The organism is Streptomyces sp. NPDC054975, from assembly GCF_053609105.1.
Genome location: NZ_JBSGWV010000019.1, coordinates 1 through 56,297, shown reverse-complemented (window position 1 = coordinate 56,297; position 56,297 = coordinate 1). Strand labels below are relative to the sequence as shown.

Annotated in this window: 52 protein-coding genes, 4 tRNA genes and 1 pseudogene (1 of these 57 running past the window's edge); 33 read left to right on the top strand and 24 right to left on the bottom strand. The window is 72.7% G+C overall.

Going from position 1 to position 56,297, the window contains the following annotated elements; all coding sequences use genetic code 11:
• Positions 1–15, top strand: partial view of a YidC/Oxa1 family membrane protein insertase gene (locus ACWF79_RS18870; RefSeq protein WP_453729228.1) — the 3' portion only. It extends 681 nt beyond the left edge of the window; 15 of the gene's 696 nt are visible here — the last part of the coding sequence; its start codon lies off the left edge, out of view; it ends in the stop codon at positions 13–15.
• A gap of 134 nt (positions 16–149) precedes the next feature.
• Positions 150–1,007 (top strand): fumarylacetoacetate hydrolase family protein, encoded by an 858-nt coding sequence (locus ACWF79_RS18865; protein WP_453729227.1) that lies wholly within the window; start codon positions 150–152, stop codon positions 1,005–1,007.
• Positions 1,008–1,237: 230 nt separating this feature from the next.
• Here ACWF79_RS18865 and ACWF79_RS18860 read toward each other — a convergent pair whose 3' ends face one another.
• The gene (locus ACWF79_RS18860; RefSeq protein ID WP_453729226.1) at positions 1,238–1,723 is read right to left on the bottom strand and encodes a heme-degrading domain-containing protein; all 486 of its coding nucleotides are present in this window, start codon (positions 1,721–1,723) and stop codon (positions 1,238–1,240) included.
• Positions 1,720–2,802: a Gfo/Idh/MocA family oxidoreductase gene (locus ACWF79_RS18855; protein WP_453729225.1), complete on the bottom strand. Its 1,083-nt coding sequence runs from the start codon at positions 2,800–2,802 to the stop codon at positions 1,720–1,722. The genes ACWF79_RS18860 and ACWF79_RS18855 overlap by 4 nt, the downstream gene beginning before the upstream one ends.
• Before the next feature lie 121 nt (positions 2,803–2,923).
• Here ACWF79_RS18855 and ACWF79_RS18850 point away from each other — a divergent pair, with 121 nt between their 5' ends.
• The 13 genes from ACWF79_RS18850 to ACWF79_RS18790 all read left to right on the top strand — a co-directional run bounded on the left by ACWF79_RS18850 (position 2,924) and on the right by ACWF79_RS18790 (position 16,243).
• Complete coding sequence (locus tag ACWF79_RS18850; RefSeq protein WP_453729224.1) at positions 2,924–4,156, top strand: ROK family protein; 1,233 nt, start codon at positions 2,924–2,926, stop codon at positions 4,154–4,156.
• Positions 4,157–4,280: 124 nt separating this feature from the next.
• Positions 4,281–5,198, top strand: coding sequence for an LPXTG cell wall anchor domain-containing protein (locus tag ACWF79_RS18845; protein ID WP_453729223.1), 918 nt, complete (start codon positions 4,281–4,283; stop codon positions 5,196–5,198).
• 323 nt (positions 5,199–5,521) lie between these two features.
• The gene (locus ACWF79_RS18840; protein ID WP_453729222.1) at positions 5,522–6,286 is read left to right on the top strand and encodes a GntR family transcriptional regulator; all 765 of its coding nucleotides are present in this window, start codon (positions 5,522–5,524) and stop codon (positions 6,284–6,286) included.
• Positions 6,287–6,498: 212 nt separating this feature from the next.
• Positions 6,499–7,635, top strand: coding sequence for a TIGR03364 family FAD-dependent oxidoreductase (locus ACWF79_RS18835; RefSeq protein WP_453729221.1), 1,137 nt, complete (start codon positions 6,499–6,501; stop codon positions 7,633–7,635).
• Entirely contained in the window at positions 7,632–8,324 is a 693-nt protein-coding gene (locus ACWF79_RS18830; protein WP_453729220.1) for a phosphonatase-like hydrolase, read from the top strand. Before ACWF79_RS18835 ends, ACWF79_RS18830 begins: the two co-directional genes overlap by 4 nt.
• Entirely contained in the window at positions 8,321–9,403 is a 1,083-nt protein-coding gene (locus ACWF79_RS18825) for an ABC transporter ATP-binding protein (protein WP_453729219.1), read from the top strand. Before ACWF79_RS18830 ends, ACWF79_RS18825 begins: the two co-directional genes overlap by 4 nt.
• Before the next feature lie 112 nt (positions 9,404–9,515).
• Positions 9,516–10,334, top strand: coding sequence for a 2-aminoethylphosphonate ABC transporter permease subunit (locus ACWF79_RS18820; RefSeq protein ID WP_453729218.1), 819 nt, complete (start codon positions 9,516–9,518; stop codon positions 10,332–10,334).
• Positions 10,321–11,118: an ABC transporter permease gene (locus tag ACWF79_RS18815; RefSeq protein WP_453729217.1), complete on the top strand. Its 798-nt coding sequence runs from the start codon at positions 10,321–10,323 to the stop codon at positions 11,116–11,118. The genes ACWF79_RS18820 and ACWF79_RS18815 overlap by 14 nt, the downstream gene beginning before the upstream one ends.
• Positions 11,119–11,141: 23 nt before the next feature.
• Entirely contained in the window at positions 11,142–12,209 is a 1,068-nt protein-coding gene (locus tag ACWF79_RS18810) for a 2-aminoethylphosphonate ABC transporter substrate-binding protein (RefSeq protein WP_453729216.1), read from the top strand.
• 151 nt (positions 12,210–12,360) lie between these two features.
• Entirely contained in the window at positions 12,361–13,914 is a 1,554-nt protein-coding gene (locus tag ACWF79_RS18805; protein WP_453729215.1) for an alkaline phosphatase family protein, read from the top strand.
• A gap of 81 nt (positions 13,915–13,995) precedes the next feature.
• The gene (locus ACWF79_RS18800; RefSeq protein WP_453729214.1) at positions 13,996–14,775 is read left to right on the top strand and encodes an HAD-IIA family hydrolase; all 780 of its coding nucleotides are present in this window, start codon (positions 13,996–13,998) and stop codon (positions 14,773–14,775) included.
• A 102-nt stretch (positions 14,776–14,877) separates the two neighbouring features.
• On the top strand, positions 14,878–15,480 hold the full coding sequence (locus ACWF79_RS18795; protein WP_453729213.1) for a hypothetical protein: 603 nt from the start codon (positions 14,878–14,880) through the stop codon (positions 15,478–15,480).
• 124 nt (positions 15,481–15,604) lie between these two features.
• Positions 15,605–16,243 carry a class F sortase gene (locus ACWF79_RS18790; RefSeq protein ID WP_453729212.1) on the top strand — a complete coding sequence of 213 codons (639 nt, stop codon included), beginning with the start codon at positions 15,605–15,607 and terminating at the stop codon, positions 16,241–16,243.
• Between the two features lie 415 nt (positions 16,244–16,658).
• On the opposite strand, the gene ACWF79_RS18785 is transcribed toward ACWF79_RS18790, so the two are convergent.
• Positions 16,659–16,732: transfer RNA gene (locus tag ACWF79_RS18785), tRNA-Lys, on the bottom strand.
• A 184-nt stretch (positions 16,733–16,916) separates the two neighbouring features.
• On the opposite strand from ACWF79_RS18785, the gene ACWF79_RS18780 reads away from it, so the two are divergent.
• The gene (locus ACWF79_RS18780; RefSeq protein ID WP_453729211.1) at positions 16,917–18,296 is read left to right on the top strand and encodes a peptidoglycan-binding protein; all 1,380 of its coding nucleotides are present in this window, start codon (positions 16,917–16,919) and stop codon (positions 18,294–18,296) included.
• A gap of 437 nt (positions 18,297–18,733) precedes the next feature.
• Here the strand turns inward: ACWF79_RS18780 and ACWF79_RS18775 are convergent, their stop codons facing one another.
• A complete protein-coding gene (locus ACWF79_RS18775) occupies positions 18,734–19,294 on the bottom strand; it encodes a hypothetical protein (protein WP_453729210.1) in 561 nt (186 codons plus the stop codon).
• A gap of 40 nt (positions 19,295–19,334) precedes the next feature.
• On the opposite strand from ACWF79_RS18775, the gene ACWF79_RS18770 reads away from it, so the two are divergent.
• The 5 genes from ACWF79_RS18770 (at position 19,335) to ACWF79_RS18750 (ending at position 25,306) form a co-directional block, all read left to right on the top strand.
• Entirely contained in the window at positions 19,335–20,900 is a 1,566-nt protein-coding gene (locus tag ACWF79_RS18770) for an SPFH domain-containing protein (RefSeq protein ID WP_453729209.1), read from the top strand.
• 137 nt (positions 20,901–21,037) lie between these two features.
• Complete coding sequence (locus ACWF79_RS18765) at positions 21,038–21,628, top strand: lytic polysaccharide monooxygenase auxiliary activity family 9 protein (protein ID WP_453729208.1); 591 nt, start codon at positions 21,038–21,040, stop codon at positions 21,626–21,628.
• A gap of 38 nt (positions 21,629–21,666) precedes the next feature.
• Positions 21,667–23,340: an AMP-binding protein gene (locus ACWF79_RS18760; protein WP_453729207.1), complete on the top strand. Its 1,674-nt coding sequence runs from the start codon at positions 21,667–21,669 to the stop codon at positions 23,338–23,340.
• Between the two features lie 71 nt (positions 23,341–23,411).
• On the top strand, positions 23,412–24,713 hold the full coding sequence (locus tag ACWF79_RS18755; protein WP_453729206.1) for a sensor domain-containing protein: 1,302 nt from the start codon (positions 23,412–23,414) through the stop codon (positions 24,711–24,713).
• Positions 24,644–25,306, top strand: coding sequence for a response regulator (locus ACWF79_RS18750; protein WP_453729205.1), 663 nt, complete (start codon positions 24,644–24,646; stop codon positions 25,304–25,306). The genes ACWF79_RS18755 and ACWF79_RS18750 overlap by 70 nt, the downstream gene beginning before the upstream one ends.
• Positions 25,307–25,350: 44 nt before the next feature.
• Here ACWF79_RS18750 and ACWF79_RS18745 read toward each other — a convergent pair.
• The 6 genes from ACWF79_RS18745 to ehuB all read right to left on the bottom strand — a co-directional run bounded on the left by ACWF79_RS18745 (position 25,351) and on the right by ehuB (position 29,355).
• Positions 25,351–25,424 (bottom strand) — tRNA-Lys (locus ACWF79_RS18745).
• 84 nt (positions 25,425–25,508) lie between these two features.
• On the bottom strand, positions 25,509–26,267 hold the full coding sequence (locus ACWF79_RS18740; protein ID WP_137989151.1) for an IclR family transcriptional regulator: 759 nt from the start codon (positions 26,265–26,267) through the stop codon (positions 25,509–25,511).
• 167 nt (positions 26,268–26,434) lie between these two features.
• Entirely contained in the window at positions 26,435–27,196 is a 762-nt protein-coding gene (ehuA, locus tag ACWF79_RS18735; protein WP_453729204.1) for an ectoine/hydroxyectoine ABC transporter ATP-binding protein EhuA, read from the bottom strand.
• Positions 27,186–27,836 carry an ectoine/hydroxyectoine ABC transporter permease subunit EhuD gene (gene ehuD, locus ACWF79_RS18730; protein WP_453729203.1) on the bottom strand — a complete coding sequence of 217 codons (651 nt, stop codon included), beginning with the start codon at positions 27,834–27,836 and terminating at the stop codon, positions 27,186–27,188. The genes ehuA and ehuD overlap by 11 nt, the downstream gene beginning before the upstream one ends.
• Positions 27,833–28,492, bottom strand: coding sequence for an ectoine/hydroxyectoine ABC transporter permease subunit EhuC (gene ehuC, locus ACWF79_RS18725; RefSeq protein WP_453729202.1), 660 nt, complete (start codon positions 28,490–28,492; stop codon positions 27,833–27,835). The genes ehuD and ehuC overlap by 4 nt, the downstream gene beginning before the upstream one ends.
• Positions 28,489–29,355, bottom strand: coding sequence for an ectoine/hydroxyectoine ABC transporter substrate-binding protein EhuB (gene ehuB / locus ACWF79_RS18720; protein ID WP_453729201.1), 867 nt, complete (start codon positions 29,353–29,355; stop codon positions 28,489–28,491). The genes ehuC and ehuB overlap by 4 nt, the downstream gene beginning before the upstream one ends.
• A gap of 131 nt (positions 29,356–29,486) precedes the next feature.
• On the opposite strand from ehuB, the gene ACWF79_RS18715 reads away from it, so the two are divergent.
• Together ACWF79_RS18715 and ACWF79_RS18710 are read left to right on the top strand one after the other, a co-directional pair.
• Positions 29,487–30,554 carry an LLM class flavin-dependent oxidoreductase gene (locus ACWF79_RS18715; protein WP_453729200.1) on the top strand — a complete coding sequence of 356 codons (1,068 nt, stop codon included), beginning with the start codon at positions 29,487–29,489 and terminating at the stop codon, positions 30,552–30,554.
• Positions 30,555–30,812: 258 nt separating this feature from the next.
• Positions 30,813–32,507, top strand: coding sequence for a glycosyl hydrolase family 18 protein (locus tag ACWF79_RS18710; protein ID WP_453729199.1), 1,695 nt, complete (start codon positions 30,813–30,815; stop codon positions 32,505–32,507).
• Between the two features lie 123 nt (positions 32,508–32,630).
• Here the strand turns inward: ACWF79_RS18710 and ACWF79_RS18705 are convergent, their stop codons facing one another.
• The gene (locus ACWF79_RS18705; protein ID WP_453729198.1) at positions 32,631–34,502 is read right to left on the bottom strand and encodes a putative bifunctional diguanylate cyclase/phosphodiesterase; all 1,872 of its coding nucleotides are present in this window, start codon (positions 34,500–34,502) and stop codon (positions 32,631–32,633) included.
• A gap of 325 nt (positions 34,503–34,827) precedes the next feature.
• On the opposite strand from ACWF79_RS18705, the gene ACWF79_RS18700 reads away from it, so the two are divergent.
• A complete protein-coding gene (locus tag ACWF79_RS18700) occupies positions 34,828–36,111 on the top strand; it encodes a M6 family metalloprotease domain-containing protein (RefSeq protein WP_453729197.1) in 1,284 nt (427 codons plus the stop codon).
• A gap of 45 nt (positions 36,112–36,156) precedes the next feature.
• Here the strand turns inward: ACWF79_RS18700 and ACWF79_RS18695 are convergent.
• From ACWF79_RS18695 to ACWF79_RS18680, 4 genes are all read right to left on the bottom strand, one after another.
• Positions 36,157–36,230 (bottom strand) — tRNA-Lys (locus tag ACWF79_RS18695).
• A complete protein-coding gene (locus tag ACWF79_RS18690; RefSeq protein WP_453729196.1) occupies positions 36,221–36,871 on the bottom strand; it encodes a bifunctional DNA primase/polymerase in 651 nt (216 codons plus the stop codon). Before ACWF79_RS18690 ends, ACWF79_RS18695 begins: the two co-directional genes overlap by 10 nt.
• Before the next feature lie 177 nt (positions 36,872–37,048).
• Complete coding sequence (locus ACWF79_RS18685; protein ID WP_453729195.1) at positions 37,049–37,405, bottom strand: hypothetical protein; 357 nt, start codon at positions 37,403–37,405, stop codon at positions 37,049–37,051.
• A 117-nt stretch (positions 37,406–37,522) separates the two neighbouring features.
• Positions 37,523–38,155 carry a TetR/AcrR family transcriptional regulator gene (locus ACWF79_RS18680; protein ID WP_453729194.1) on the bottom strand — a complete coding sequence of 211 codons (633 nt, stop codon included), beginning with the start codon at positions 38,153–38,155 and terminating at the stop codon, positions 37,523–37,525.
• Between the two features lie 67 nt (positions 38,156–38,222).
• On the opposite strand from ACWF79_RS18680, the gene ACWF79_RS18675 reads away from it, so the two are divergent.
• The gene (locus ACWF79_RS18675) at positions 38,223–38,789 is read left to right on the top strand and encodes a peroxiredoxin-like family protein (protein ID WP_453729193.1); all 567 of its coding nucleotides are present in this window, start codon (positions 38,223–38,225) and stop codon (positions 38,787–38,789) included.
• 2 nt (positions 38,790–38,791) lie between these two features.
• Here ACWF79_RS18675 and ACWF79_RS18670 read toward each other — a convergent pair whose 3' ends face one another.
• The 3 genes from ACWF79_RS18670 to ACWF79_RS18660 form a co-directional block, all read right to left on the bottom strand.
• Complete coding sequence (locus ACWF79_RS18670) at positions 38,792–40,129, bottom strand: AAA family ATPase (RefSeq protein ID WP_453729192.1); 1,338 nt, start codon at positions 40,127–40,129, stop codon at positions 38,792–38,794.
• Entirely contained in the window at positions 40,126–41,718 is a 1,593-nt protein-coding gene (locus tag ACWF79_RS18665) for a hypothetical protein (protein WP_453729191.1), read from the bottom strand. Before ACWF79_RS18665 ends, ACWF79_RS18670 begins: the two co-directional genes overlap by 4 nt.
• A gap of 115 nt (positions 41,719–41,833) precedes the next feature.
• Positions 41,834–43,027 (bottom strand): hypothetical protein, encoded by a 1,194-nt coding sequence (locus tag ACWF79_RS18660; RefSeq protein ID WP_453729190.1) that lies wholly within the window; start codon positions 43,025–43,027, stop codon positions 41,834–41,836.
• Positions 43,028–43,208: 181 nt separating this feature from the next.
• Between ACWF79_RS18660 and ACWF79_RS18655 the strand changes: the two genes are divergently transcribed.
• Positions 43,209–43,805 (top strand): histidine phosphatase family protein, encoded by a 597-nt coding sequence (locus ACWF79_RS18655; protein WP_453729189.1) that lies wholly within the window; start codon positions 43,209–43,211, stop codon positions 43,803–43,805.
• A gap of 202 nt (positions 43,806–44,007) precedes the next feature.
• Here the strand turns inward: ACWF79_RS18655 and ACWF79_RS18650 are convergent, their stop codons facing one another.
• Positions 44,008–45,300 (bottom strand): tetratricopeptide repeat protein, encoded by a 1,293-nt coding sequence (locus ACWF79_RS18650; protein WP_453729188.1) that lies wholly within the window; start codon positions 45,298–45,300, stop codon positions 44,008–44,010.
• Positions 45,301–45,522: 222 nt separating this feature from the next.
• Between ACWF79_RS18650 and ACWF79_RS18645 the strand changes: the two genes are divergently transcribed.
• The gene (locus ACWF79_RS18645; protein WP_453729187.1) at positions 45,523–45,990 is read left to right on the top strand and encodes a hypothetical protein; all 468 of its coding nucleotides are present in this window, start codon (positions 45,523–45,525) and stop codon (positions 45,988–45,990) included.
• A gap of 104 nt (positions 45,991–46,094) precedes the next feature.
• Positions 46,095–46,970, top strand: coding sequence for a spermidine synthase (locus ACWF79_RS18640; protein WP_453729186.1), 876 nt, complete (start codon positions 46,095–46,097; stop codon positions 46,968–46,970).
• A gap of 43 nt (positions 46,971–47,013) precedes the next feature.
• Here the strand turns inward: ACWF79_RS18640 and ACWF79_RS18635 are convergent, their stop codons facing one another.
• Entirely contained in the window at positions 47,014–47,562 is a 549-nt protein-coding gene (locus tag ACWF79_RS18635) for a hypothetical protein (RefSeq protein ID WP_453729185.1), read from the bottom strand.
• Between the two features lie 68 nt (positions 47,563–47,630).
• On the opposite strand from ACWF79_RS18635, the gene ACWF79_RS18630 reads away from it, so the two are divergent.
• The 3 genes from ACWF79_RS18630 to ACWF79_RS18620 all read left to right on the top strand — a co-directional run bounded on the left by ACWF79_RS18630 (position 47,631) and on the right by ACWF79_RS18620 (position 51,440).
• On the top strand, positions 47,631–48,329 hold the full coding sequence (locus ACWF79_RS18630) for a response regulator transcription factor (protein ID WP_453729184.1): 699 nt from the start codon (positions 47,631–47,633) through the stop codon (positions 48,327–48,329).
• On the top strand, positions 48,326–49,723 hold the full coding sequence (locus tag ACWF79_RS18625; protein ID WP_453729183.1) for an ATP-binding protein: 1,398 nt from the start codon (positions 48,326–48,328) through the stop codon (positions 49,721–49,723). Before ACWF79_RS18630 ends, ACWF79_RS18625 begins: the two co-directional genes overlap by 4 nt.
• A gap of 223 nt (positions 49,724–49,946) precedes the next feature.
• On the top strand, positions 49,947–51,440 hold the full coding sequence (locus ACWF79_RS18620; protein ID WP_453729182.1) for a cellulose binding domain-containing protein: 1,494 nt from the start codon (positions 49,947–49,949) through the stop codon (positions 51,438–51,440).
• Positions 51,441–51,654: 214 nt separating this feature from the next.
• Here the strand turns inward: ACWF79_RS18620 and ACWF79_RS18615 are convergent.
• The 4 genes from ACWF79_RS18615 to ACWF79_RS18600 all read right to left on the bottom strand — a co-directional run bounded on the left by ACWF79_RS18615 (position 51,655) and on the right by ACWF79_RS18600 (position 54,587).
• Positions 51,655–51,727, bottom strand: a tRNA-His gene (locus ACWF79_RS18615).
• Positions 51,728–51,853: 126 nt separating this feature from the next.
• Positions 51,854–52,456 carry an oligoribonuclease gene (orn, locus tag ACWF79_RS18610; protein WP_453729181.1) on the bottom strand — a complete coding sequence of 201 codons (603 nt, stop codon included), beginning with the start codon at positions 52,454–52,456 and terminating at the stop codon, positions 51,854–51,856.
• Positions 52,457–52,627: 171 nt separating this feature from the next.
• On the bottom strand, positions 52,628–53,797 hold the full coding sequence (locus tag ACWF79_RS18605) for a helix-turn-helix domain-containing protein (RefSeq protein WP_453729180.1): 1,170 nt from the start codon (positions 53,795–53,797) through the stop codon (positions 52,628–52,630).
• 397 nt (positions 53,798–54,194) lie between these two features.
• Entirely contained in the window at positions 54,195–54,587 is a 393-nt protein-coding gene (locus tag ACWF79_RS18600) for a hypothetical protein (RefSeq protein ID WP_453729179.1), read from the bottom strand.
• A 359-nt stretch (positions 54,588–54,946) separates the two neighbouring features.
• Between ACWF79_RS18600 and ACWF79_RS18595 the strand changes: the two genes are divergently transcribed.
• Both ACWF79_RS18595 and ACWF79_RS18590 read left to right on the top strand, forming a co-directional pair.
• A complete protein-coding gene (locus ACWF79_RS18595) occupies positions 54,947–55,468 on the top strand; it encodes a universal stress protein (RefSeq protein WP_453729178.1) in 522 nt (173 codons plus the stop codon).
• Positions 55,469–55,752: 284 nt separating this feature from the next.
• Positions 55,753–56,297 (top strand): annotated as a pseudogene (locus tag ACWF79_RS18590) (GPR1/FUN34/YaaH family transporter); the annotation flags it as partial.

Below are 56,297 nucleotides of genomic sequence, written 5' to 3'. Positions count from 1 at the left end.
CGGTCCAGTCCGTGAACAGGGTATTGCCGAGTGGTCGAAACTCTTGGAGGATCGACCAACCCTCATTTGCCTCCGATGGCCGCACTCCATCGGCCGGGGTTCACCAGGGCCCACTCCCCGGGGCCCACCTCGACCACAGGGAGAAGACCATGAAGCTGCTGCGAGTCGGTCCGGCGGGTGCCGAGCGTCCCGCCCTGCTCGACCAGGACGGCACGCTCCGCGACCTGTCCGCCCTGGTCGGCGACGTCGACGGCAGCCTGCTGGCCGACGAGTCCGCCCTCGACCGGATCCGGGCCGCCCTCGGCGCCGGCGTGCTGCCCGCGCTCGACGCGACCGGGCTGCGGATCGGCCCGCCGGTCGGCGGGATCGGCAAGGTCGTGTGCATCGGGCTGAACTACCACGGCCACGCCGCCGAGACCGGTGCCGCGACCCCGGCCGAGCCCGTCGTCTTCCTCAAGGCCCCCGACACCGTCGTCGGCCCGGACGACACCGTTCTCGTACCGCGCCGCTCCACCAAGACGGACTGGGAGGTCGAGCTCGCCATCGTCATCGGTCGCACGGCCCGCTACCTGGAGACCGACGAGCAGGCCCTCGCCCACGTCGCCGGCTACGCCGTCGCGCACGACGTCTCCGAGCGCGAGTTCCAGATCGAGCGCGGCGGCACCTGGGACAAGGGCAAGAACTGCGAGACCTTCAACCCGCTGGGCCCGTGGCTGGTCACCGCCGACGAGGTCCCGGACCCGCAGGCACTCGGCCTCCGCCTCTGGGTCAACGGCGAGCTGAAGCAGGACGGCCACACCTCCGACCAGATCTTCCCGGTCGCGGAGGTCGTCCGGTACGTGAGCCAGTTCATGACCCTGTACCCCGGCGACATCATCAACACCGGCACCCCGGCCGGCGTCGCGATGGGGCAGCCCGAGCCCAAGCCGTACCTGCGCGCCGGTGACGTCGTGGAGCTGGAGATCGACGGGCTCGGCCGTCAGCGCCAGGAGCTCAAGGACGCCTGACCCGCGGAACCTCCAGTAAGTGGGTGGCAGCCCGTCTCAGGGCTGCCATCCCGGCTGCCATCCCGGCTGCCACTCGGTGGCGGTCGGCTAGCGGGCTGCCCCTCGGCGGCGGTAACGGCTAGCGGGGTGCCACCCGGCGGCGGTAGCGGCGTGCGGGCGCCACTCGGTGGCGGCAACCGCATGCGGGCTGCCACCCGGCGCGGTGGCGGCATGGTCGGGTGCTCGGCGCCTCAGGCGTCGGCGGCGTACGAGTCGAGCAAGCGCTCCAGCGCCTCGACCACCATCGCGTGGTCCTCGGCCTGCGGCAGCCCCGACACCGTCACCGAGCCGATCACCCCCGCCCCCTCGACCGCGACCGGGAACGAACCGCCGTGCGCGGCGTACCGGTCGGGGTCCAGGCGGGAGGAGTCCTTGAACGTCCTCCCCTTCGCCCGGAAGCGGGCGCCGACCAGGAAAGAGCTCTCCCCGTACCGCTCGACGACCCGGCGCTTACGGTCGATCCAGGCGTCGTTGTCCGCGCTCGAACCCGGCAGCGCGCAGTGGAAGAGCTGCTGCGCGCCGCGCCGGATGTCGATCGCGACCGGCGCGCCGCGCTCGCGCGCCAGCTCGACGAGGAGGGAGCCGAGTGTCCAGGCGTCCTCGTACGTGAAGCGGGGGAGCACCAGGTTGCGTTCCTGGGCCTCCAGTTCAGCCACCTCATGGACGTCGGCGTTCACAGGGACACCGCGATTCCCTCGGCGGCCGAGCGGCGCGCCGCCTCCAGCACGTCCAGGGCGGCCGCGGCCTCGTGCGCGGTGACCGGGTTCGTACCCGTACCCCGGACGGCGGCGGCGACGGCCGCGTAGTACGCCGGGTAGTCGCCCGGCACCGTCTCCACCGGGATGCCGCCGCCGGTCAGCGGGGACTCCCCGGCGCCGAGCCGGCCCCACAGCGACTCCGGCTCCACGCCCCAGGCCACGCCCGGGCCGGGCAGCAGGCCCTCGCGCAGTTCGCCCTCCTGGGGGTCGAGGCCGTACTTCACGAATCCGGCGCTCGAACCCAGGACGCGGAAGCGGGGGCCGAGTTGGGCGGTGGTGGCGCTCACGTACAGGTGGGAGCGGACGCCGTTCGCGTGCGTGATGGCGATGAACGTGTCGTCGTCGGCCTCGGCGCCGGGGCGGCGCACGTCGGCCTCGGCGTACACGCGGACGGCCGGGCCGAAGAGCACCAGGGCCTGGTCGACGACGTGGCTGCCGAGGTCGTAGAGCAGTCCGCCGATCTCCTCCGGGGCGCCGGACTCGCGCCAGCCGCCCTTGAGCTGCGGGCGCCAGCGCTCGAACCGGGACTCGAAGCGCTGGACCTCGCCCAGCGCGCCGTTCGCGAGGAGGCCGCGCAGGGTGAGGAAGTCGTTGTCCCAGCGGCGGTTCTGGAAGACGGAGAGGAGCAGGCCCCGCTCCTCGGCAAGGGCGGCGAGCGCGCGCGCCTCGGCGGCCGTTCCTGCGACCGGCTTGTCCACGACGACCGGCAGGCCGGCGGTGAGTGCGGCGGTGGCGATCGGCACGTGCGTCTTGTTGGGGGAGGCGACGACGATCAGATCGAGCTCGTCCGCCCGCGCCCACAGCTCCTCGGGGGCGCTCGCGACCCGTACGCCCGGGTGCGCGGCCCGGGCCTGCGCCTGGCGCTCGGGGTTGCCGGTGGTGACCGTGTCGAGGACCAGGCCCTCGGTGGCGGCGATCAGCGGGGCGTGGAAGACGGAGCCCGCGAGGCCGTAGCCGACGAGTCCGACGCGGAGGGGGGCGGTGTCGGTGCCAGTCATGAACCCAGTCATGGTTCCACTTAAGCAACGCTGTTGCCAAAGTGCAAGCGAGGGGGAGAATGGGGTGGTGAACAGGAGTGTCAGGACTTCGAGGGGAGAGCCGGGGGTCAATCTGCCGGCGTTGCGCAGCCACAACGCGGCGCTCGTTCTCGACCTGCTGCGGACGGCGGGCGAGGACGGGATCAGCCGCCTGGAGCTGGCCGAGCGGACCGGGCTCACCCCGCAGGCGGTCAGCAAGATCACGGCCCGGCTGCGGGCGGAGGGCCTTGCCCGGGAGGCGGGTCACCGCGCCTCGACCGGCGGCAAGCCCCGTACCGTCCTGCGCCTCGTCCCCTCCGCCGCGTACGCGGTCGGGATCCACCTGGACCGCGACGAGCTGACGGCCGTCCTGGTGGACCTCTCGGGGGCGCGGGTCGCGGTACGGCGGACACCTCTGGACCTGGGCGCGGGGGCGGAGACGGTGTTCGACGCGGTGGTGGGTGAGGTGGGGGCGGTCGCGGGTGAGGTGACGGGGGGCGGGTCGGGGGCCGGCGGGTCGGGAGCCGGCGTGGAGGCTGGCGTCCCTGGGGGCCCTGACCTCCCCGGCGTCCCTGGCGTCCCTGACGTCCCTGGCATCCCTGGGGTTCTTGGCATCCCTGGCGTCCCAGGCGTCCCTGACGTCCCTGGGGTTCTTGGCATCCCTGGCACCCCTGATGTCCCTGGCGTCCCCGGCCCCGCCGTCCTCGGCGTCGGTGTGGCCATGCCCGGGCCGCTCGATCACCTCTCCGGTACGCCCGGGCGCGTCACGGGGTTTCCCGAGTGGGAGGGCGTTCCGCTGCGGGAGGAGCTCGCGCGGCGGCTCGGGCTGCCCGTCGCCCTCGACAAGGACACCAACGCCGCCGCCCTCGGGCTCGCCCTGCACGCCACCGCCCCGACCGCCGACTCGTTCGCGTACCTGCACCTCGGTACGGGGCTCGGTTCCGGACTCGTCCTGGGCGGCGCCGTCCACCGGGGGGTCAGGACCGGGGCGGGGGAGTTCGGGCACCAGACCGTCCTGCTCGACGGGCCGCCCTGCGAGTGCGGCGGGCGCGGCTGCCTGGAGGTCCTCTGCCTCGCGGCCGTCGCGAGCGGTGACGTGCCCGAGGCGGCGCGCGTCCTCGGTACGGGCGCCGTGAATCTCGTACGGCTCCTGGACATCGACCGGGTCGTCCTCGGCGGCCGGCTCGTCGCCGCCGACCCGGAGGCGTTCGTGGGCGGCGTCGGTGCGGTCCTCGCCGGGGCGGGCCTGGGTACCCCGGTCTCCGGGGCCACGTCCGCGTACGTCGTCGCGGAGGGCGCGGCGCAACTGATCCTCGCTCCGATTTTCGGAAAATAGGCTGATCGGGCGGAATGTGCGGGCCGTGCGGGGGCGCAGCCCGCGTCGCTGCCCGGACCCGTCGCGCCCGTGTGGCAGCGTCGCGGCCGTCCCGTACGCCCGCGAGCAGCAAAGGCCACCGCCCATGCGACTGCGCAACGCCCTCGCCCTCGGTGTCACGGCGGCGACGACCGGAACCGCCGTCCTCGCGCTCGCCGTCGGCCCCTCCTCGGCGGACCCGGCCCCGAACCAGCCCTCCGGCGCCGACGCGGCCACCCGCTCCGGCGCCGGGTCCGACCCCCATCGGCCCGCCCCCACACCCGCCTGCGGCAAGGCGACGGATCCCGGCTTCCCCATCGACACCCGGATCCACGGCGGACCCACCACGTACGTCCCCGGCGCCGGTTTCCGTACCTTCCAGGTCGACCTCACCAACACCACCGCCGAGCCCTGCCGTGGCATCCACCCCGTCCTCGTCCTCGCCGACCGCGACCGTGCGCTCCAACCCGCCCAGATCCGGCTGGAGTTCTACGACTCCGAGGCCCGCCGCTGGCGCCCTGTGGCGTTCGAGGGGACCGAGGAGGACGAGAACGTGGGCGTGTTCTCGGACGTGGCGGACCTCTCGGGTCTCTCAGGCCTCCCGGGTCTCTCGGGCGACGCGGGCGGCCCGCCATTCGTCGGCTTCGACGTGCCCGCGGGCCGTACCGTCACCGTCCCCGTCCGGCTCGCCTTCCGCGAGGACGCCGCCCCCAACGAGGTCGTCGCCAACGCGGCGATCGTGCAGCGTCAGGGAGACGACGGGGACTGGGTCGGCGAGTCCGGCGACTACCGTCTGGCCATCGCCACGGACGGTGCAGAAGAGGAACCGGAGTCCGACCCGGCCGAGGCCACCCCGCCGCGTGGCGACACCGGCATCCCTCGCCCGCCGGCCCTCGACGGTCCCGAACTCGCCCAGTCGGGCCGCGAGTCGGCCGCTCCCCTCGTTCCCGTCGCGGGCGCCCTGCTGCTCACGGGTGCCGGGCTCCTCGCCGCCACCCGCCGCCGACGCCCCCGTCGGCCCTGACCCGCCCGGCCCCGGCGCCCTCTCGTACCGGCCCCGCAACCCCGTGTCCGTACGCCCCCGGCGCCCCCGCGCTCGCGTGACCTGCACCGCCCTACGCCCTGCACCGCCCCACGTCCTGCACCGCCCCACGTCCTGCACCGCCCCACGTCCTGCACCGCCCCACGTCCTGCACCGCCCCACGTCCTGCACCGCCCCACGACCTGCACCGCCCCACGCCCTGCACCGCCCCCGCAACCCCGCCCCCGTGACCCCCACGGCCCCCCGCACCGCCGCGCAACTCCCCGTACACCCTCCCGTTCATTCCCATCTGCGAGCATCCCCCGGTGGACTACCCGAACGACCAGGCACCTGGCGCACCCATCCGCTCCGGCATCCCCGAGCACGGCCGTATCCCCAAGTACTACGCGGTGAAGGCGAAAGTCGCCTCGCTGATAGAGGAGTTGGGCGAAGGCGGGCTCCTGCCCACCGAGCGGGACCTCGCCGTCCGTTACGAGGTCTCCCGCGAGACCGTCCGTCAGGCCCTGCGCGAGCTGCTCCTCGAAGGGCGGCTGCGCCGCCAGGGGCGGGGGACCGTGGTCGCCGGGCCCAAGCTGGAGCAGCCGCTCTCGCTCGCCAGCTACACCGAAGGCGTTCGACGGCAGGGTCGCCGGCCCGGCCGTTCCCTCATCTCGCTCGACCGCTTCCCCTGCCCCGACGCCCTCGCGCCCGAGATCGGCGTCCAACGGGGCGAGCCCGTGTGGCACATGGAGCGCGTACTGCTCGCCGACGACGAGCGGGTCGGCCTGGAGAGCACGTACGTGTCCGTCGCCCGAGTCCCTCGCCTGGACAGTGAGTTCGACCCGGACTCCTCCTTCTACCGCTACCTCCGCGAACAGCTCGGCATCACCTTCGGGGACGCCGACGAGCGGATCGAGACCGTGCTCGCCACGCCCCGTGAGGCCCTGCTCATCGGCACCCCGCCCGCGCTGCCCATGCTGCTCATCCACCGGATCTCCCGGGACACCTCCGGCAGCCCGCTGGAACGCGTCCGCACGCTCTACCGAGGCGATCGCTTCAGCTTCACCGCCCACCTCGGCCACCAAGGCTGACAGCAACCACAGAAACCCATAGCAACCACAGCAACCACAGCCCACGGCAAGCAGCCCCAGCAGCCCCAGCACCCCCCAGCGACCGAGTCCCAGCTCGGGCGCACTTCAGATAACGGAAAGGTAACGGGTCTAGGCCAAGCTTGTCGCCCCGTTCACCGTCCCGTTGCCACTCGGATCGTTCCGGGCCACCAACCCCCAGGACCGTGAACGGCATGAAGGTGATCGTCGTAGGAGCCGGCGTGGTGGGAACCATGCACGCCTGGCACGCAGTGGAACGCGGCCACGAGGTCGTACACATCGAGCGCGAGGCCGAGGCGCGCGGGGCCTCGCTCCGCAACTTCGGCCAGATATGGGTGAGCGGCCGCGCGGGCGGAGAGGAGCTGGACACCGCGCTGCGCGCCCGCGAACTCTGGGAGGGCATCGGCGCCCGCGTCCCCGAGCTCGGCTTCCGGGCCATCGGCTCGCTCACCCCCGTGCGGGGCGATCTGGAGCTGGCCGTCGCCGAGGCCGCGCTCGCCCGCCCCGACGCGGCCGCCCGCGGCTACAAGCTGCTGACCGCCGACGAGGCGCGCCGGATCAACCCGGCCCTGCGCGGAGAGTTCCAGGCCGCGCTGTTCTGCGAGCGCGACGCGGCCGTCGAGCCGCGCACCGCCCAACTCGCCCTGCGTAAGGCGCTGCTGGCCTCCGGGAAGTACACCTTCCTGCCGAACCGCGAGGTCCGGGACGTCTCCGGCGCCGAGGGCATGCGTAACGCAGCAGTCCGTGACGACCGTGGCGAGGTGCACACCGGCGACGCCGTCGTCCTCGCCACCGGCGCCGCGCTCAGCGGCCTGGTCCGCGAGATCGCCGGCGACATCCCGGTCCGCAAGGTTCGCCTGCAGATGATGCAGACCGACCCGCTCGGCGAGCCGCTGACCACCTCCGTCGCCGACGCCGACTCCTTCCGCTACTACCCGGCGTACCAGTCCGAGGCCCTGGACGCCCTCAACGCGGGCCAGGCACAGGACCCGACCGCCGCCGCGCACAAGATGCAGCTCCTGATGGTGCAGCGGCTCGACGGCGGACTGACCATCGGCGACACGCACGAGTACGAGCACCCCTTCGCCTTCGACACGCTCGAAGACCCCTACGAGCACCTCGTCCGGGTCGTCGAGTCCTTCCTCGGCCGCCCGCTGCCGAGGATCCGGCGCCGCTGGGCCGGCGTGTACGCGCAGTGCACCGACACCACCCGGGTCGTGCACCGCCAGAAGGTCCGCGAAGGCGTGTGGCTGGTGACCGGACCCGGTGGGCGCGGCATGACCTGCTCGCCCGCCATCGCCGAAACGACCGCTGACGAACTGGGCTGGTGAACGCAGTGAACACGTACGACCTTGTCGTCCTGGACATGGCCGGTACCACCGTCGCCGACGGCGGCCTCGTCGAGCGGGCGTTCAGCGCCGCCGCCGAGCGCCTCGGCGAGGACCCGGCGGCGATGATCGACTACGTCCGCGCCACGATGGGCGAGTCCAAGATCTCCGTCTTCCGCCACCTCTTCGGCGGCGACGAGACCCGCGCCCAGCAGGCGAACGTCGCCTTCGAGGAGGCGTACGGAGAGCTGGTGGCCGGCGGCCTGATCGCGCCGATCCCGGGCGCGGCCGAGGCGATCGACGAGCTGAAGGGCCAGGGCCGGACGGTCGTCCTGACCACCGGGTTCGCCCGGGTCACGCAGGACGCCATCCTCGACGCGCTCGGCTGGCGCGACCTCGTCGAGCTGACCCTCTGCCCGGCCGACGCGGGCGGCCGGGGCCGCCCCTACCCGGACATGGTCCTCGGCGCCTTCCTCCGTACCGGAGCCGTCGACGACGTCCGGCACGTCGCGGTCGCGGGCGACACCTCGTACGACATGCTCAGCGGCGTCCGCTCGGGCGCCGGGATCGTCGCGGGCGTGCTGACGGGGGCGCACGACGAGGCCGCGCTCAAGGAGCACGGCGCCACGCACGTCCTGCGGTCGGTCGCGGAGCTGCCGGAGGCGATAGCCCGGGCGGAGGCGGACCGGTGACGGCGCCCGCGCCCGCCGCGACGCGGACCCGCAGCGGCATCCGCTTCGACTCCGTCTCCGTCGCCTACGGCCGCAACACCGTCCTCGACTCGCTCGACCTGACCGTCGAGCCCGGCGAGGTCATGGCCCTCCTCGGGCCCTCCGGCTCCGGCAAGACCACCGCCCTGCGCGCCGTCGCCGGGTTCGTGCAGCCGGCCTCCGGGCGGGTGTTCATCGGCGACCGCGACGTCACCGCCCTTCCGCCGCACAGGCGCGGCATCGGGATGGTCGTCCAGCAGTACGCCCTCTTCCCGCACATGCGGGTCGAGGACAACGTGGCCTTCGGCCTGAAAGCCCAGAAGGCGCCGAAGGGCGAGATCCCCGGCCGGGTCGCCGAGGCCTTGGAGATGACCGGGATGGCGGCCTACGCGAAGCGCTACCCGCGCGAGCTGTCCGGCGGACAGCAGCAGCGCGTCGCGATCGCCCGGGCCCTCGCCATCCGGCCCCACGTCCTGCTCCTCGACGAGCCGTTGTCCGCGCTCGACGCGCAGCTGCGATCCGGGATGCTCGCCGAACTGGCGCGGCTGCACCGCGAGTTGCCGGACGTGTCCATCCTGTACGTCACCCACGACCAGGTCGAGGCGCTGACCCTCGCCGACCGCATCGCGGTCATGGACAAGGCCCGGCTCCAGGACTGCGGTACGCCGCAGGACCTGTACCGCCGTCCGCGTACGGAGTTCACGGCGTCCTTCGTCGGCAACGCGAACCTGCTGCCGGTGACGGTCGGGGCGGGGACGGTGGCCTTCGGGGGCGCCCGGCTGGCGGTCGCCACCGACGGCGTCGCCCCGGGGGCGGCCGCCACCCTGTGCGTACGACCGCACCTCATCGGCCTCGGGGAGGGGACGAACGCGCTGCGGGGGCGGATCGCGGAGGTGCAGTGGCGGGGGTCGACGCATCGGCTGTACGTGGACGTCGAGGGGCACCGCGTCAAGGCGGACGTGCGGGAGCTGCGGGAGACTCCCGCCCTCGGTGACGAGGTGGTCCTCCACTTCGCGGCCGAGGACGGGGTGCTGCTGGGGGCCGGGGTGTCCGATGGGTAGCCCCGGCGCACCGGTCGGGACGGGGGAACGGGAGCGTGAGGTCGCGTCCACCCTGCCCCAAGCTCTCGACTCCGCTCGAGCAGGGGGGACCCCCATCGCCCCTGCGGAACGTATGCCCACGACGGAGTCCCGGAAGGTCCCCACCTGGGTCTGGGCCCTCCCGCCCGTCGCCGTCCTCGCGCTCGTCTTTCTCTACCCCCTCGCCCTCGTCGTCCAGGAGTCCCTCGCCCCCGGCGCGTACGCCGACGTCTTCGGGTCCGAGGCGTTCCGGGAGGCGCTCGTCACCACCGTGTGGCTGGCCGTCGGGTCCACGGTCGGGTGTCTGGTCCTCGGGTTCGTGCTCGCGCTGATCATCGCGTTCGTGCCGTTCCCCGGCGGGAAGGCGGTGTCGAAGTTCATCGACGTCTTCCTCTCCTTCCCGTCCTTCCTGATCACCCTCGCCCTGCTCTTCCTCTACGGCACGGTCGGCATCGGCAACGGCCTGTGGACGGACCTCACGGGCGCCGAGGCCGGGCCCTTCCAGTTCCTGACCACGCCCTCGGGCGTCCTCCTCGCCGAGATCACGTACTTCACGCCCTTCGTGATGCGCCCCCTGCTCGCCGCGTTCTCGCAGATGGAGACCGCGCAGCTGGAGGTCGCCTCGTCGCTCGGGGCGAAGCCGATGCGCATCGTCCGGCGGGTGATCCTGCCCGAGGCGCTGCCCGCGCTCGCCGCCGGCGGAAGCCTCGTCCTGGTCATGTGCCTCAACGAGTTCGGGATCGTCCTGTTCACCGGCGCCAAGGGCGTCACGACCCTCCCGATGCTCGTCTACGGCAAGGCCATCCTCGAATCCGACTACGCCGCCGCCTGTGTCGTCGCCGTCGTCAACGTCGCGATCTCCGTGGGCCTCTACGGCCTCTACCGGGTGGTGAGCCGTCGTGTTGGTGCATAGCCGTACGGGCAGGTGGACGACCTGGGCCCTCTTCGCGGTCTTCTTCGTCCCGCTCTTCGCCCTCCCGCTCCTGGTGATCCTGGCCGCCTCGTTCTCCACCAACTGGTCCGGGGCCTTCCCGTCCGGCCCGACGGCGGAGCACTACACGGCGGCCGTGCGCGGCGAGTCGCTCCAGGCGCTGACCACCAGCCTGGTCACGGCCGTCACCGCGAGCCTGCTCGCGCTGATCCTCGGCACCTGGGCGGCCCTGGTGGCCAACTCCCTGCGCAAGAACGGCCGTCGGCTCCTCGACGCGCTGTTCATGCTGCCGGTCGCCGTGCCCTCGGTCGTCGTCGGTCTCGCCGTCCTGGTCGCCTTCTCGCAGCCGCCGGTGCTGCTGAACGGCACGCGCTGGATCGTGATCCTCGCGCACACCATTCTTGTCACGGCGTTTGCCTATCAGTCGGTTTCGGCGGCCATCCTCCGTCTCGACCCGATGTACGAGCAGGCGGCGGCGAGCCTCGGCGCCCGTCCCGCGTACGTCCTGCTCCGGGTGAAGCTGCCGCTCCTGCTGCCGTCCCTGAACGCGGCCGCCGGGCTCTGCTTCGCCCTGTCCATGGGCGAGTTGAGCGCCACGATGATGCTCTACCCGCCGGACTGGCTGCCGCTCCCGGTGCTGATCTTCACCGCCACCGACCGTGGCTCCCTCTTCACCGGCTCGGCGCTCGCCGTGGTCCTCATGGCCACGACCCTGATCGTCCTGCTCGCCGTCTCCCGTATCCGTACCAAAGCGTCCTACCGCTAAGTCACCCAGGAGAGAACGACGTTATGCGCACCTCGTCCACGATCGTCAAGCCGATCGCCGCCGTCACCGGCAGCCTCGCCCTCGCCGCCACCCTCACCGCCTGCGGGGGTTCGACCGCCGCCTCCGACGAGAAGGTCGTGACCGTCTACAGCGCGGACGGCCTCAAGGGGGAGAAGGGCGACGGCTGGTACGACAAGGTCTTCGCCGACTTCGAGAAGGCGACCGGCATCAAGGTCAAGTACGTCGAGGGGGGTTCCGGCGAGATGGTGCAGCGCGCCGTCCGCGAGAAGAACAACACGCAGGCCGACGTCATCGTCACTCTGCCACCCTTCATCCAGCAGGCCGACTCCAAGGGCCTGCTCCAGGCGTACACCCCGAAGGGCGCCGAGCAGGTCGACGGCGGGAACAGGGCCGCCGACGGCAAGTGGACCTCGGTCGTCAACAACTACTTCGGCTTCATCTACAACAAGCAGCAGCTGAAGGAGGCCCCCAAGACCTGGGAGGAGCTCCTCGACGGCAAGTTCAAGAACAAGCTGCAGTACTCCACCCCCGGTGTGGCCGGTGACGGCACGGCCGTCGTCATCAAGGCGATGCACGACTTCGGCGGCCAGGAGCCGGCGATGGAGTACCTGAAGAAGCTCCAGGCCAACAACGTCGGCCCGTCCTCCTCCACCTCCAAGCTCGCCCCCAAGGTCGACAAGGGCGAGATCCTCGTCGCCAACGGCGACGTCCAGATGAACTTCGCGCAGTCCAAGTCCATGCCGAACCTCGGCATCTGGTTCCCGGCCAAGGACGGCGGCAGGCCCACCACCTTCGCCCTGCCGTACGCCGCCGGCCTGGTGAACAAGGCCCCGCACTCCGAGAACGGCAAGAAGCTGCTCGACTTCATGCTCGGCGAGCAGGCCCAGCGCGCGGTCAGCGCGGTCGGTGGCGGCTTCCCGGCCCGCAAGGACGTCAAGGCGACCGACGCCAACGCCATCGAGCTGGCGAAGCTGATCGAGGGCGTCGAGGTCTTCGAGCCGGACTGGGCCGACATCGACAAGAACCTGACCACGTACGTCGACGCGTGGAAGACGGCCACCGGAAGCTAACTACTCGCTTCCAAGAGTTCACCGCACAACCCTGGCGACCCACGAATGATCGCGGAAAGATAACGGGTATGGACCAGGCGCCAACGCCCCTGAGAAATCAGGGGCGTTGGCGTGTCCTCGCACCCCCGACACCTCTCACGGAGGATCCGAGATGCCGATCAACGGCATATCCCGCCGCACGGTGATCGCCGCCACCGGCGCCACCGCGGCCCTCGCCGCCACCGGCGCCGTCACCGCCCCCGCCGCCCGCGCGGCCACCACCGCCGCCCCGACGCTCCCCAACGGCACCAGCAGCGACAAGGTGCTCGTCATCGGCATGGACGGCCTGCGGTACGACCGCATCGACGCCGCCAAGGCGCCGCACCTCAAGGCGATGATGGCGAACGGCACGTACGGCCTGTCCCTGCTGTACGCCAACCCGATGGCCGCGACCTCCTCCGGCCCCGGCTGGTCGACGATCGCCACCGGCGTGTGGCCCGACAAGCACGGCGTGAAGGACAACTCCTTCACCGGCAAGAACTACACCCAGTACCCCGGCTTCCTCGCCCGGCTCGCGCAGGTCCGGCCCGAGCTGTCGACGTACGCCGCCGTCGACTGGAAGCCGCTCGACGCGCAGGGGACGGTCACCACCGGTGCCGACGCCAAGCTCGTCCTCGACGGCGACCGGGACGGATACGTGGGCCACGACGCCACGATCGCCTCCGAGGCCGAGTCCGTCCTGCGGAACCAGAACCCGGACGTGCTCTTCGTCTACTTCGGCCAGTCCGACATCGTCGGCCACAACTCCGGCGCCAGGAGCCAGGCGTACCTCGACGTCATCGCCGTCCAGGACACGTACGTCGGCCGGCTGTGGGCCGCCATCAAGGCCCGCCCCTCCTACGCCACCGAGCGCTGGACGGTCATCGTCACCACCGACCACGGTCACATGGACACCGGCGGCCACGGGGGCTCGGCCATCGAGGAGCGCCGTACGTTCGTCCTCGCCCAGGGCCCCGGCATCGCGGCCGGTGCCCGCCCCATCGACACCCGCCTCGTGGACGTCGCCGCGACCGTCTTCCACCAGCTCGGCATCGTGCCCGACCCCTCCTGGGGCCTGGACGGCAAGCCGATCCAGCAGCGCTCCACCGACCCGTTCGACGCGCTGCACTCCTCCCTCTCCGGGCGGGTCGACGAGACCGGCATCCCGGCCGGTGTCCTCGGCTTCACCCACACCGCGCCCAGCGGCTGGTCCGTCATCAACAACGCCATGGGCACCGGCGGCATGACCGAGTGGCGCGGCTGGGCCTTCGCCACCGACGAGTTCTGGTCCCGCACCCAGCGCGACCAGTCCCGCGAGCTCAACGTCCGCGCCCGGGGCGTCTTCGCCGTCGCCGACTCCGACGAGTGGGCGGACAAGTCCTTCTCCGGTACGTACGACTCGACGCTGGTCACCCCCGCGTACAGCGTCTCCGGCAAGACGAGGGCGACCCTCGACTTCACCACCTTCTACCGCCAGGAGGGCAGCCAGACCGCCGAGGTCCAGGCGGTCTTCAACGGCGGCACACCGACCGTCGTCAAGAGCTACACCTCCGACGTGATCTCCCAGCCCCAGTCCCTCACCGTGAACGTCCCCGCCGGGGCGTCCAGCGTGAGCTTCCGCTTCCGCTACACCGGCTCGAACAACTGGTACTGGGTGATCGACGGGGTCAAGATCACCACCTCATGACTAGTCTGGGGGCGTCGCCACAGCGCTGTCGCGGCGCCCCCAGCACACCGCACGATTTCTGTACGGCAGGAGTCCCCGCACATGGCAGAGCGCAAGCCGATCGAATCCTGGCTCACCGACATGGACGGCGTCCTCATCCACGAGGGCGTTCCGATCCCCGGCGCCGACGCGTTCATCAAGAAGCTGCGGGAAACCGAGAAGCCCTTCCTGGTGCTCACCAACAACTCCATCTACACCGCCCGCGACCTGCACGCCCGCCTCGCGCGCATGGGCCTCCAGGTGCCGGTGGAGAACATCTGGACCTCGGCGCTCGCGACCGCCAAGTTCCTCGACGACCAGCGCCCCGGCGGCACCGCGTACGTCATCGGCGAGGCCGGCCTGACCACCGCGCTGCACGACATCGGCTACGTCCTCACCGACCACGACCCCGACTACGTGGTCCTCGGCGAGACCCGGACGTACTCCTTCGAGGCCATGACGAAGGCCGTCCGGCTCATCAACGCCGGCGCCCGCTTCATCTGCACCAACCCCGACGAGACCGGCCCCTCCCTGGAGGGCCCGCTGCCGGCCACCGGCTCCGTCGCCGCGCTCATCACGAAGGCGACCGGCAAGGACCCGTACTTCGCGGGCAAGCCGAACCCGCTGATGATGCGCACCGGCCTGAACGCCATCGGCGCCCACTCCGAGACCAGCGCCATGATCGGCGACCGGATGGACACCGACATCCTGGCCGGTCTGGAGGCGGGCATGCAGACCTTCCTCGTCCTCACCGGACTCACGAGCCAGGCGGAGATCGACCGCTTCCCGTTCCGCCCCTCCAAGATCGTCGACTCGATCGCCGACCTGGTGGACCGCGTCTGACGGGTCCACGGCGTCCCGGGAGACGGTTCGAACGCCCGACCGGACCCCTGCGGATGCGCGAGCGGGCGAACGGGGTGACCCTGCCAGTACCAGGAGGTCACGATGCGTTCAGGTCCCATTGCTCTCCGTGCCGCAGGGGCGGCCGTCATTCTGGTACTGGCGCCCTCGGCCGGTACCGCGTTCGCCGGGGGTGACGTCAAGGTCACCGTCACCCCGTCCACCGTCCGGCCGGGCGCCGACGTCGACATCCGCGTCCAGGGCTGCAAGGGCACGACCGGCGCGGCCAGGTCCAAGGCGTTCGTCGCCGAGGCCGAGCTCACCGGCCGTGACGGCGGCTACCCCCTCTACGGCGACACGACGATCAAGTCGGGACTGGAACGCGGTACGTACAAGGTCGGCGTGACCTGCGACGGCCGCGAGCACCGTGACGTCGGCGTGGTCCACGTCGAGAAGCACAAGCCCGAGCCCACGCACGACCCGACCCACAAGCCGACCCACCACCCCAGCCCGTACGCCCCGGTCAAGGCCGGTGGCGGCGGCGCGGCCCTCGGGGTCCCGGCGGCCCCCGTCGCACCGGGCGTCGCCCAGACCACCAGCGAGAACGGCCTCGGCACCCCGTACACCCTGGTCGGTCTCGGACTGGCCGCGATCGCCGCGGTGGCCGTCGCCTTCCGCAGCGCACGCAGCCGCCAGGCGGGCGACTGAGGTGTCCGCCGGGTCCGGGAGCGGATCCGGGAACGGATCCGGCGCCGGTGCCGGGTCCGGTACGGGCGGTGGTGCGCGCGGGCGGGCCGGTGCCGGGTCCGGGGCCGGGACGGGCAACGGACGGATGGTGACCGGCGCGGCCTGGGCGGTCCTGGTCCTGGGCCTCTGGCTCTGGGGTCGGGAGATCGCCGAAGGGCCCGGGGGAGCCTCGGCCCCCACCACCGGGGACATCGCGGCGGTCGGCCGCCCCCTCGGCGCCCCCCTGCCCCCGGCGCACCGGCCCCTGGCGCCCGCCGAGCCGCGCCGCGTCGAGATCCCCTCGCTCGGGATCACCGCGCCGGTCGTCGGGCGTGGCCTGGACCGGTCGGGTGCGATCGACCCTCCGCCGTTCGAGATGCCCCACTCGGTCGGCTGGTTCCGCACCGGCACGCGACCGGGCGCCGAGGGCACGGCCCTCTTCGTCGGCCATGTCGACACCGAGACCCGTCCCGCCGTCTTCTACGGCCTCAGCGCCGCACGCCCCGGCGCCACGGTGAGGGTGACCCGTACGGACGGATCGGTCGCCGAATTCACGATCGACGACGTCCGGGTCTTCCCCAGGGACCGCTTCGACGCGCGGAAGGTGTACGGCCAGCACCAGGCCGGCCGGGCCGAGCTACGCCTGATCACCTGCGGCGGAACGTTCGACCGCGCCTCCGGGACGTACACGGCGAACGTGGTCGTCTCCGCGTATCTGACGGGCGCGGGTGCGGGTAAGGCGTGATCGCCACCCCCTGCTGAACGTCGTCGTCGGTCACCGGGCCCGGCCGGTCGGCCGCGGACCGCAGACGGTGCGCTCGGGGCCGACGGCCGGGCCGGCCTCGACCGCGGGAGCACGGGCTGCGGGAGAAGCCCGGCGCCGGCGCGGGAGGTTCGGATTCCGCAACTCTAGAACGGGCGTCCGTCCCCGGCCCAGACTGCCGTTCCCCCGCGCCGAGATCGACTTGTTCCCTACGGGAGTTCAGCTGCCGGGAACCCAACCGGCCAGCGGGAACGAGCCGTTGAGGCGGCCTGGCGGTCCGGGGCGGGATGGCCTGAACGTGACCGAAGCGCTACGGAGCGCAGCCGGGGCCGCCGCCTTCTCCGGGTGGAAACGATCGAGGCCCCCTCACCATCGGTGAGGGGGCCTCGACTGCGCGTGCGCCGCCAGGGACTCGAACCCCGGACCCGCTGATTAAGAGTCAGCTGCTCTAACCAACTGAGCTAGCGGCGCCTGCTGACCTGGGTAACTCTACCCGACGTCCGGGGGTGCTCCTGACCAATACCGGCCCCTTCCGGCCTGTCGGATGGTCGTATCAGGCCTTCGATCCGTCAAAATGCGATATGTCCGGACAGTTGAGACACTGGCGCCCGTGCACCAGCGCCAAAAGATCTTGACGAGTGTGGAGGGGAATCGCATGAGTGTGCCGGTCTTCGAGGAGTTCGAGCCCGCGGCCGACTGCGGCTGCGCGGGCTGCGCCCAGCAGCGGCGCGATCTTGCCCTGGGTCTGCCCGTGCGGGCGGGTGGTCACCCGGCGGCGCACGGAGCGCGCCGGGCGCTGGTCCTGGTGACCGCAGCGGGAGTGGTGCTCGGTGGCGGCGGCGCGAGCGCGCTCGCCCAGCCGTCGGGCGTGCCGGTGCCGCCGACCGCGCCGGTCGACCTGGCGACGGGCCTGGGGGCGGGCCTGGCGACGGGTCGGGATGTCGCCGGTCCCGCCGACGACACCCCTCAGGGCGGCGCGGGTCCCCTGCACGGGGCTCCCGGGCCCGGGCCCCACCCGGCGCCCGGCGCGACCCCGACGAACAGTCAGGTCACCACCCAGTCCCTGCGGAAGACCACCCGGACCGAGATCATCAACCGCGCCAAGCGGTGGGTGGGCGCACAGGTCCCGTACTCGATGGAGCGGTACTGGTCCGACGGCTACCGCCAGGACTGCTCGGGCTACATCTCGATGGCGTGGAACCTGCGCGGCAACGAGTGGACCGGCAGCCTGGACCGCTTCGGCGAGCGGATCGACCGCGGCGCGCTCCAGCCCGGCGACATCCTGCTCTTCCACAACCCCGCCAACCCGACCAAGGGCTCGCACGTCACGATCTTCGGCGGCTGGACGGACTACACCCACACCTCGTACATCGCCTACGAGCAGACCAAGCCGCGGACCCGCCGACAGGCGACGCCCCTGGCCTACTGGAACAACGCCGACCGCTACGTCGCCTACCGCTACAAGGGCGTCGTGAGCGGCGGCAGCGGCGGGAGTACGTCCACGGCGGCGCCGTACCCGGGCGCGGCGATGTTCGGACCCGGCGCGAACAACGCGCACGTCACCCAGCTCGGGCGGCTGCTCATGCAGCGCGGCGGCAAGAAGTTCTACGGCCAGGGCCCCGGTCCGCGCTGGGGCGAGGCGGACCGGCGGGCGACGCAGGCCTTCCAGCAGGCGCAGGGCTGGAGGGGCAAGGAGGCGGACGGGATGCCCGGGCCGCAGACGTGGCGGCTGCTGGTGACGGGCCAGGGGCGGAGCATCGGCGGTTCGAGTGGTTCGGGGGGTTCGAGCGCGAATGCGACGGGGTTCCCCGGGCGTGGCTACTTCCGTCCGGGCCAATCCAACGCATATGTGGAGAAGCTGGGCAAACAGCTGGTGAAGCGGGGCTACGGCAAGCACTACCTGTCGGGTCCCGGTCCGCGCTGGAGCGAGGCGGACCGTCGCAATGTCGAGGCGTTCCAGCGGGCACAGGGATGGCGCGGCGGCGCGGCCGACGGCTACCCGGGCCCGGAGACCTGGCGGCGTCTGTTCCGATGACCCCGAGAGCATGAGGTGGACTCCATGACCGCAACGACGCCCAATCCGGACTCGGGAGCGGCGGCCAGCCGCGACGCGGCCCGGACGGCCCGCCGCCTGACATCGGAGCCGCGCGCCCCGAGACCGACGGGCCGCCCGCCGGAGACCGGCGCGGAGCGGTCCGACGGGGCGTGGGTCGACGTCGGCCAGGAACGTTCCGGCACAGCTGTGGCCTCGGCGCCGTCGGGACAACCGGGGCCCGGACTGTCGGGCTTGGCGGCCCCGTCGCCTTCGGCAGCATCGGCTGCCGCGGCTACCTCGTCGGCCACTGTCGGCCCGGCGGCCACTGTCGGCCCGGGCGCCCCTTCGGGCCCGGCAGCCCAGGTCGGCCCGGTCGCGGCGGCTCCGGGGGAGCCGGGAGCCCACCTCGGAGCCGGGGATGGTGGGGTGACGGGGCATCACGCCCCGGGTTCCGTCGAGGGCGCGGCTTCCGGGGGGCCGGAGTCCAGGCCGGGCGTGGTCCGTATGGAGGGTGCCGTCGGCGCGACGCCTGTCGCCGCTGAACCGGTGGCGCGGGGCGCGGCGGGCGGCCCGGCCGGTGGGGCCGTCGCGCCGAGTGCCCTCGCCACGACCGCCCCACCGCCGACCGACGACCTCACCTCCGCCCCGGGCGGCTCAACGCCGAGCCCGCCGGTGTCGGGCGGTTCGGGATCGGGCGCCGCCCCGGGAAGTCCCGACACCCCGAGTGCTCCGGGCACCCCGAGCACGTCGGGAAGCCCGAGCGCCCCGAGCACGTCGGGCACCCCGGGCGTCCCGGGCACCCCGAGCGCGTCGGGACGGCCGAGTACGCCGGGCACCCCGAGCGCCCCCGGCACCCCGAGCACGTCGGGAAGCCCGAGCGCCCCGAGCACGTCGGGAAGGCCGAGCACCCCGAGCAACCCCGTCACGCCCGTGACGCCGGCCACCCCCGGAGGCCCCGTCACGCCGGCCACCCCGGCCACGCCGGGAATCCCCGTCACGCCGGTTCCCCCGGTCACCCCCGGCGCCCCCGCGTCCCAGATGTCGGCGTCCGGGCCCCGGCCCGGCGGCGGGGCCACGGTTTCCGCCGCCCACCCGGCGAGCGCCCGGGGCAGCAGCGCGTACGAGGAGGGAGCCGCCGCCCGCGCGGCGGCGCTTCGCGCGGCGCTCGGGCTCGGCCCCACGACAACGCCCGACGGCTCGGCGACCAGCCCCGCGGCGGACACGGAGGCCCCCGCGGTTGACTTCCGTAAGGCCACCACCTCCGACGCCCCCGGACGGGCGCCCGATCTGCGCCGGATCGTGCGCGGGGAGGTCGGTGTCGTCGCCGTGCCCGTCGCCGCCGAGGCGGCCGTGGTCGCGCGGCCCGTCGTGCGGCGCAAGAACGTGATCGGCACCGAGACCACCGGGTCGATCCCCGTGCACCTGCTCTTCCGCGACGAGCCGGACCCCGCGGCCGACTCCGCCGCCCGGACCGCCACCGGCGCCCGCATCGACGAGGACGACGACGGCGGCCCCGCCACCGTCGCCATGGCACCGCCCACCCCGCCCACTCCCCAGGCCGGCGCCACGTCCAAGGCGCGGCCCAAGGACACCAGGCCCAAGGACACCAAGGCCAAGGACGGCAAGGCCAAGGCCGCCACCAAGGCCACGATCCCCGCCCCCACCCGCCCCAAGTCCTCCCGCCCCGCGCCCACCGCCGACCCCAAGCTCGTCGAACGGCCCGGGCCCGTGCTGCCCGGCTGGATCGGCGTCGTCGCCGGGGTGCTCGCGCTCGCCGGATGCGGCGCCGTCGTCTGGTCGGCCGGGGCCGTGCCCGAGCAGCTCGCGCAGATGCTCCGGCTGCCCCCGCGCCCGTACCAGGGCATCCCCCTCGGCCAGTGGGCCCTGCTCACGCTCGGGGTCCTGGCCACCCTGTTCTCCTTCGGCGGTCTTGGCCGCGGCCGCGTCGGCTACGCCTGGGTCCTCACCCTCTTCGGCGACTACCGGGGCAGCGTCCGCCGCACCGGTCTCGTCTGGACCAGCCCCCTCCTCCTGCGCCGCCGGGTCGACGTCCGCCTCCGCCACTGGCGCAGCGAGCCGCTCTCCGCGGTCGACGCCAAGGGCACCGCGCTCCACGTCGTCGTCCTCGTCGTCTGGCGCATCCGGGACACCGTCCGCGCCGCGCTCGGTGTCGAAGGCCACGAGGAGTACCTGCGCGAGCAGGTCGAGGCGGCGATGGCCCGCGTCCTCTCCCAGCTCCCGGCCGACGCCTTCCACGAGGACGCCCCGACCCTGCGCGACGCGGAGGCCGTCGGTGAGGCGCTGACCCGGATGCTCTCCGCCGAGTGCGCCCCGGTCGGCATCGACGTGTTCTCCGCGCAGCCGACGCGGATCGAGTACGCCCCCGAGATCGCGGCGGCGATGCAGCGCCGCCGGATCGCCGCGATCGACGCCAAGCACCGTGACAGCGTGCTGACCTCCGTCGTGGACGCCGTGGACGACGTGGTCCACCGGCTGACCACGCGTGGTCTCGTCGAGCTGGACGACTACGAGCGCAAGGCGCTGGTCAAGGACCTGACGGTGGCGTTCTACACCGGCCGGACCGGTCCCGTGGAAGGGGCGTGACTGGTATGGACATGTTCAAGTTCCGTCAATACCTTGGTACTTGGTCTAGGCCGGAATAGGTACTACCGCACACGCACCACCCTCCGCACGCGTGCAGCACGGCTCAGAACTCCCCCACGTTCATCAGGAGCGACAGCATGCGCAAAAAGATAGGCGTGGCGGCGGTGGCGCTCGGCGTCGCCGGCGCCTCCCTCTTCGCCACCGGCAGCGCCAACAGCCATGGGTACACCGACTCCCCGATCAGTCGGCAGAAGCTCTGCGCCAACGGCACCGTGACCAACTGCGGCAGCATCCAGTGGGAGCCGCAGTCGGTCGAGGGCCTCAAGGGCTTCCCGGGCGCCGGACCCGCCGACGGCACGATCTGTGCCGGCGGGAACTCCCGGTTCTCCCAGCTCGACGACCCCAGGGGCGGCGCCTGGCCCACCACCAAGCTCACCGCGGGCCAGAGCCACACCTTCCGCTGGCAGTTCACCGCCCGGCACAGCACCACCGACTTCAAGTACTACATCACCAAGAACGGGTGGAACGGCACCCAGAAGCTCACCCGGGCCGCGCTCGACCCACAGCCGTTCCTCACCGTCCCGTACAACAACGCGCAGCCGCCGGCCACGCTCTCGCACGCGGGAACCCTTCCCGCGGGCAAGACCGGACGCCATCTGATCCTGGCGGTCTGGACGATCGCGGACACCGGGAACGCGTTCTACGCCTGCTCGGACGTCCGGTTCTGACCGTTCAGTTCTGACGTATCGTCAGTTACCGTCCCGCCATGACCGAACCCACCGTGGCGGAGCTCGTGCGACGGCAGTGGGGCGACCACAGGGTCGGCCTGAGGACGCGGGACACGGTCCTCAGCCACCACCAGGTCGCCGCGGGGGCCGCCGCGCGGGCCGCGCTCCTCGTCGATCTGCTGCCCCGAGGTGCCGAGCCGCACCTCGGGGTACTCCTCGACAACACACCGGAATTCCCGCTCTGGCTGAGCGCGGCGGCCCTCGCGGGGGCCGCCGTCGCCGGCATCAACCCGACCCGGCGCGGCGCCGAACTCGCCCGCGACATCGTCCACACCGACTGCCGCGTCCTGGTCACCCAGCGCGCGCACCTTCCCCTGCTCGACGGGCTTCCCCTGCCGGGCGTACGCGTCCTCGTCACCGACACCGACGCCTACCGCGACCTGCTGGCCCCCTTCGAGGGCGCGAAACCGGGCGAGGCCGTGGCCCGTGCCGTACACCCCGGCAGCCGGATGCTCCTCTACTTCACCTCCGGCTCGACCGGCGCGCCCAAGGCGGCGATCTGCACCCAGGGCCGCCTGGCGGCCGCGGGAGCGTCGCTCGTCGCCCACTTCCGGACACGACCGGACGACGTCCACTACATCTGCATGCCGATGTTCCACGGCAACGCGGTCATCGCCGACTGGGCTCCCGCCCTCGCCGCCGGTGCGGGCGTGGCGCTGCGGGACCGCTTCTCGGCCTCCGGCTTCCTGCCGGACGTACGGGAGTTCGGCGCGACCTACTTCACGTACGTCGGCCGGGCCGTCCAGTACCTGCTGGCCACCCCGCCCCGCCCGGACGACCGCGAGCATGGACTCCGCCTCGGCTTCGGTACGGAGGCGGGGGCGGTGGACGCGGCCCGGTTCGAGGCCCGCTTCGGAGCCCGGCTCGTCGAGGGCTACGGCTCCTCGGAGGGCGGCGCGGCGATCCAGCGGACCCCGGACACCCCCACCGGCGCCATCGGCCGGGCGGCGCCGGGGGACGACCTGGCGGTGGTGGACCCGGTGACGGGCGAGGAGTGCCCGCCCGCCGTCCTCTCGACCGAGGGCCGGCTCCTCAACGCCTCCGCCGCGATCGGCGAACTCGTCAACCGGGGCCGCAGCCCCTTCGAGGGCTACTGGCGCAACCCCGAGGCGGAGGCCGCCCGGCGGCGCGGCGGCTGGTACTGGACGGGTGACCTCTTCTACCGGGACGCCGACGGTTTCCTCTGGTTCGCGGGCCGGGGCGACGACCGGCTGCGCGTCGACAGCGAGAACCTCGCGGCCGCGGTCATCGAACAGATCCTCTCCCGCTGGGAGCGCGCGGCGGGTGTCGCCGTCTACGCGATACCCGACCCGGTCGCCGGCGACCAGGTGATGACGGCGATCGCGCTGCGCGAGGGCGCCGCGTTCGACCCGGCCGCGTTCGAGGAGTTCCTCGCCGCCCAGCCGGACCTGGGCACCAAGATGCCGCCGAGGTTCATACGGATCGTCCCGAGGCTCCCGCTGACCGCCACCAACAAGATCCACCGCGTGGGCCTGCGCCGGGAGTCCTTCCTCTGCGCGGACCCGGTCTGGTGGCGCCCGACGGCAGGGGCCGCGTACGAGCCACTGACCCCGCAGGCGCTCACCGAACTCCGGTCCTCCTACGCCGCCCACGACCGCTCACCCCGAGGCCCCGGCGCGGACCCCGGGTAGGGCCAGGCCTACCCCCGTACACCCACCAGACCCATGGCCCCGCGCCGCGGCCGCCGCCTACCGTGAAGCCCATGACGCCCCGAACCCCCTGGCAGGCCCTCACCTGGGCCCGGTATCCGCGGACCGCCTGGCCCTGGCGGTCCGCCGGGTATCTGGCGACCGGGGTGGTGACCGGCGCACCCGCGCTGCTCGTCCTGGTGCTGCTCGTGGTCTTCTCGTTCGTCCTCGTCGGGCTCCCGCTGCTCCTCCTCGCCGGGGTCGCCCTCGGCGGCATCGAACGCCGCCGGCTCCGGCTCGTCGACCGCGACCCGGCCGCCGACCCGCACCGGGTCCCCGACGCGCCGGGGCTCGCGGCCTGGCTGCGGGTCCGCGTGCGGGAGCAGGCCACCTGGCGGGAGCTCGCGTACGCCGTCCTGCACGCCACCGTCCTGTGGCCGCTCGACCTGATCGTCCTCGCCGTCGCCCTCGGGCTGCCCGCCGTCCTGATCAGCACCCCCCTCCTCCTCGCCGTCGACGGCGAGGAGGTCAAGGTCGTCAAGGCGTACCTGGTCACCTCCTATCCGCCGGCGTTCGCCGCCGCCGTCCTCGGGGCGGTGCTCCTCGTCGCCCTGCTCTACCCCCTCGCCGCGCTCGCAGGGGCCCGCGCCGCCCTCGGCCGGGCGCTGCTCGCGCCCCGCGAGGCCGAGCTGCGCGAGCGGATCGGCGAGGTCACCGCCTCCCGCGCCCGACTCGTCGACGCCTTCGAGGCCGAGCGGCGGCGGATCGAACGCGATCTCCACGACGGCGCCCAGCAGCGCCTGGTCGCCCTCACCATGACCCTGGGGATCGCCCGGCTCGACGCCCCGCCCGGACCGCTCGCCGACCGGCTCGCCCAGGCCCACGCCGAGGCCGGCCGGGTCCTGACCGAGCTGCGCGAACTCATCCACGGCATCCATCCGCAGGTCCTCGCCGACTACGGCCTCGGCGCGGCCCTCACCGACGCCGCCGACCGCTCCGCCGTCCCCGTCACCACCGACATCGACCTGCCCCGGCTGCCCACCGCCGTGGAGAGCGCCGGTTACTTCGCCGCCTGCGAGGCGCTCGCCAACATCGCCAAGCACAGCGGCGCGACCCGTGCGACCCTCACCGCCCGGCACGCCGCGCACGCCCTGCGGATCGCGATCGAGGACGACGGGCACGGCGGGGCGGACCCGGCCTGCGGCACCGGGCTCACCGGACTCGCCGACCGGCTCGCCGTCCTCGATGGCACACTGACGATCATGAGCCCGCCGGGCGGGCCGACCATCCTACGAGTGGAGATCCCGTGCCGACCGCTGCCCGATCCCTCCGGGTCGTCCTCGCCGAGGACAGCGTCCTCCTCCGCGAGGGCCTGATCGGCCTCCTCGACCGCTTCGGCCACGAGGTCGTCGCCGCCGTCGGCGACGCGGACGGACTGCGCGCGGCCGTCGCCGCGCACGAGCCGGACATCGTCGTCACCGACGTGCGGATGCCGCCCGGCTTCCAGGACGAGGGGCTCCGGGCCGCCGTCGCCCTGCGCGCCGAGCGCCCGGGCCTGCCGGTCCTGGTCCTGAGCCAGTACGTGCAGCGGACCTACGCCGCCGACCTCCTGGACGCGGGCGACGGCACCGGCGTCGGCTATCTCCTCAAGGACCGGGTCGGCCAGGTCGAGGAGTTCCTGGACGCCCTCGCCCGGGTCGCCGACGGCGGCACGGTCGTGGACCCCGAGGTCGTACGGCAGCTGCTGCGCCGCCGCCGCGATCCGCTGGAGGCCCTGACCCCGCGCGAGCGTGAGGTCCTCGGCCTGGTCGCGGAGGGGCACTCGAACGGTGAGATCGCCCGCCGGCTCGTCGTCACGGAGGCGGCCGTCGGCAAGCACATCGGCAACATCCTGGGGAAGCTGGACCTTCCGCCCGCGGAGGAGACCCACCGCCGGGTCCTGGCCGTCCTCACCTATCTCCGAGCGTGAACACGAAGAAGCCCCCCGCTTGCGCGAGGGGCTTCTTCCGTCTGTGCGCCGCCAGGGACTCGAACCCCGGACCCGCTGATTAAGAGTCAGCTGCTCTAACCAACTGAGCTAGCGGCGCCTGCTGACAGAGAAAATACTACCTGGTCCTCGGGGGTGGTTCCGACCACCACCACTGAGGACCAGGTCACACCCCCTGGGGGCCTCAGATCGCGAGGGAGAGCACCACCGGCGCGGCCCTGCGGTTCAGCGTGTCGGCCGCCGAGCGCAGCCGGTGGGCGTGCTCGATCGGCAGCGAGAGCGCCAAGCAGCCCACGGCTGCGCCGGCCGTCAGCGGCACCGCCGCGCAGACCGTGCCCACCGCGTACTCCTGGAGGTCGAGCACCGGGACCGTCGGCGGCTGGCTGTCCAGCTTGGAGAAGAGCACCTTCTCGTTGGTGATCGTCCGGGAGGTCAGCCGGGCGATCTTGTGGCGCGAGAGGTGGTCCCGGCGGCCGTTCTGGTCCAGCTGGGTCAGCAGGCACTTGCCGACCGCGCTCGCATGGGCGGCCGAGCGGAAGTCGACCCACTCGTTGACCTTGGGCGTGCGCGGGCCGTCGGCGAACTGGGTGATCTTCACCTCGCCGTCGATGTACCGGCTGATGTAGACCGCCGCGCCGACGGAGTCGCGCAGCTCGGTCAGGGTCTCCTGGAGCTTGCCCTCAAGGGCCTCGCGGCGGGTGAGGCCGGAGCCCAGGAGGACCAGGGAGTCGCCGATGACATAGGCGCCGTCGGCGACCTGCTCGACGTAGCCCTCGCGGCGGAGCATCAGCAGCAGGGAGGACAGGTGAGCGACGGGCAGACCGGTCTCACGAGCGATCTGGACGTCCGTCACCCCGCCACCGTGCCGTGAGACCGTCTCAAGGACGCGCAGGGCGTATTGCACCGAGTGGAACGGCGCAGTGGGCTCGGGCTTCAGCGCCACGGTTTCCCCCTACCAGGTTGTGACCGCAAGCTTCCGTACCACGATAGCCGTCAAGCTCCCTTTTCGGGGCGGCTGTTGGCGAGATTGATGCGGCGCCCCAGCGCCGTACGCTGGGGCGCACCACCCTGGCATATGCCATGGTCAAAGCACTTCAGGAGAGGCTGAGGTCAGAGCACCGCGCCGAGGAACTCACGAGTACGCGCGTGCTCCGGAGCCGAGAAGATTTTTTCCGGAGAACCGGACTCGATCACCCGTCCCGCGTCGAACATCAGGACGTCGTCCGAGATGTCCCGGGCGAAGTTCATCTCGTGCGTCACACAGATCATGGTGATGTCGGTCGTCGACGCGATCTCCCGGAGCAGATCGAGGACGCCCGCCACCAGCTCCGGGTCGAGCGCGGAGGTCACCTCGTCCAGGAGGATCACCTGCGGCTCCATCGCGAGCGCCCGCGCGATGGCGACCCGCTGCTGCTGGCCTCCGGACAACTGTGCGGGCCTGGCCTCGCACTTGTCGGCCAGACCGACCATGTCGAGCAGCTCCCGCCCGCGCGCCTCGGCCTCCTCCCGGCTCCTGCCCAGGCTCCGTACCGGCGCCTCGGTGATGTTGCGCAGGACGGACATGTGGGGGAAGAGGTTGAAGTGCTGGAAGACCATCCCGATCTTCCGGCGGACCTCCCGCCGGTGCTTCTCGTCGGCCGGGTAGAGCTTGCCGCCGTTGACCCGGATGGTGCCCGAGTCGGGCTTCTCCAGGGTCATCAGCAGCCGCAGGATCGTCGTCTTGCCGGAACCGGAGGGTCCGATCAGGGTCACGTGCTTGCCCGGGCTGACCGAGAAGCTGAGATCGTCGAGGACCGTCTGGTCACCGAACCGCTTGGTGACGTTCTCGAATCGGATGAGTTCATGAGCGGATGCGGTGGCTTCAGTGGGCAAGGCGGCGCTCCAGAGTGCGGACGAGAAGGGAAGCGGGATACGCGATCAGGACAAAGGCCACCCCGACCACCGTGAGCGGCTCGGTGTACTGGAAGGTGGCGGCGGACTCCAGCCGCGTCTGCTGGAGGAGTTCGAGCACACCGATACCGGCCAGGATCGGGGTGTCCTTCAGCATCGCGATGACGTAGTTGCCCAGCGCGGGCGTGATCCGGCGCAGGGCCTGCGGCAGGATCACCGTCAGCCACGTCCGGTGGCGCGGCAGGCTCAGCGCCCTCGCCGCCTCCCACTGCCCGACCGGTACGGCGTCGATGCCGGCCCGGTAGACCTGCGCGGTGTACGTCGAGTAGTGCAGCCCGATCGCGAGGGTGCCCGTGGTCAGGGCGGAGAACTGCACGCCCCACTCCGGCAGCACGAAGAAGAGGAAGAAGAGCTGCACGAGCAGGGGAGTGGTGCGGATGAACTCGGTGACGGCGTGCACCGGCCAGCGCACCAGCCTGCTGCCGGAGCGGAAGCCCAGCGCCCAGAGCAGACCGAGCGAGAACGAGATCAGCGAGCCGAGCACGAGCACCTGCAGGGTGACGAGCACCCCGTCCCAGAAGCGCGGCAGGAAGTCCACCACCGCGGACCAGTCCCAGTTCACTTGGCCACCACCCCCAGGTTCGCCTTGGTGCGCCTCTCCAGCGCCTTCATCGAGCGGGTGATCACCAGCGCGATCACGAAGTACACGACCAGGGTCACGGTGTAGATCCCGCCGCTCTCCTGGGTCGCGAGCCGCACCAGGTACGCGGCGAAGGAGACGTCGCCGACGCCGAGCAGCGAGACCAGGGCGGTGCCCTTGAGCAGCTCGACCAGGAGGTTGCAGAAGGACGGGATCATCTCGGGCACGGCCTGCGGGAGCAGCACGAGTCGCAGCCGCTGCCAGGGCGTGAAGCTGAGCGCGATCCCCGCCTCGCGCTGCGCCTTCGGTACGGCGTTCAGGGCGCCGCGCACGATCTCGGCGCCGTAGGCCCCGTAGGAGAGGCCGAGTGCGAGGATCGCCGCCCACATCGGGACGAGCTGCCAGCCGACCAGCGGCGGCAGGACGAAGAACAGCCAGAACATCAGGATCAGCGCGGACGTGCCGCGGAAGACCTCGGTGTAGAGCCCGGCCAGGAAGCGGACGACGGCGGAGCGGTGGGTGCGGGCGGTGCCGACGGTGAAGGCGACCACGGCGGCGAGCGCGGTGGAGGCGACCAGGAGCTGGAGGGTGATCCAGATGCCGGGCAGGACCCAGTTCTGCCAGAGTCCCGCGGTCATCGGCACAGCTCCTCGGCGGTCAGTGTGGTCATCTCGGCCTCGGTGAAGCCGAAGCGCCGCAGGATCCGGAAGAGTTCGCCGCTCTTCTTCATGCGGTGCAGCTCGGTGTTGAAGGCGTCCCGCAGGGCGGTGTCGGTGGGGCGGAAGGCGAAGCCGCCGCCGTCGATCTTCCGCTTGCCGTCGACGACGGCGGCGAAGGGTGTGGTGGCCTCGGCCCTGGTGGACTTGGCGACCACCGCGCGGGTGGTCAGGGCCGTGCCGGCGAAGACGTCGACGCGGCCGGACTCGACGGCGTTCAGGCCGGCGACCTGGTCCTGGAGGACCACGATGTCGTTCTCCGGATAGCCGGCGGCCACCGCGTACGCGATCTCGGCGTACCCGCTGCCGGTCGCGAAGCGCGCCTTGGAGCGCACCACGTCCTCGTACGAGCGCAGGTTCTTGGGGTTGCCCTTGCGGACGATGAAGGAGTCGAGCATCTGGTACTCGGGGTCGGCGAAGAGCACCTGCGCGCAGCGCTCCTTGTTGATGTACATCCCGGCCGAGACCACGTCGAACTGCTGCGAGCCGAGCCCGGGGATGAGCGAGGCGAAGTCGGTGGCGACGGGCTGGACGTCCGGGACGCCGAGCCGGCCGAAGATCACCCGGGCGAGCTCCGGGGCCTCGCCGGTGAAGGCGCCCTGCTCGTCGACGTAGCCGTACGGCACCTCGCCGGCGATGCCGAGGCGGACGGTGCCCTGGGATCTGAGCCGGCCGAGCGTGTCGCCGGAGGCGACGCGCGCACATCCGGCGGCCGCGGTCGTGGCGGTGGCGGCCGTCCCCAGCAGCATCGTCCGCCGCCGTATCTGGTTCGTTGATCGAAGCATGGGCGCGCGGCTACCCGAAGCCGAACGGGTCATTCCTGTGAATCTGCGAGGAACGGCTCCGGAATAACCGGAGACCGCCTCCTGTTCTGCTTCGTCGTACGTACGTCTTTGGGCAGAAGGGTCGGCACACGGTGAGCGACGCGATTCGGGGCACGGCACACGGGGACTCGCCCGTACCGCTGTCCGTACTGGACCTGGTGACCGTCGGCAGCGGCCGGACCGCGAGCCAGGCGCTGGCCACCAGCGTCGAGATCAGCAAGCTCGCCGAACGGCGCGGCTACCACCGCCACTGGGTCGCCGAGCACCACTCGATGCCCGGCGTCGCCTCCTCCTCGCCGGCCGTGATCCTGGCCCACCTCGCCGCCCACACCGAGCGCATCCGGCTCGGCTCCGGCGGTGTCATGCTGCCCAACCACGCCCCGCTCGTGATCGCCGAGCAGTTCGGCACGCTGGAGGCCTTCGCCCCCGGCCGCGTCGACCTCGGCCTCGGCCGCGCTCCCGGCACCGACGGCGCCACCGCCGCGGCGCTGCGACGGACGCGCACCCTGAACGAGGGCGCGGAAGATTTCCCGCAGCAGCTCGCGGAGTTGACCCGGTTCCTGGACGACGACTTCCCCGACGGGCACCCGTACAGCAGGATCCACGCCGTGCCCGGCCCGGTGCAGGGGCCGAAGGGCCGTCCGCCGATCTGGCTGCTCGGCTCCTCCGGCTTCAGCGCCCGCCTGGCCGGCACGCTCGGCCTGCCCTTCGCCTTCGCCCACCACTTCTCCGCCCAGAACACGATCCCCGCGCTCGACCTCTACCGGGACTCCTTCCGCCCCTCCGAGGTCCTCGACGCGCCGTACGCGCTCATCGGCGTCGCCGCGCTCGCGCACGAGGACGCCAAGGAGGCCCGCCGCCAGGTCCTCACGGGCGCGCTGTCGATGCTGCGGCTGCGCACGGGCCGCCCCGGCCTGATCCCGACGCCGGAGGAGGCGGAGGCGTACCCCTTCAGCCCGTCGGAGCGGGAGTTCGTGGAGAGCTGGCTCGCGAACATCGTCTTCGGCACGCCGGACGAGGTACGGACAGGCCTGGACGATCTGCGCAAGCGGACCGGTGCCGACGAGCTGATGCTCACGGCCAACGCGCACGGCGGCGAAGCCCGACTGCGCAGCTACGAGTTGATCGCGGACGCCTACGGGATGCCCGATCTCGGCTGAGTCCCCGGCGGCTCGTCCGACCGGCTGGTTTAGTCCGGAGGGCAGAACTCCGTTCCCCTAAAGGAACCTTAAACCGCTCGTCACCCGTGGTGGCGGGCGGTCCGCTTTTGTGCTGCACCGCTCTGACAAGGGCTTTCACTCGCCAATTGGTCTAGTCCTCAATCTGGTTCAGACCATTGACGTGCTGTTCACGCAGGGGCTATCACTTCTCCCAACCGCCGTACCGCGTACCCCTCGTATCCCCCTCGGAGGCCGCACGTGCACCCCCGTAAGCCCTTGATAGCCGCGCTCGTGAGCACGGCCCTCGCCGCAGGCGCGCTCGCCGCGACCGTCGGCATCGGCTCCGCCTCGGCGGCCGGCACCGCAACGACCGCCTCCGCGGCCGCCGACGGCAACGTCCGCATCGCGTACTACGACCAGTGGAGCGTGTACGGGAACGCCTTCTACCCCAAGCACCTCGACACCCGGGGCATCGCGAGCAAGCTGGACATCATCAACTACTCGTTCGGCAACATCCACCCCACCGACCTCACCTGTTTCATGGCCAACAAGGCCGCCGGTGACGACAACAACCCCAACGCGGGTGACGGTGCGGGCGACTCGTACGCCGACTACCAGAAGTCGTTCAGCGCGGCGGACAGCGTGGACGGCGTCGCCGACAAGTGGGACCAGCCGATCGTGGGCGTCTTCAACCAGTTCAAGGAGCTGAAGGCGAAGTACCCCCACCTGAAGATCAACATCTCGCTCGGCGGCTGGACCTACTCGAAGTTCTTCCACGACGCGGCGAAGACCGACGCCAGCCGCAAGAAGCTGGTCTCCTCCTGCATCGACCAGTACCTCAAGGGCAACCTCCCGGTCGAGGGCGGCTTCGGCGGCCCCGGCACCGCGGCCGGCATCTTCGACGGCATCGACATCGACTGGGAGTACCCCGGCTCCTCCGGCGGCCACCTCGGCAACCACTACGGCCCCGAGGACAAGCAGAACTTCACGCTCCTCCTCGCCGAGTTCCGCAAGCAGCTCGACGCGTACGGCGCGGCCAACGGCGGCAAGAAGTACATGCTGACCGCGGCCCTCCCGGCCGGCCAGGACAAGATCAAGTACATCGAGACGGACAAGATCGGCGCGTACCTCGACTACGCGAACATCATGACGTACGACATGCACGGCGCCTGGGACGGCGACGGGCCGACGTACCACCAGTCCCCGCTGTACTCCGGCGCGAACGACCCGACCGACCCCATCGCGCCCGGCACCGAGAAGTACTCGATCGACAACGCCATCGACTCCTGGATCGACGGCAAGCCGGCCTACGGCATCGCCGGCGGCTTCCCCGCCAACAAGCTGACGCTCGGCTACGAGTTCTACTACCGCGGCTGGAAGGGCGTCCCGGCCGGCTCCGCGGGCGGCCTCGCCCAGTCCGCGACCGGCGGCTCCAACGCCCGCCCGCTCAGCCAGCAGGCCGGCATCGCCCACTACAAGGAGCTCGGCGGCATCGTCGACAACGCGGCGAGCACCTTCTGGGACGACCAGGCCAAGTCCTCGTACTTCTACAAGGACGGCGAGTTCTTCACCGGCCTGAACCAGCGCTCCATCCAGGCCCGCGTCGACCACGGCAAGCAGCGGGGCCTGGCCGGCGCGATGATGTACTCGCTCCTCGGCCTGGACAACAACATCACCCTGCTGAACCAGATCAGCGACGCACTCGGCGGCACCACCGTCCCGCCCACCACGCCGCCCACGACGCCCCCGACCACCCCGCCCACGACCCCGCCGACCACTCCGCCCACCACGGGCTGCGGCTCGGTCCCGGCCTACGTGGCCGGCACGGTCTACAACGGCGGAACCGTCGTCTCCCACAACGGCCGCAAGTGGCTCGCCCAGTGGTGGACGCAGAACGAGACGCCGGGCACGACCGGCGAGTGGGGCGTCTGGAAGGACCAGGGAGCGTGCTAGCGCACCCGGTGTCGTAGCCCCCTGAGCAGCACCCATGACCACTGCCCCCGCCCGGAAAGTCCCTCCGGCCGGGGGCAGTTCCATGCGCCCTTCAGGTCACACCGGCAGCGGGGAGGCTCCGCTTCACACCGGCAGCGGGGAGGTCCCGATCAGCTCCGCGATACGGTCCGGGGCCACCGCCCGCGAGTACAGCCAGCCCTGTCCGGTGTCGCAGCCGATCCGCCGCAGCCGCGTCGCCTGCCCCGAGGTCTCCACGCACTCGGCGGTCACCGTCAGGCCCAGCCGGTGCGCCAGCTGCACCAGCGCCTCCACGATCAGCTCGTCCGCCGGATTGGCGTGCGCCTCGTCCTGGAAGCCGCGCACGAACGATCCGTCGAGCTTCAGGACCGAGACCGGCAGCCGGCTCAGATACGCCAGGTTCGAATAGCCGGTGCCGAAGTCGTCGATGGCGATCCGTACGCCCATGTCGCTCAGCGCCTGGAGCGCCTGGAGCGGGCGGCCCGCCGAGCCCATCACCGCGGACTCGGTCAGCTCCAGCTGGAGCAGATGCGGCGCGAGACCGGTCTCCGCCAGGATGCCCGCCACGTCCGCCACCAGGTCGGAGTCCCAGACCTGTCGTACGGCCACGTTCACGCTCACGAACAGCGGCCGTTCGCGCGGATGGTCCTTCTGCCACTGCCGGGCCTGCGTGCACGCCGTACGCAGCACCCACCGCCCCAGCTCGACGATCGAGCCGTCCTCCTCGGCGATCCCGACGAACCGATTCGGCGGAAGCGTGCCGAACTGCGGATGGTTCCAGCGCACCAGCGCCTCCACCCCGTGCACCGCCCCGTCCGCGAGCCCGACCAGCGGCTGGTACTCCAGCGCGAACTCCCCGCGCTCCACGGCCGGGCGAAGGGTGGAGGAGAGTGCCTGCCGCGTCATCCGGTGGGCGTTGCGCTCCGGGTCGAAGAGCGTCCAGCGGGCCTTGCCGTCGGCCTTCGCCCAGTACAGCGTGGTGTCGGCGGCCTGCATGAGACCCGTCGCGGTCGTCCCGCGCGCCCCCCGCTCCACCACCCCGATCGAGGCGGAGACGGAGAGCCGCTGCCCGGCGAGGTCGAAGGGGCGCTGCAGCGCGCAGAGGACGGACTGCGCCAGATCCGCGAGCTGTTCGGTCCCGGCGGAGTCCTCGACCAGGATCGCGAACTCGTCGCCGCCGAGCCGCGCCACCAGGTGCCCGCCGCTCCTGGTGTAGCCGTCGTTGTCCGCACACTCCGTCAGCCGGGCGGCGACGGCGGCGAGAAGCCGGTCGCCGATGCGGTGGCCGAGCGTGTCGTTGACCGCCTTGAAGCCGTCGAGATCGAGGTAGCAGAGCCCGATCCGCCCTGTTCCGCCATGCCCGTACGACTCGTAGGACTGATCCGGCCCGTACTCCTCGTCCTGGGCGGCGGCGGTCTCCAGGGCGACGGAGAGGCGCTCGAAGAACAGGGTCCGGTTGGGCAGTCGGGTCACCGGGTCGTGCATCTGGAGGTGGCGCAGCCGCGCCTGGAGTTCGCGCCGGTCGCTGATGTCCGCGATGGAGAGCAGGACGCGGCGGCTCTCGGGCACGGGGGCGACGGTGACCTCGGCCCAGAGCGAGCGCCCGTCGGGGTGTTTGAGGCGGCGGGTGCAGCGGAAGCGGGAGCGCCGGCCGCGCAGCACCTCGCGGTACGCGTGCCAGGTGCGGCCGTCGGAGGCGAGGTCTACGAGGTCGGCGGCGGCCTGCTCGCGCAGCGCGCCGGCCTCGGTGCCGAGGAGGGTGCCGAGGGCGTCGTTGGCGGAGATGACGAGGCCGTCCTGGTCGACGACGGCCATGGCGAGCTGCGCGGCACGGAAGGCGGCCCGGTAGTCGCGGAGTTCGGGGTGGCCGTCCGGATGGCCGTCCGGGTGCCCGTGGTGACGCTCCGTGATTGGGAGCGAGGGCTCTCGTGCGGGTGAGAGCCGGGTGTGCACCGGTCCTTCGGGGGTTCCGCTCACCGCTCGCTCCCGTAGTGCAGTCGGGCCGTACAGACGTGGTCGGGATAGGTCGGCCAAGGAAAGTGTGCCGATCATAGAGGGATCCCCGGCGGCCGTTCCAGCTTCGCGGGCGCCCCATGGCCCGGTGGACGCCCGGAGCCGCGTCCCGACGCGGCCAGGCCGATCGTTTCTGCGCGGGTCTGACGCGGGACAGCGTCGGCCTGACCGATTGTGACGTTCCGTGAGTCATTGAGGGCGCGTGTCGTGTCGACGCCATGTCGCGCGCTCACCCGAGTGGGGCACCGGAAAAGTGCGAAACACCGCAAACCGTCACAAGGTGGTTGAGGTGTCCCGCATTCCGCAGCCGGAGGTCCACGTGAGGGGTCAGCAGCCACCCGGGGGAGTGGACCGAGCACGGCTGCGTGCCTCCGCCGCCGCCTTCACCTCCCTGGTGGCGCTCGCCGCCACCGGGCTCGTGGCGGGCCCCGCCGTGGGCGCCCCGACGGCGGGTCCGTGCGCCCTGCCCCGTACCGCCGCGCACCACTCCCTCGGCCTCGACACCTGGAACGGCGCGTACCCGAAGCCCGCCCGCTCCCTGGACGCGGTCATGATCTTCCTGTCGTTCCCCGACTCCGAGCCGCTGACCACGCCCGGGGAACTGGCCGCCGACCACTTCCCCGGTACCAGCGACTTCTTCCGGCGCGCCTCCTACGGCCGCTTCGCGCTCCGCGCGGACACCCTCCCGGAGTGGACCCGGATGCCGAAGAGCTCGACGGCATACTCGATACGGCGTGACTGGGACGCCTCCAAGCGGACGGCGTACTTGCGCGACGCGCTGGCGGCGGCGGACCGCGAGGTCGACTTCGCGCGGTACGACATCGTCTATCTGGTCGCCGACCCCGACGCGCCGGGGGTGGACTCCGACGCGACCAAGGTGGTGAACCTGGAGCAGCCGCTCAAGGTGGACGGCGCGGAGATCAGGCGGGTCGTCACCGTCTTCGAGCGGCATCCGCCGGACCGCAACGTCCTCGCGCACGAGACCGGGCACGTCTTCGACCTGCCGGACCTCTACCACCGGCCCATGGACGGCAAGGGCGACTGGGACACCCATGTGGGGGACTGGGACGTCATGGGCAGCCAGTTCGGTCTCGCGCCGGAGCCCTTCGGCTGGCACAAGTGGAAGCTGGGCTGGCTGGACCGGCGCCAGGTGACGTGTGTGCAGGGGCCGGGCAGCCGCCTGTTCAGCCTGGAGCCGCTGGCGGCGGCGCCGGTGGCCGGCGGCTCGGTCGGCAACCGGCTCGCGGTGGTCCGTACGGGTGTCGGGACGGCGCTCGCGATCGAGGCGCGGGGCGCCACCGGCAACGACCAGGGCACCTGCAAGGAGGGCGTGCTGATCTACCGCGTACGGAACGAGGCGGCGTCCGGCGACGGCCCGATCGAGGTCGTGGACGCCCACCCGAAGACCGAGGCCTGCTGGGACCGGTCGGTGTACCCGCCGCTGGCGGACGCGCCGGTGGGGGTGGGCGAGACGTTCACGGTGCCGGGAGACGGCACGCGCGTGGAGGTCGCGGACCGGACGCGGGCGGGGGCGTGGACGGTGAAGGTGACGGTGCCGAAACCCTCTGGATGAACAACGAGAAAGCCCCTCGCTCTCGCGAGGGGCTTTCTCCGTCTGTGCGCCGCCAGGGACTCGAACCCCGGACCCGCTGATTAAGAGTCAGCTGCTCTAACCAACTGAGCTAGCGGCGCCTGCTGACGTCGTAGACCTTAGCACCCTGATCGGCGCCAGGAAAAATCGAAATCCGCACGTCGGCGGCGGAGGCCGCGCGGACCGCCCGGACGCAGGCCCAGAGCATGACCTCGGGGCCGGGCAGCCAGGGGTGCCGGGTGTCGGGGGCGACGACCCAGCGGGGGCCTGTGGGCGGGCCGGGGGTGAGCGGGGGGATCGTCACGGCGTCCCCGAGGCCGTGGCAGAGGGGGTACGGGACGGCGTCGCCCCACTCCTCCCAGTGCAGCAGGGCCGGCAGCCGCTGGGCGGTGCCGGGCGCGGCGAAGAGCAGCATCCGCCCCCGGTGGACGGCGACGGGCCCGGAGCCGGGGCCTTCCGCCCAGAGCCGGTCGAGCATCCGGCGCCCGAAGATCGAGTCCACGTTCACGACGTCGAAGGCCGTCCCGCAGGAGAGCGCGGCGGGGGCGGACGGCCGGGACTCCCAGAGCGCGAGCGTGGAGGTGGGGTACGAGGCGGCGGAGGCGAGCCACTCGGCGCCGGCGGCGGTCACGTGGGCGGAGTGGTGGCGCCGGTCGTCGGGGTCCCGAAGGAACTGGAAGATGTCGTGCCGACCGCTCTGGGCGGGGCTCAAGGGGGTCTCGTCTCGCAGCCATGCGCTCATGACCCAAGATCTACCGCCAGTGACGGACCCGTTTCACCGAGTTGCGGGAAACCCGGACAGGGCGGGTGCGGGGGGAGTATCTTTCGCCCCGGCATATGCCAGAGGGTGGTGGCGGCGCGGCCCGTCGTCGACCGGGGCCCTCGTGTCGGGCCTGGCCCCGACCGACGGTCCGCCGGGCTAGTCGTCCGTCGGGGTGCCGCCCGTACGGAGCAGGTCGCGGCCGAAGTCGATCATGCGGCGGGCGTAGTCCTCGGTCCACTCGGCGCGGTCGGCGACGTCCGCCGCCGTCAGGCGGTCGAAGCGGCGCGGATCGGCCAGCTGGGCCGCCGCCATCGCCTGGAACTCGATCGCCCGGTCCGTCGCCGCGCGGAACGCGAGCGTCAGCTCGGTCGCGCGCGCCAGCAGCTCCCGCGGGTCCTCGATCGACTCCAGGTCGAAGAAGTGCTCCGGGTCGGCGGTCGCCTCGGCGGGCTCGAAGATCAGCGGTGCGGGCCGGAGCCGCCGTTGCTCGTTCCGCTCCGCGGATTCCGCCATGGTCCTTCTCCTCCTCGCACACGCACGGCCCGGACTCCCGGGCCTGCTTCCATTGTCCCGCGCCGCGCAAGAGGGCGGGTCGCGGGTGGGAACTTCCTGGGGGGTGCCCGGCGCGGGTCAGGGCCGGGGCGCCCCCTGGCCGTCGAGGCCGCGCAGATACACCGCGAGTCCGCCGAAGAACTCCTGTTCGGCGTCGATCCCGGGTGCGTCCCGGGCGGCCTGCGTCATGTACGGGAAACGCTCCTGCGGCAGCTCGGCGATGGTGCTCGTGCCGGTGCCGGCGAGGGAGCCGAGGTGTTCCAGCTGGATGGCGCCGACGACGTACGCGACGAGGCCGCGCAGGGCGACGACCCGCCGCTCACCGTCGATGCCGGCCTCGGCGAGGAGCCCGAGGACCGACTCGGACCAGCGGAGCAGCCCGGGCAGCCGGTGGCGGTGGCTGACGGTCAGCGGGGCGGCGGCCGGGTGGGCGCTCACACTCGCGCGCAGCCGGGCGACCATGACGACGACCCGGTCGCGCCAGGGCGGCCCGGCGGGGGGTGGGGTCGGGTCGACGGAGCTCAGGACGCGCTCGGCGACGAGCCCCTCCAGCTCGTCGCGGTCGGCGACGTACCGATAGAGCCCCATGGTGCTCATGCCGAGCTCCTTGGCGACGGTGCGCATCGAGAGGCCGGGGAGCCCGTCGCGGTCGATGACGGCGAGGGCGGCGGCGGCCAGGTGGTCCGGGGTGAGGGAGCGAGGGCGCGGCATGGGTTGACAGCGTACGGCATACGCCTACGCTGATGGGAGTACAGCGTACGCCTATCTGGAGGTGCTCATGCTCGTGCCCGGCGCCCGCGTCCCCGTCACCACGCTCGCCCCGGTCCTCGGCGGACCGGTCGCCTTACGGGACCCCGACCCCGACCCCGGCAGGCTCGTCCACCTGCAGTTCCGCCGCTTCGCCGGCTGCCCGATCTGCCACCTCCATCTGCGCTCGTTCGTCCGCCGGTACGAGGAGATCGAGGCGGCCGGGATTCGCGAGGTCGTGGTCTTCCACTCACCTCCGGAGGAACTGCGCCCGCATGTGGACGGCCTGCCGTTCCCCGTCGTCGCCGACCCGGACAAACGGCTCTACGCCGCGTTCGGGGTGGAGGCCTCGCCGCGCTCGCTGCTCTCCCCGCGTGCCTGGGGGCCGATCGCCCGGGCCGTGGTGCTGGGCACCTGGGCGATGCTGCGCGGCCGCGCGCGCCCGCCGGTACGGAACCCCCGGGGCGGCCGCCTCGGCCTGCCCGCGGACTTCCTGATCACCCCGGACGGCCACGTGGCCGCCGCGAAGTACGGCACGCACGCCGACGACCAGTGGCCGGTCGACGAACTCCTCGCCCTCGCGGCCACCAGGCCCTGACCTCAGGGTTTCCAGGCGACCCGGTGCTCCGCCAGATGTGCGAGGACCGCGTGGTTCGCCTCCCAGCCGTCCGGGAACTTGACCGTGACGCCGAGTTGGACCGGTTCCGTCGAGGGGTGGGCGTCGAGGAGGTCGGAGACGCCGGCGCGGCAGACGACGATGCAGGCGTGGCGGTGGCGGGAGGCCAGGACGCACAGGCGGCCCGTCTCCAGGTGGAAGGCCGTGGCGTCCGGGCGGCCCGACAACGGGTGCAGGACGACCGTCACGTCGTACTCGCGGCCCTGCAGGCGGTTCGCCGTGTCCACGGTCATGCCCGCGACACCCAGTTCGGCAAGCGCCGCGCGTACCGCCGCCGCCTGGTCGCGGTGGGCCGTGCCGACCGCGACGCGGTCCGGGGTCAGCGGGACCGGGTCCGGGCCCCGCTCGCTCACCGCCGCGCCGCCCCGGTCAAGGAGCCGCCGCACCACGAGCGCGACCGCGCGGACCGCCTCCGGGTCCGTGCGCGGGGTGTGCCGGGCCGGGAGCTCCAGCAGGCCCCAGCCCGACTCGGCGGCCTCGTCCAGGACCCGGTCGGGACCGGAGCCGTCCGACGGCACCCCGAACGTCAGCCGCCGGTCACCGTGGTCCGTGCCGCTGCGGAACCGCGTGTACGGATAGAAGGCGTCGGACACCAGCGGCGCCGCCGACGCCGGCAGCCGCCACGACACCGGCAGCCGGTGCTGCGGCAGCTCCGGGTTGTGCGCCAGGAGCGTGGAGACCGCGCTCGCCGACGGGTCGTACGACAGGCCCGCCCACTGCTCCGCGCCGACCACCGAGAACGGGTCCAACTGCCCCGGGTCGCCCACGAACAGCGCCCGCTCGAAGAGCCCCGCCACCGCGAGCAGCGCGTCCGAACGCATCTGGTACGCCTCGTCCACGATCGCGTGCGCCCACGGCTCGACGTTCTTCACGTGCGCCCACTTCGCGGCCGTCGAGATGACCACGTCAAGACCCGCCAGGTCCCCCGCCTTCGCCGACTTCCGTACGTTCTCCAGGTCGTCGAGCGCCTTGTCGTACGGATCGCTGTCGTTCGAGTGCAGCCGCCCCACCGGCAGGTCGGGCCGCTTCTCCGCGAGCCGCAGCACCAGGTCGTCCACCTGCGTGTTCGTCTGCGCGACCACCATCAACGGGCGCCCTGCGTCGGCGAGTTCGAGCGCCGCGCGGACCACGAGTGTGGACTTGCCGGCCCCGGGCGGGGAGTCCACGACGACGCCCCGGGCGTTCCCGTGCAGGGTGTCGGCGAGGATCCCGGCCGTCGCCCGAGCGGCCTCGGCCGAAGGGTCGAAGGGCTTGAGGGTCACAGCACATCCTCCGGCGTCACGGCATCGGGCAGTTCGGCGACGTCGGAGCGCGGGGGTCCGCCGTGCGTCCAGGGCGTCTCCTCCGGGTCGGGCAGCTTCGCGCCCATCCGCTGGTCGTGCTCGAAGAGCGTCCAGGCGATCCGCTCGCCCTTCTCCGGCACCGACCCCTCGGCCGGCTCCTTCGACCGGCCCATCCGGTCGGTGATCCGCAGCACGAGCGCGCCGTCACCCTCCTCGTACCGCACGAACTCCGCGGTCTGCGGCTTGCCTTCGAGCGAGCGGTACACCTTGACCCCGGCGCCCAGGTGCGGCCGGTCGTCCGTACGGACCGTGAGCAGCGGGCGCGGCGAGGGCCGCTTCGACTCCGACCAGGCCATCGTCACCTCCACCACCTCCGCGACGAACGCCTCGCCCGCGAGCCGGCGCCCCGCGAGCACCAGCGGATCGTCCAGGGCCTCCTGCGCCTCCAGCTGGCCCTGCGCCGCCTCGCGCGTCGCGAGCTTCTGCGCCGCCGCCACCGCGTCGTCGCGGCGGGGCTGAGGCGGCTCACCGGCCACGACCCGGTCGCGGTGACCGGTGAACGACCAGCGGTCGCGGGTCCAGCGGTCCGCGACCCGGGATCCCTCCGGCAGCTCCCGCAGCAGGTCCAGGGCGCGCCACACCGCGTGCCACGTCGGCCGGAGCTGCGAGTCGATCAGCCGACGGATCTCCCGCTCGGCGCGGTGCAGTTCGGCGAGCCGCTCGTCGGCGCTCTCGCCGTCCTCGGCCGAGGCCAGCGCCTGCCGGGCCCGGTCGAAGCGCTCGATCGCGGGCGCGAGCAGCCGGTTGTCGAAGGCCGGGTCGGTCGCCGGACCGGCGGGCGGGCAGAGCAGCTGCCCGTCGCGGTCCCGGCCCAGCTCGGCGCGGAGCGCCGCCTCGGCGCCCGACTCGTCGTCGTCGGGGTCGATCCACGCCAGGAGCGCGCCGAGGTGCTGGTCCTCCAGGGAGGACTGGCCCGTCGCCCAGTGCCGGTTCAGCAGATCCGTCGCCGAGAGCAGCAGCGAGGAGCCCGGGACGCGGGCCCGCTCGCCGAGGTGCGTCAGCCAGCGTCCCAGCAGCGGTACGCGGGGCGGTGCCGGGAACGGCGTCTCCGGGTCCTGCTCCGCCGTGCGCCGGAACCGCATCGACCGCCCGAGCAGCCGTACGTACTCGATGCCCGCCCTGCTCGGCACGACCAGCTGCGGCGCGTCCGCGCACAGGTCGACCTCGACCTTGACCTTCTTGCCCGTCTCCGGGTCCGTCTCGTTGCGCTCCGCCGCCTCGACGACGTCCGTGAACCCGTCGATGTACGGCAGGACCTCCTCGGCAAGGTCCGCGAGGAACGCGAACCGCAGGTCCCGGTCGCGCGGCTGCGCCACGACAAGGAGCCGGGGCTCCTCCCGGTCCGTTCCGACGAGCGCGCCGAGCGGCGCACCCGCCTCACCGGCCGTCGTCAGCGGTACGAGGACGAGGGGCCGCTCCGCGACATGCCGGTGCCGGACCGTGGCCAGCGGCTGCGCCCGCCCGGACTCGACGGCCTCCAGGCGGGCCAGGGTGGAGATCAGCGACATGAGGGGCCTCCGTGGGAGCGGTCCGAGCCGGGGCACGCGGCGATCCGGCCACGCGACTTCGGCCGCGGGGTTCCGGTGGGCTCGTTCCGCGTCGGCTCAGGGGGGAGGCTCAGGCTCAGCACGCGCGTGCCCCCTCGCCCGTACGGGCCGGGGCGGCGGCCAGCGCCTCGTCGCGCAGGGCCCGCGCCCGGCGCAGGGCCTCGACCGTCGGGTCGTCCGCGTCGCCCTCCTCGCCACGGGCCGCCGCCAGGACCGCGCCGACCGTCGTCAGGCCGCCCAACTCGCCCCGTACCGAACGGCCCAGCGTCTCCACCGCGCCCGCCTGCCGGGACCGCTCGCGGCAGTGGAACGCCAGCTCGCACGCGGACAGGCACTCCGGCGCGTACGCGTGCGGGACCGACTCCACCGCCGCTGTCAGCTCCTGCGCCGAGCAGCTCTCCACGTCGAAGGTGACGCCCTCCGGCAGCGCGGCCGCGATGTCCTCGACGCGGGTGAGCCGGGTCAGCTGACGACGGGTCACCGACAACTGCTTGCGTACGTCGACGACCGAGGCCGTCGGCAGGTTGGAGAAGTCCTTCGGGCAGACGAGGAGCACCTGGTGCGCCACCTCGGCCCCTTCGGTCAGCGCCGCGATCCGCTCCAGGGCCAGCACGTACACCGCCGACTGGCGGGCCGCCGCACCCACCTTGGCCGCGTCCGCCGAACCGTCGATCATCGGGAAGGACTTGATCTCCACGACCGTCCACCGGCCGTCGGGGTGCACCACGACGGCGTCCGGCTCCAGGTAGGCGGGGGAGCCCGCCACCTCCAGGGCCAGCATCGGGTGGTCGAGCAGCGCCCACGCGCCGGCGGCGGTCGCCTCGCGCAGCGCCAGGGCCGTGCGGGCGGCGCGGCCCTCGGGCCCGGCCGCCGCGAGGTCCGGGACCTGGACCGCGCCGACCGCCCCGGGCTCCTCGATGCCGAGCAGCCGCAGCAGCTCGCGCCCGCCGTCCGCCTTGACCTTCGCCTCGAAGGCGTTGCCCCGCATGAACGCGAACTGCGACTGCCCGAACGCCGCCGGTGAGCCGAGCTTCGCCGCGAGCGCGGTCTTGTCCACCCCGGCGCCGTCGAGCAGGGCGCGCCGCCGGCAGCCGGGGTTGGCGGCGAGCGCCGCCAGGGCCCGCGCGTCCAGCGGGTGCGGCACCACGGTCGGCCCGCGCAGCTCGGCGAGCCGCGCCCGCACGGGCGGCCGCGCCGGAGCAGGGGAGGCCCCGTGCCGTCGTGTCGTCTGCGGAGGGAGAGAGGCTCCGCCGTCGAGGGATTCGCTCACCCGCGGAAGTCTCCCATCCGCCACTGACATCCGGTCGTCGTTCTCGCCCGGGAGACGGCGGGAGAGGGCGGGAGCCTTGCGGGGCCGGGCACGGGGACGCCCGCGCGTCGCCGCGAATTCAGGTGGGAGATGATGGAGGTACACCCGATTGACCAGCCCCGTCGAACCTTCAGGAGCCTTCATGGCACCGCGCATCCTGCTCGCCCGGCACGGCCAGACCGAATGGTCGCTGCTCGGCCGTCACACCGGCAGGACGGACATCCCGCTTCTCGAAGAGGGGCGACGCGGCGCGAAGCTGCTCGGCGAGCGGCTGCACCGGGGCGTGTGGAACGGCCTGCCGAACGTGGAGGTCCGCACGAGTCCGCTGGTGCGTGCCCGGGAGACCTGCGACCTCGCGGGCTTCGGCGACCGCGCCCAGGACTGGGACGCGCTGATGGAGTGGGACTACGGCGCGTACGAGGGGCTCACCCCGGCGCAGATCCAGGAGCGCCGGCCCGGCTGGCTGCTGTGGAGGGACGCCGTGCCGGAGGGGGAGAGCCTGGCCCAGGTCGCGGCGCGGGCCGACGAGGTCGTTCAGTGGGCGCGGTCGGAGGACCGGGACGTCCTGGTCTTCGCGCACGGCCACATCCTGCGTACGCTCGCGGCGCGCTGGCTGGGCGAGGACGTCTCCTTCGGCGCCCGGATCCGCCTCGACCCCACGAGCCTGTCGATCCTCGGCTGGGCGTACGGCGAGCCGGCCGTGGAGCGCTGGAACGACACCGGCCACATGGAGCCGTAGGCCCGCGCCTCGGCCGACGAGTCGTAGGACCGCGCCTTCGCGGACCAGCCGTAGGCCCGTGCCCTCGGCGGCCAGCCGTAGGACCACATCGGCCGACCAGTCGTAGGACCGCGCCTTCGCGGACCAGCCGTAGGCCCGTGCCCTCGGCGGACCAGCCGTAGGACCGCATCCTCGGCCGACCACCAGTCGTAGGACCACGCCCTCAGCGGACCGTCGCCAGGACCCGGCTCGTCTCGGTCAGGATGCGGCGGATTCGGGAGGACTGGACGTCTCCCAGCGAGTCCATCACGCGCCGGGCCTCCGCCGCCGCCTCGTCCGGGCGGCCCGCGTGGGCCAGGTTGCTCGCGAGCTGGGCGCGGTAGAGGGCGAGGTTGCGGGCGAAGTGGGGGTTCTGGAGGACCGTCGCGCGGTGGGCGTGGCGGGCCGCCCGGCTCCAGTCGCCGAGCGCCGCCCAGCAGTGCGCCTCCTGCGCCTCCAGCTCCGGTTCCCCGAAGAACGACATCCACTCGGGGTCCCGGTCGCTCGGGCCCTTGGCGAAGTGGCCGTGTGCGCGGCCGAGGGCCTGCTCGCAGGCGGACCGGTCGCCGAGCCCGGCCCAGGCACCCGCCTCCCGCAGGGAGAGCAGGGAGAGCAGCCGGGCGGAGGCCAGCGGCTGCGCCGCCCGCAGCCCGGCCTGTGCGGCCCGCACCGCCTCCCGGTACCGGCCCGCGTCCCTGGCCAGGAACGACGTGTTGCAGAAGGCATGCGCCTCCAGGGCCGGATCGCCCGCCACGCGCGCGGTGGCGAGGGCCTCCGCGTAGTGCGAGCGGGCCTCGTCCACGCGGCCCGAGTCGTGGGCCAGCCAGCCCACGGAGATCGCGAGCTCGCCCGCGCCCGCGTGCAGCCGGTCCTCGGTGGAGCGGCGGGCCGTCGTGCCCGCGTCGAGCAGGGCGTACGCCGCGCGCAGCGGCTGGGCGGCGGCCTTGTAGAGACCCTCGGCGCCGTGCCGGTCGTCGAGCAGCCGGATCTGGCGTACGGCGTCCTCGACGGCGCGGACCTCGGCCTCGCCGATCCTGTGTGCCCCGCGAGGGGCGGGGATCGCGACGGCCGTGCCGCCGAGTCCCAGCGAGACGGCCGCCACGGTGGCGGTGCCGCTCGTCATGAATGCGCGACGCAGCACGTCGCTCTCCTCATCGTTCCGGGTGGTGATGGCGGGTGCGGGCGGTGCCCCGGCCGGGACGGCCGCCGGCCGCCGGCCGCGTACCGCCTCCCGTGCCGAGAAGCCCAGGTCCGCCAGGGAGCGGCCGGGGAACATGTGCAGGAACACCCGCTCGTACGCGTAGTTGGGGCAGCGGATCTCACCCGCCTCCACGCGCCCGATGTAGCGGGCGTCGCACGCGACCTGCTCGCCGATCTCCCGCGCCGCCCGCCGGACCGCCGCGGCGAACTCCGCCGGCGAGTGCTGTCCGCGGAGCCGGCGGAAGGCGAGATTGGGAACTGCCCCTGACACCGCCATGGCCGAGCCCTCTCCTGTGCTGCCGGTGTTCCGGCGAGGCAAAACGTACCTGCTGTGATCGACCGCACACGCAGGGTTTTGCCATAAATCGGATATCTCGCTTGCGATCTGCCATGAACTGCCATCCTTTGCGGCGGCGTGCCGCCGTAGCCGTTGACGCGCACGGCCGTTGAACCATGCGGAGAGACGGAACGTGTCTTCTCAGGAGCAAGGAGGGGTCCCTTGTTGGAGATCGGATCGCAGTCGACCGCACTGCACGCACCCACCCCGGACGCCAGTGCCCCCCACGCCGGTGCCCCGCACGCCGGTGCCCCCCAGGCCGAGCCCTGCGACCTGGTGACCGTTCCGGTCCGCCAGGGCCTGGAAGCCGTGGACATCCTCCGTCGCGGCGGGACCCCGCTCGTCGGCCCCGTGCTGCACGACGGCGCCTGCGACACCCTCGGCTTCCTCGTACCGCCCGGCACGGCGGCGGGCTGGGACATGCCGGGCAGCGCGTGTACGCAGACCTCCGGGCGCGGCCTGCGGATCCCCGAGCTGCCGGAGCTGCCCGAACCCGCCGGTGACATGCCACGCCCGGCCGGCTGGCTCCTGCCGCCCGGCGACTCCGGCGAGGTCACCGACCCGGCCGTGCTCCGCGAGGCCCTCGGCCAGGCCGCCCGCCTGATCGAGGCCGCCGACGGCTGCCGCTAGGGCCCCGTCTGGATCATGCCGGGCGCGCGGGCCCTGGCCCCGAGCGCCGCTGCCCTGTGAGCCCGCGGGCTCCGTCGGGCGGGGATCTGGCGCGCACGCCGATAATGGGGCACGTGGCAAAGAACAAGCAGCGGGACCGGGCGGCAGCCGCCGTCGCCGTCGTCGAGACCGTCGACGGCGGACTCGCGGAACTCATACCCGACCGGGAGCGGCCCCGCGGCTGGACGCTGCTGATCGACGGCGCCCCGCAGTCGCACGTCGACCTCGACGACCCCGCCCATCTCTCGTTCGAGTACCAGCGACGCCTCGGCCACATCGCCGATCTCGCCGCCCCGCCGAACCGGCCCCTCCAGGCCGTCCACCTCGGCGGCGGCGCCTTCACGCTCGCCCGCTACATCGCCGCCACCCGGCCCCGCTCCACCCAGCAGATCGTGGAGCTCGACGGGACGCTGGTCCAGCTCGTCCGCCGTGAGCTGCCCCTCGACACGGCCGCCCGCATCCGGGTCCGCTCCACCGACGCGCGCGCAGGGCTCGCCAAGGTGCAGGACGGCTGGGCGGACCTGATCATCGCCGACGTCTTCAGCGGAGCGCGCACCCCCGCGCATCTGACCAGCGCGGAGTTCCTTACCGAGGTACGCCGGGTCCTGAGGCCGGGCGGTTTCTACGCGGCGAACCTCGCCGACGGGCCGCCGCTGACCCATCTGCGCGGCCAGATCGCGACCGCCGCCACCGTCTTCCCCGAACTCGCGCTGACCGCCGACCCCACCGTGCTGCGCGGCCGCCGCTTCGGCAACGCCGTCCTCCTCGCCTCCGACCGCGAGCTGCCCGTCGCCGAACTGACCCGCAGGGTGGCGACCGATCCGCATCCCGGTCGCGTCGAACACGGCCGGGCGCTCGCCGACTTCACCGGCGGCGCGGCCCCCGTCACGGACGCCAGCGCCAAGCCCTCTCCCGTACCGCCGGCGGCCGCCTTCCGCTAGCGGTCCGTACGTCAGCGACCCGTACGCCCGTGGTCCGCGTACGTCAGCGGTCCTCGATCTCCACGCGCGGCGCGGTGTCGTGCCACACGCAGAAGACCGACAGCTCGCGCCCGTCCTTGGTGAACGTGACCCGGATCCAGGTGGGCTGCTTCCACACCTGCATCTGCCAGCCCGAGGCCGGGGTCGCCGAGACCAGTTCCGCCGAGGTCGCCCCGAGGTCGAAGGCGACCCGCCCGCCGTCCACGGCGTAGCTCTTCACGTTCCCGCCGTCCTCGGCCGGTGTCGTGGCCGGGGGCTTCGGGGTGCTGGGCCGGCGCGACGGGGTCGCCGACGGCGTCGGCGAGGTGGCGGTGGCCGGTGGCGTGGTGGAGGCCGTCGGGCCCGGGTCCCGCGTGGAGGAGGTGCGCGTGTCGCCGCCCTCGGCGTCCGGCCCCTCGCTGCCGGTCCCGGCCGGAATGGGCAGGGCGCGCGGCGGGTCGTAGACCGTGCCGGCCAGCACCGTGTGCACACCCCACCAGGAGAGCGTGACCGCCGCGCCCGTGGCGAGCGACCACGCCATGGCGTGTACGAGTCCTCTACGCATCCGGGCCATACTGCACCACCGGCCGCGGAGCCGTCCCCGAGGGTCCCGGTTCCCCCGTATGGCGTACGGTGCGGGCCATGGCAAGTGTGCTCGTGGTCGAGGACGACCAGTTCGTGCGCTCCGCCCTCATCCGGCATCTGACCGAGGCCTCCCACACCGTACGGAGCGTCGGCACGGCCCTGGAGGCGCTGCGCGAGGTCGCCCATTTCCGTTTCGACGTGGTCATCCTGGACCTCGGACTGCCCGATCTGGACGGGTCCGAGGCGCTGAAGATGCTGCGCGGCATCACCGACGTACCGGTGATCATCGCCACCGCGCGGGACGACGAGGCGGAGATCGTCCGGCTGCTCAACGACGGCGCCGACGACTACCTCACCAAGCCCTTCTCCGTGGAGCACCTGTCGGCGCGGATGGCCGCCGTGCTGCGCCGCTCGCGGGCCGCGGGCGAGGTCCCGCCGTCGCGGGTGATCCAGGTCGGCGGTCTGTCCATCGACCCGCTGCGCCGGCAGGCGGAGCTCGACGGGGACCGGCTCGACCTGACCCGGCGGGAGTTCGACCTGCTGGCGTTCCTGGCCGGCCGGCCCGGTGTGGTCGTCCCGCGCAAGGAACTGCTCGCCGAGGTGTGGCAGCAGTCCTACGGGGACGACCAGACCATCGACGTCCATTTGTCATGGCTGCGAAGGAAGTTGGGCGAAACGGCCGCCCGGCCCCGCTATCTGCACACCTTGCGCGGGGTGGGCGTGAAGCTCGAACCGCCCCGGGAGCAGCAGCCGTGAGATGGGCACTCGTCAAGGTGTCGCTGGCCGTCACCGCCATGGTCGTCTTCGCCTTCGCCGTACCGCTCGCGCTCGTCGTCAAGGAGATGGCGAGCGACCGGGCCTTCTCCAACGCCGAGCGGCGGGCCGCCGGGCTCGCGCCCGTCCTCGCCATCACCACCGACCGCGGTGAGCTCGACCGGGCCGTTGCCACCACCGAGGACGGCGCCGCCGGCCGGATGGCCGTCCATGTCCCGCCGGCCGAGGAGGGCGGCCAGAGCCTGGAGATCGGCACCCGCCGGGCCACGGCGAAGGACCTGCGGACCACCCGGGAGCTGGGGCGGGCCACCATCGCCGAGGTGGAGGGCGGCTCGGTGCTGCTCCAGCCCACGGCGCTCTCCTCGGGCCAGGTCGCCGTCGTCGAGCTCTTCGTCCCCGAGGGCGAGGTCACGAACGGGGTCGCCACCGCCTGGCTCGTGCTGGCCGGTGTCGGCCTCGCCCTGATCGTCGGTTCGGTCGCCGTCGCCGACCGGCTCGGCGTGCGGATGGTCCAGCCCGCGCAGCGCCTCGCGGGCGCCGCCCACGACCTGGGCGAGGGCAGGCTCGGCGCGCGGGTCCCCGAAGAGGGGCCGCCGGAGCTGAAGTCGGCCGCGATCGCCTTCAACTCCATGGCCGACCAGGTCGTCCAGCTCCTCGCCAACGAGCGCGAGCTGGCCGCCGACCTCTCCCACCGGCTGCGGACCCCGCTGACCGTGCTCCGGCTCAACGCGGCCTCGCTCGGCTCCGGTCCGGCGGCCGAGCAGACCCGGGCCGCCGTCGAGCAGCTGGAACGCGAGGTCGACACCATCATCCGGACGGCACGGGACGCCAAGCCGCAGACGCAGGGCCCCGGGCCCGGCGCGGGCTGCGACGCCTCCGAGGTCGTACGGGAGCGGATGGACTTCTGGTCCGCGCTCGCCGAGGACGAGGACCGCAAGGTACGGGTCGCGGGCATCGAGCGTCCGGTACGCATCCCGGTGGCCCGGCCCGAACTCGTCGCCGCGCTCGACGCGCTGCTCGGCAACGTCTTCCGGCACACCCCGGAGGGCACGGCGTTCTCGGTGGACGTCCACAACGGCGACGACGCCGTGATCGTCCTGGTCTCGGACGCCGGGCCCGGTATCGCCGACCCGGCCGCCGCCCTGGCGCGCGGCAACAGCGGCCACCGCGACGGCTCGACCGGCCTCGGCCTGGACATCGTCCGGCAGATGGCGGAGGCCACGGGTGGTGACGTCCGCATCGGGCACTCGGTGCTCGGCGGGACGGAGGTCCGGATCTGGATCGGCCTGGACGGCCGCCGCTCCGGCACCGGAGCGGGCGGTCGACGCCTCCAGCGGGGACGCCGCAAGAAGGCCCCCGCCCAGCGCCCGAGGTGAGCGCCGCCGGCGGGTCGTCCTGACGCGCGGGCTCAACGCCTTCGCGCCCGCCGTGGGGGCGGCCGGCGGGCTTCGCGCCTGTCCGAACCTTTCCTCGTCCCGATGCCTTCCTTAAGCGGAGCCTAAGAATCCCAACCCCGGTCCTCACGTAGGCATTTGTCCGTTCCCCTGTCGCTAGCGTGCTGCCGCACCCCCACCCCCGGCACACAGAGGCAGGCACGCGATGGGCACCACCAGTTCGCACCGGCGCAGGGCGAGCGGCAGGACGAAGGTCATCGGCGCGGTCGTCGCGGCGGCGGTGGCCGGCGGCGCGGCGTTCGCACTCACCGGCACCGCGCAGGCCGCCGCCGTGGGCGCCGCGTACACCCGCACCAGCTCCTGGACGGGCGGCTACACCGGGCAGTACGTGGTCACCAATGAGACCTCCAGCGTCCAGCCGGGGGGCTGGACGCTGGAGTTCGACCTGCCGGCCGGGACGACGATCGGCTCGCTCTGGAACGGCGAGCACACCGTCTCCGGCCGACACGTCACCGTGAAGCCCGCGAGCTGGAACAAGGAGCTCGCCCCCGGACAGTCCGTCACCGTCGGCTTCGTCACGTCGGCGGCGGGGGAGGCGGGCGACCCCGCCAACTGCCTCATCAACAAGGCTTCCTGCTCCGTCGGCGGCGCCACCCCGACCCCCAGCGGCCGCCCGACCGAGCAGCCCACGGCGACCGCCCCGGCCACGCCGAGCGCGCCCGCGACCACGGCACCGCCGAGGCCCACGACCTCCGCCCCGGCCCCCAGCCCGACTCCGACGGCGACCGCCACCGGCGCCCCGGGCGGTGCCGCGAAGTTCGCGCCGTACATCGACACCTCCCTCTACCCGACGTACGACATGCTCGCGACCGCCGACGCCACCGGGGTGAAGGAGTTCAACCTCGCCTTCATCACCTCCGGCGGCTCCTGCGCCCCGCTCTGGGGCGGTGTCACCGACCTCGCCGACGACAAGGTGGCCGCCCAGATCGGCGCCCTGCGGGCCAAGGGCGGCGACGTCCGGGTCTCCTTCGGCGGCGCCGCAGGCCACGAACTGGCCCTGAACTGCGCGAACTCCACCGACCTCGCGGCCGCGTACGGCAAGGTCGTCGACCGGTACAAGCTCACCAAGGTCGACTTCGACATCGAGGGCGCGGCCCTGCCGGACACCGCCGCCAACACCCGCCGCTCCCAGGCCATCGCCCAGCTCCAGAAGTCCCACCCCGGCCTGAACGTCTCCTTCACCCTGCCGGTCATGCCCGAGGGCCTGACCCAGCCGGGCGTGGACCTGCTGGCCGACGCGAAGAGGAACGGCGTCCGCGTCGACGCCGTCAACATCATGGCGATGGACTACGGACCGGCCTACAGCGCCGACATGGGTACGTACGCGATCCAGGCCGCGACCGCCACCCAGGCCCAGATCAAGGGCGTCCTCGGCCTCTCCGACGCCGCCGCCTGGAAGGCCGTCGCCGTCACCCCGATGATCGGCGTCAACGACGTCACGACCGAGATCTTCAAGGTCGACGACGCCACCCAGCTGGTCGACTTCGCGCGGTCCAAGGGCATCGGCTGGCTGTCGATGTGGTCCTCGACCCGCGACAAGCAGTGCGCCGCCGGCGCCGTGAACCACGCCGACGCCACGTGCTCGTCGATCCTTCAGCAGCCGCTGGCCTTCACCAAGGCGTTCGCCGCCTACAAGTAGCCCACGGGCCGGCCGGCCCACGGATCGGCCGGCCCACGGACCAGCCCGGACACCCCGGGCCACAAGCCCCCGTGTCCCCCCACAACGCGCGCCCCGGCCGGAGCCCCTACCCCCGGCCGGGGCGCGCCCTTCGTGGAGCCGGGTGACCGTCGTCACATCACGCGCGAAAACGACCGAGGCCCCGGTTCTTTCGAACCGGGGCCTCGGCCTTCAGGGTGAGTGACGGGACTCGAACCCGCGGCATCCTGGACCACAACCAGGTGCTCTACCAGCTGAGCTACACCCACCATGACCGGCGGTTTCCCGAAGGTTTCCCCGACCGGCCGAGAAGAAGTCTACAGGGTCCGGGAGGGTGCTCGCGCCCGCATTCGACCCGGGGGCGTCAGAGGGGCGTCAGGGGCGCGAGCGGGGCGCTACTCCGGCGGCAGGACGTGGCGCGCGGCGATCTGCTTCGCCGTGTCGGAGTCCGGTCCGGGCTGCGGGACGAAGATCGCCTCACGGTAGTAGCGCAGCTCGGCGATGGACTCGCGGATGTCGGCGAGCGCCCGGTGGTTGCCGCTCTTCGCCGGACTGTTGAAGTACGCCCTCGGGTACCAGCGGCGGGCCAGTTCCTTGACCGAGGAGACATCGACGATCCGGTAGTGCAGATGGCTCTCCAGGGCCGGCATGTCCCGCGCGAGGAAGCCGCGGTCGGTGGAGACCGAGTTTCCGCACAGCGGTGCCTTGCCGGGCTCCTTCACGTGCTCGCGCACGTAGGCGAGGACCTGCGCCTCGGCGTCGGCGAGGGTGGTGCCCTGGGCCAGGACGTCGAGGAGGCCGGAGGACGTGTGCATCAGGCGCACGATCTCGGGCATGGTCTCCAGCGCCGCCTCCGGCGGGCGGATCACGATGTCCACGCCGTCGCCGAGCACGTTCAGTTCCGAGTCGGTGACCAGTGCGGCCACCTCGATGAGTGCGTCGTCCGTCAGCGAGAGCCCGGTCATCTCGCAGTCGATCCACACCATGCGATCGTTCATGCGTCCTACCTTAGGGGGTGTCCTGCGGGTCAGGGCCTGGGACGGACGGGCGCCGCGTCCGTACGCCGACAAGCGTCGCGAGCGTACGCCGACGGGCGTCCGGGAAAGGTGATCCCGGACGCCCGTCGGTTCTCGCGGTGCGCGGCTTGTGGCGCGCGGTCTGGGCCGCCCCTAGGGGGCGCTGCGCTGGCCCGGCAGGGCCGCGCGCCCGGAGGCGTACGCGTCGGGCTGCGGCTTGCCCGGGTCCAGCGGGCCCCCGGGGCGCCGGACGACCGGCGAGCCCTGCGGTGGCACCAGCGGGTCGAGCACCGCCGTCGTCGTCTCGGCCTGCGGGCGCCTGGCCCGGTAGGCCGCGCGGTACGCGGCCGGCGAGGAGCCGAGCTGGCGGCGGAAGTGCCCGCGCAGCGCCACCGGCGAGCGGAAGCCGCAGCGTCCGGCGACCTCGTCGACCGAGTAGTCGGAGGTCTCGAGCAGCCGCTGCGCCTGGAGCACCCGCTGGGTGATCAGCCACTGCAGAGGGGCGGACCCCGTCAGCGAGCGGAAGCGCCGGTCGAACGTACGCCGTGACATGTACGCGCGGGCCGCGAGCGTCTCCACGTCGAACTGCTCGTGGAGGTGCTCCAGGGCCCAGGCGACGACCTCCGCGAGCGGGTCGGCGCCGATCTCCTCGGGTAAAGACCTGTCGAGGTAGCGCTCCTGGCCGCCGCTGCGCCGCGGCGGGACGACGAGCCGGCGCGCCAGGGCGCCCGCGGCCTCCGCGCCGTGGTCGGTCCGCACGATGTGCAGACACAGGTCGATGCCGGCCGCGGTGCCGGCCGAGGTCAGTACGTCCCCGTCGTCGACGAAGAGCTCCCGCGGGTCCACGTGGACCGACGGATAGCGCTTGGCGAGCGTCGGCGCGTACATCCAGTGTGTGGTGGCCGGGCGGCCGTCGAGCAGCCCGGCGGCGGCGAGCACGAACGCGCCGGTGCACAGACCGACGATCCGCGCGCCCTCTTCGTGTGCCCGGCGCAGTGCTTCGAGTGCCTCCGGCGGCGGCGGCGAGGTGATCGACCGCCAGGCCGGTACGACGACGGTTCCGGCGCGACTGATCGCGTCCAGGCCGTACGGCGCGGTCAGTTCGAGGCCCCCTGTGGTCCGCAGCGGGCCGTCCTCGCCGGCGCACACGAGCAGCCGGTAACGCGGTACTCCGGCGTCCTGCCGGTCGATGCCGAACACGGAGAGCGGGATGGAGCTCTCGAAGATGGGGCCGCCGCTGAACAGCAGCACCGCGACTACTTCGCGGCGGCGGCGCCCGGACAGCTTCCGTGCGGCCTCCGTTACGGCGGAGTCCTGGCTCATGACGCTAAGCCCCCCTCGGTGTTCGCGTCTCCCTGGTCCTGTCGCTCCTGCACGATTCCCCTCGGTTTTGCACGAGACCCCAGTCTTCGATACTCATGATCGAATCTACTGTGTTCCGTGGCGCCGGCGTGACAAGTTCTCCATCCGGCACATTGTCGACAAGGCAACTTGGCGCGAAGCATTCGATCACGAAGCGTTCCACTCGCGGGCCGCGCAGGGAAGTGCGCGTTGCCCGCATGGCCCATCCCCGTAGGGTGCGCGGGCCCGGCGTGAGGCTTTCAGGCCTGGTGGCACCAGGGTTGAGGGCACATTCCGGCAAGGACTCGCCGACATCTGGAACTTGGCTGAAATCATATGGGTCCGAGTGTGCGAATGCGTCAGCTTCGCGGGGGGTGCCTCACCCCTGGCGGTGGTTCCGTCCGCCGTGCGAGCGGCGCCCGCGGGGAGCCGCCGCCTCCGCCCGCAGACCGCGTTCCGCGCGGCGCAGCAGCACCCGGCAGACCGCCGTCACCGCGGCGAGCCCGAGCGCCGTTCCGGCGGCCCCGCCCAGCGAGGTGCCGTAGACGACGAGGACGACCGGGACGAGGACGCAGCAGAAGACCGCCCACCGCACGACATCGCCCGCCGATTCCGCCGCGCCGCCCGGGGTGCTCCCGGCCGCACTCCACGCCGCGCTCCGTGCCGTGCCCCCCGGCGGCTCCGGGGCGCGTCGGCGGCCGGGTCCCCGCGCCGGGGCGGGGGAGTAGGGGGAGGTGGGGAGGTCGGTGGTGGCGGCCGTTGGTGCGGGCACGGGCGGGTGCTCCCTTCGACGGGGACTGGACCTGTGGCAACGAGAAGCGGAACGTTCCGGTCACTGCCGGGGGCCTCCGTTTGGCCCCCGCGGGGACGGCTGCGCCGACACCTGGACGGACACCTGTAGGGCACAAGCGGCATTGCCATATCGGGAGGGGCTCGTGCATGCTCCCTGGAAAGCCGTGCGAGCGCCGGGCGCGGGCCTGGACGGCTCTGGGCAGGAGAGGAGTGTCGCCGTACCCTTGGGGGTATGGGCTTGGGAAGATGATTCCCGGACACAGCCCCGCCGCCAACTGATGCTCCGTACGACGTTCTCCCCTTTCCCTTCCCACAAGGATCTTCTTCGCCGAGACACCGATGGCCGGTCACGAAATCCCCGAACCCGCGGACCGCAAGCGCGTCGCCGACTCCACGGTCGACCCCCTCGCGGTGGAACAGCCACGTCACTCCTGTGATCCCGCCTTCCGGCACGGAGTGGTCGTCGGCTTCGACGGCTCGACGTCCAGTGAGCGGGCCCTCGCGTACGCCATCGGCATGGCCCGCCGCTCCGGCTCCGGCCTGATCATCGTGCACGTCGCCAACAGGCTCCCCACCACCGTCTGGGCGGGGTGCGAGCCGCCGGTCTTCGTCGACGTCCCCGACCACCGCACCGAGGTGCTCGGTCTGGAGCTCGCCTGCGCGGACTACCTGGCCGAGGTGCCGTGGATCCTCGTGGAGCGCGGCGGTGACATCTGCCACGAGCTGGAGGAGGTCGGCCGGGAGTACTCGGCCGACGCGATCGTGGTCGGCTCGACGCACGGGATCGTCGGCCGGATCTTCGGCTCGGTCGCCGGCCGGCTCGCCAAGCGCGCGCAGCGGCCCGTGATCGTCATCCCGTAGTCGCCCGATCGCCTAGATGGCCTGATCGCCTCGATCGTCCCCTGAGCTTCCTCTTCTCGACGACTCGTCAACTCCCTTGGTGCGGCGATAATTTCTGCCGCCGTCAGGTGATTTGTGTGCTTGTGAAGGGTAGGTAAAGGTCACCGGAACAAGCAGCTCACGCAGCACAACTGCCCACTTGAAGGGAGCCCGCCGTGGACAACGACGTCGCCGCGGGAAACACGACCTCCACTCTCGGCCACCTCGCGCTCGGACTGACCCTGCTGGCCTTCGGCATAGGCAGCACCGGCGTGATCGACAACGTCGCGGCGTCGGACGCCGCATCCCTCGCCACCTGGGTCGGCGGGGTGGCGCTCTTCCTCGTCGGTCTGCTCGCCCTGCGCGCCGGCAACGGCGGTGAGGGCACGGCCTATTCGGCGCTCGGCGCGTTCTGGTTCACCTGGGGGACCGGAGTCGGCGACGGCGGTTCGGCCGAGGCGACCGGGCTCTTCCTGCTGCTGTGGGCGCTCCTCGCGCTCACGCTGACCATGGCGGCCGCGGGCAGCGGTCTGTTCGGACAGGGCGTCTACGGGCTGCTGTTCGTCGCCCTGCTGCTGCTCGGCATCGGCGCACTCGCCGACAACGGCGGTCTGGCGAAGGCGGGCGGCTGGGTGGCCGCGGTGGCGGGCCTCATGGCCTGGTACGGCGCGACGGCGGCGGTGGCCCACTGGCCGATGTCGCTGAACCGCTCGGGCCGTCGGGCGGCCGCGGCGAGCAAGATGGCCGAGATCGGTACGGACGCGCAGATCTACGACCACCCGACGCACCCCTACACCCAGGCGCTGCTCTC

Bases quoted from the DNA above. Each gene is read 5' to 3' on its own strand.
- ACWF79_RS18770 (WP_453729209.1), top strand. From the start codon at position 19,335: ATGTCGGCGTCCGGGCCCCGGCCCGGCGGCGGGGCCACGGTTTCCGCC.
- ACWF79_RS18800 (WP_453729214.1), top strand. From the start codon at position 13,996: ATGGCAGAGCGCAAGCCGATCGAATCCTGGCTCACCGACATGGACGGC.
- ACWF79_RS18665 (WP_453729191.1), bottom strand. From the start codon at position 41,718: ATGTCGCTGATCTCCACCCTGGCCCGCCTGGAGGCCGTCGAGTCCGGG.
- ACWF79_RS18650 (WP_453729188.1), bottom strand. From the start codon at position 45,300: ATGGCGGTGTCAGGGGCAGTTCCCAATCTCGCCTTCCGCCGGCTCCGC.
- ACWF79_RS18640 (WP_453729186.1), top strand. From the start codon at position 46,095: ATGGGGCACGTGGCAAAGAACAAGCAGCGGGACCGGGCGGCAGCCGCC.
- ACWF79_RS18655 (WP_453729189.1), top strand. From the start codon at position 43,209: ATGGCACCGCGCATCCTGCTCGCCCGGCACGGCCAGACCGAATGGTCG.
- ACWF79_RS18605 (WP_453729180.1), bottom strand. From the start codon at position 53,797: ATGAGCCAGGACTCCGCCGTAACGGAGGCCGCACGGAAGCTGTCCGGG.
- ACWF79_RS18855 (WP_453729225.1), bottom strand. From the start codon at position 2,802: ATGACTGGCACCGACACCGCCCCCCTCCGCGTCGGACTCGTCGGCTAC.
- ACWF79_RS18760 (WP_453729207.1), top strand. From the start codon at position 21,667: ATGACCGAACCCACCGTGGCGGAGCTCGTGCGACGGCAGTGGGGCGAC.
- ehuB (WP_453729201.1), bottom strand. From the start codon at position 29,355: ATGCTTCGATCAACGAACCAGATACGGCGGCGGACGATGCTGCTGGGG.
- ACWF79_RS18820 (WP_453729218.1), top strand. From the start codon at position 9,516: ATGCCCACGACGGAGTCCCGGAAGGTCCCCACCTGGGTCTGGGCCCTC.
- ACWF79_RS18630 (WP_453729184.1), top strand. From the start codon at position 47,631: ATGGCAAGTGTGCTCGTGGTCGAGGACGACCAGTTCGTGCGCTCCGCC.
- ehuC (WP_453729202.1), bottom strand. From the start codon at position 28,492: ATGACCGCGGGACTCTGGCAGAACTGGGTCCTGCCCGGCATCTGGATC.
- ACWF79_RS18780 (WP_453729211.1), top strand. From the start codon at position 16,917: ATGAGTGTGCCGGTCTTCGAGGAGTTCGAGCCCGCGGCCGACTGCGGC.
- ACWF79_RS18845 (WP_453729223.1), top strand. From the start codon at position 4,281: ATGCGACTGCGCAACGCCCTCGCCCTCGGTGTCACGGCGGCGACGACC.
- ACWF79_RS18810 (WP_453729216.1), top strand. From the start codon at position 11,142: ATGCGCACCTCGTCCACGATCGTCAAGCCGATCGCCGCCGTCACCGGC.
- ACWF79_RS18595 (WP_453729178.1), top strand. From the start codon at position 54,947: ATGGCCGGTCACGAAATCCCCGAACCCGCGGACCGCAAGCGCGTCGCC.
- ACWF79_RS18765 (WP_453729208.1), top strand. From the start codon at position 21,038: ATGCGCAAAAAGATAGGCGTGGCGGCGGTGGCGCTCGGCGTCGCCGGC.
- ACWF79_RS18620 (WP_453729182.1), top strand. From the start codon at position 49,947: ATGGGCACCACCAGTTCGCACCGGCGCAGGGCGAGCGGCAGGACGAAG.
- ACWF79_RS18685 (WP_453729195.1), bottom strand. From the start codon at position 37,405: ATGGCGGAATCCGCGGAGCGGAACGAGCAACGGCGGCTCCGGCCCGCA.
- ACWF79_RS18635 (WP_453729185.1), bottom strand. From the start codon at position 47,562: ATGGCCCGGATGCGTAGAGGACTCGTACACGCCATGGCGTGGTCGCTC.
- ACWF79_RS18675 (WP_453729193.1), top strand. From the start codon at position 38,223: ATGCTCGTGCCCGGCGCCCGCGTCCCCGTCACCACGCTCGCCCCGGTC.
- ACWF79_RS18805 (WP_453729215.1), top strand. From the start codon at position 12,361: ATGCCGATCAACGGCATATCCCGCCGCACGGTGATCGCCGCCACCGGC.
- ACWF79_RS18835 (WP_453729221.1), top strand. From the start codon at position 6,499: ATGAAGGTGATCGTCGTAGGAGCCGGCGTGGTGGGAACCATGCACGCC.
- ACWF79_RS18865 (WP_453729227.1), top strand. From the start codon at position 150: ATGAAGCTGCTGCGAGTCGGTCCGGCGGGTGCCGAGCGTCCCGCCCTG.
- ACWF79_RS18795 (WP_453729213.1), top strand. From the start codon at position 14,878: ATGCGTTCAGGTCCCATTGCTCTCCGTGCCGCAGGGGCGGCCGTCATT.
- ACWF79_RS18755 (WP_453729206.1), top strand. From the start codon at position 23,412: ATGACGCCCCGAACCCCCTGGCAGGCCCTCACCTGGGCCCGGTATCCG.
- orn (WP_453729181.1), bottom strand. From the start codon at position 52,456: ATGAACGATCGCATGGTGTGGATCGACTGCGAGATGACCGGGCTCTCG.
- ACWF79_RS18680 (WP_453729194.1), bottom strand. From the start codon at position 38,155: ATGCCGCGCCCTCGCTCCCTCACCCCGGACCACCTGGCCGCCGCCGCC.
- ACWF79_RS18790 (WP_453729212.1), top strand. From the start codon at position 15,605: ATGGTGACCGGCGCGGCCTGGGCGGTCCTGGTCCTGGGCCTCTGGCTC.
- ACWF79_RS18690 (WP_453729196.1), bottom strand. From the start codon at position 36,871: ATGAGCGCATGGCTGCGAGACGAGACCCCCTTGAGCCCCGCCCAGAGC.